This is a genomic window from Muricauda sp. SCSIO 65647 (assembly GCF_021534965.1).
Classification (GTDB): domain Bacteria; phylum Bacteroidota; class Bacteroidia; order Flavobacteriales; family Flavobacteriaceae; genus Flagellimonas_A.
In genome coordinates, this window is record NZ_CP091037.1 from 3,522,236 (window position 1) to 3,579,512 (window position 57,277).

61 protein-coding genes (2 of these 61 cut by a window edge) are annotated in these 57,277 nt (G+C 42.8%); 34 read left to right on the forward strand and 27 right to left on the reverse strand.

Annotated elements, in window-relative coordinates; all coding sequences use genetic code 11:
• Positions 1–384, forward strand: the 3' end of a protein-coding gene (locus L0P89_RS15630; RefSeq protein ID WP_235266049.1) for a hypothetical protein. Its footprint begins 1,809 nt before the window's first position; 384 of the gene's 2,193 nt are visible here — the last part of the coding sequence; its start codon lies beyond the left edge, outside the window; it ends in the stop codon at positions 382–384.
• A 42-nt stretch (positions 385–426) separates the two neighbouring features.
• Here the strand turns inward: L0P89_RS15630 and L0P89_RS15635 are convergent, their stop codons facing one another.
• From L0P89_RS15635 to L0P89_RS15645, 3 genes are read right to left on the reverse strand one after another with little or no spacing between them, the layout of a single operon-like run.
• A complete protein-coding gene (locus L0P89_RS15635; protein ID WP_235266050.1) occupies positions 427–3,075 on the reverse strand; it encodes a carboxypeptidase-like regulatory domain-containing protein in 2,649 nt (882 codons plus the stop codon).
• The gene (locus tag L0P89_RS15640; RefSeq protein WP_235266051.1) at positions 3,056–3,976 is read right to left on the reverse strand and encodes a FecR family protein; all 921 of its coding nucleotides are present in this window, start codon (positions 3,974–3,976) and stop codon (positions 3,056–3,058) included. Before L0P89_RS15640 ends, L0P89_RS15635 begins: the two co-directional genes overlap by 20 nt.
• A 59-nt stretch (positions 3,977–4,035) precedes the next feature.
• Entirely contained in the window at positions 4,036–4,548 is a 513-nt protein-coding gene (locus tag L0P89_RS15645) for an RNA polymerase sigma factor (RefSeq protein WP_235266052.1), read from the reverse strand.
• 162 nt (positions 4,549–4,710) lie between these two features.
• Here L0P89_RS15645 and L0P89_RS15650 point away from each other — a divergent pair, with 162 nt between their 5' ends.
• From L0P89_RS15650 to L0P89_RS15720, 15 genes are all read left to right on the forward strand, one after another.
• Positions 4,711–6,204: a 7TM domain-containing protein gene (locus L0P89_RS15650; protein ID WP_235266053.1), complete on the forward strand. Its 1,494-nt coding sequence runs from the start codon at positions 4,711–4,713 to the stop codon at positions 6,202–6,204.
• 2 nt (positions 6,205–6,206) lie between these two features.
• Positions 6,207–7,082 (forward strand): sugar-transfer associated ATP-grasp domain-containing protein, encoded by an 876-nt coding sequence (locus L0P89_RS15655; RefSeq protein WP_235266054.1) that lies wholly within the window; start codon positions 6,207–6,209, stop codon positions 7,080–7,082.
• A gap of 9 nt (positions 7,083–7,091) precedes the next feature.
• Entirely contained in the window at positions 7,092–8,210 is a 1,119-nt protein-coding gene (locus L0P89_RS15660; RefSeq protein ID WP_235266055.1) for a hypothetical protein, read from the forward strand.
• Positions 8,211–8,522: 312 nt separating this feature from the next.
• On the forward strand, positions 8,523–8,714 hold the full coding sequence (locus L0P89_RS15665) for a cold-shock protein (protein ID WP_235266056.1): 192 nt from the start codon (positions 8,523–8,525) through the stop codon (positions 8,712–8,714).
• A 108-nt stretch (positions 8,715–8,822) separates the two neighbouring features.
• Positions 8,823–9,272: a cold-shock protein gene (locus tag L0P89_RS15670; protein WP_235266057.1), complete on the forward strand. Its 450-nt coding sequence runs from the start codon at positions 8,823–8,825 to the stop codon at positions 9,270–9,272.
• Between the two features lie 212 nt (positions 9,273–9,484).
• Entirely contained in the window at positions 9,485–9,886 is a 402-nt protein-coding gene (locus L0P89_RS15675) for a hypothetical protein (RefSeq protein WP_235266058.1), read from the forward strand.
• Positions 9,887–9,962: 76 nt separating this feature from the next.
• Positions 9,963–10,253, forward strand: a complete 291-nt coding sequence (locus tag L0P89_RS17075) for a tyrosine-type recombinase/integrase (RefSeq protein WP_262911477.1) — start codon at positions 9,963–9,965, stop codon at positions 10,251–10,253.
• A 720-nt stretch (positions 10,254–10,973) separates the two neighbouring features.
• Positions 10,974–11,171 carry a hypothetical protein gene (locus tag L0P89_RS15685; RefSeq protein ID WP_235266059.1) on the forward strand — a complete coding sequence of 66 codons (198 nt, stop codon included), beginning with the start codon at positions 10,974–10,976 and terminating at the stop codon, positions 11,169–11,171.
• Positions 11,134–11,505 (forward strand): helix-turn-helix domain-containing protein, encoded by a 372-nt coding sequence (locus L0P89_RS15690; protein WP_235266060.1) that lies wholly within the window; start codon positions 11,134–11,136, stop codon positions 11,503–11,505. Before L0P89_RS15685 ends, L0P89_RS15690 begins: the two co-directional genes overlap by 38 nt.
• A gap of 385 nt (positions 11,506–11,890) precedes the next feature.
• The gene (locus L0P89_RS15695; RefSeq protein WP_235266061.1) at positions 11,891–12,805 is read left to right on the forward strand and encodes a hypothetical protein; all 915 of its coding nucleotides are present in this window, start codon (positions 11,891–11,893) and stop codon (positions 12,803–12,805) included.
• The gene (locus L0P89_RS15700; RefSeq protein ID WP_235266062.1) at positions 12,805–13,368 is read left to right on the forward strand and encodes a hypothetical protein; all 564 of its coding nucleotides are present in this window, start codon (positions 12,805–12,807) and stop codon (positions 13,366–13,368) included. Before L0P89_RS15695 ends, L0P89_RS15700 begins: the two co-directional genes overlap by 1 nt.
• The gene (locus tag L0P89_RS15705) at positions 13,365–14,654 is read left to right on the forward strand and encodes a 7-cyano-7-deazaguanine synthase (RefSeq protein ID WP_235266063.1); all 1,290 of its coding nucleotides are present in this window, start codon (positions 13,365–13,367) and stop codon (positions 14,652–14,654) included. The genes L0P89_RS15700 and L0P89_RS15705 overlap by 4 nt, the downstream gene beginning before the upstream one ends.
• The gene (locus tag L0P89_RS15710) at positions 14,654–15,256 is read left to right on the forward strand and encodes a hypothetical protein (RefSeq protein ID WP_235266064.1); all 603 of its coding nucleotides are present in this window, start codon (positions 14,654–14,656) and stop codon (positions 15,254–15,256) included. The genes L0P89_RS15705 and L0P89_RS15710 overlap by 1 nt, the downstream gene beginning before the upstream one ends.
• A gap of 286 nt (positions 15,257–15,542) precedes the next feature.
• Positions 15,543–15,833 carry a DUF1778 domain-containing protein gene (locus L0P89_RS15715; RefSeq protein WP_235266065.1) on the forward strand — a complete coding sequence of 97 codons (291 nt, stop codon included), beginning with the start codon at positions 15,543–15,545 and terminating at the stop codon, positions 15,831–15,833.
• Positions 15,830–16,327 (forward strand): GNAT family N-acetyltransferase, encoded by a 498-nt coding sequence (locus tag L0P89_RS15720; RefSeq protein WP_235266066.1) that lies wholly within the window; start codon positions 15,830–15,832, stop codon positions 16,325–16,327. Before L0P89_RS15715 ends, L0P89_RS15720 begins: the two co-directional genes overlap by 4 nt.
• A 713-nt stretch (positions 16,328–17,040) precedes the next feature.
• Here L0P89_RS15720 and L0P89_RS15725 read toward each other — a convergent pair.
• Positions 17,041–19,098, reverse strand: a complete 2,058-nt coding sequence (locus L0P89_RS15725) for a hypothetical protein (RefSeq protein WP_235266067.1) — start codon at positions 19,096–19,098, stop codon at positions 17,041–17,043.
• A gap of 648 nt (positions 19,099–19,746) precedes the next feature.
• Between L0P89_RS15725 and L0P89_RS15730 the strand changes: the two genes are divergently transcribed.
• Complete coding sequence (locus L0P89_RS15730; protein WP_235266068.1) at positions 19,747–21,540, forward strand: reverse transcriptase domain-containing protein; 1,794 nt, start codon at positions 19,747–19,749, stop codon at positions 21,538–21,540.
• Between the two features lie 789 nt (positions 21,541–22,329).
• On the opposite strand, the gene L0P89_RS15735 is transcribed toward L0P89_RS15730, so the two are convergent.
• Entirely contained in the window at positions 22,330–22,887 is a 558-nt protein-coding gene (locus L0P89_RS15735) for a universal stress protein (RefSeq protein ID WP_235266069.1), read from the reverse strand.
• A gap of 150 nt (positions 22,888–23,037) precedes the next feature.
• Positions 23,038–23,361 carry a hypothetical protein gene (locus L0P89_RS15740; RefSeq protein WP_235266070.1) on the reverse strand — a complete coding sequence of 108 codons (324 nt, stop codon included), beginning with the start codon at positions 23,359–23,361 and terminating at the stop codon, positions 23,038–23,040.
• Positions 23,362–23,546: 185 nt separating this feature from the next.
• On the opposite strand from L0P89_RS15740, the gene L0P89_RS15745 reads away from it, so the two are divergent.
• The gene (locus L0P89_RS15745; protein ID WP_235266071.1) at positions 23,547–23,852 is read left to right on the forward strand and encodes an HPF/RaiA family ribosome-associated protein; all 306 of its coding nucleotides are present in this window, start codon (positions 23,547–23,549) and stop codon (positions 23,850–23,852) included.
• Positions 23,853–23,859: 7 nt separating this feature from the next.
• On the opposite strand, the gene L0P89_RS15750 is transcribed toward L0P89_RS15745, so the two are convergent.
• Together L0P89_RS15750 and L0P89_RS15755 are read right to left on the reverse strand one after the other, a co-directional pair.
• Positions 23,860–24,234, reverse strand: a complete 375-nt coding sequence (locus L0P89_RS15750; protein ID WP_235266072.1) for a hypothetical protein — start codon at positions 24,232–24,234, stop codon at positions 23,860–23,862.
• Positions 24,235–24,394: 160 nt separating this feature from the next.
• Complete coding sequence (locus tag L0P89_RS15755; RefSeq protein ID WP_235266073.1) at positions 24,395–24,724, reverse strand: hypothetical protein; 330 nt, start codon at positions 24,722–24,724, stop codon at positions 24,395–24,397.
• A 135-nt stretch (positions 24,725–24,859) separates the two neighbouring features.
• On the opposite strand from L0P89_RS15755, the gene L0P89_RS15760 reads away from it, so the two are divergent.
• Positions 24,860–25,378 carry a YceI family protein gene (locus L0P89_RS15760; RefSeq protein ID WP_235266074.1) on the forward strand — a complete coding sequence of 173 codons (519 nt, stop codon included), beginning with the start codon at positions 24,860–24,862 and terminating at the stop codon, positions 25,376–25,378.
• 21 nt (positions 25,379–25,399) lie between these two features.
• Here the strand turns inward: L0P89_RS15760 and L0P89_RS15765 are convergent, their stop codons facing one another.
• The 11 genes from L0P89_RS15765 to L0P89_RS15815 form a co-directional block, all read right to left on the reverse strand.
• The gene (locus L0P89_RS15765) at positions 25,400–25,828 is read right to left on the reverse strand and encodes a hypothetical protein (protein WP_235266075.1); all 429 of its coding nucleotides are present in this window, start codon (positions 25,826–25,828) and stop codon (positions 25,400–25,402) included.
• On the reverse strand, positions 25,828–26,082 hold the full coding sequence (locus tag L0P89_RS15770; protein WP_235266076.1) for an acyl carrier protein: 255 nt from the start codon (positions 26,080–26,082) through the stop codon (positions 25,828–25,830). Before L0P89_RS15770 ends, L0P89_RS15765 begins: the two co-directional genes overlap by 1 nt.
• 7 nt (positions 26,083–26,089) lie before the next feature.
• Positions 26,090–27,361 carry a beta-ketoacyl-[acyl-carrier-protein] synthase family protein gene (locus tag L0P89_RS15775; RefSeq protein WP_235266077.1) on the reverse strand — a complete coding sequence of 424 codons (1,272 nt, stop codon included), beginning with the start codon at positions 27,359–27,361 and terminating at the stop codon, positions 26,090–26,092.
• A complete protein-coding gene (locus tag L0P89_RS15780; RefSeq protein ID WP_235266078.1) occupies positions 27,351–27,809 on the reverse strand; it encodes a 3-hydroxyacyl-ACP dehydratase FabZ family protein in 459 nt (152 codons plus the stop codon). Before L0P89_RS15780 ends, L0P89_RS15775 begins: the two co-directional genes overlap by 11 nt.
• A 24-nt stretch (positions 27,810–27,833) precedes the next feature.
• On the reverse strand, positions 27,834–28,619 hold the full coding sequence (locus tag L0P89_RS15785) for an SDR family oxidoreductase (RefSeq protein ID WP_235266079.1): 786 nt from the start codon (positions 28,617–28,619) through the stop codon (positions 27,834–27,836).
• A gap of 41 nt (positions 28,620–28,660) precedes the next feature.
• Entirely contained in the window at positions 28,661–29,710 is a 1,050-nt protein-coding gene (locus L0P89_RS15790; protein ID WP_409557577.1) for a type III polyketide synthase, read from the reverse strand.
• A gap of 8 nt (positions 29,711–29,718) precedes the next feature.
• Entirely contained in the window at positions 29,719–30,432 is a 714-nt protein-coding gene (locus L0P89_RS15795) for a methyltransferase domain-containing protein (RefSeq protein WP_235266080.1), read from the reverse strand.
• Positions 30,432–31,613, reverse strand: coding sequence for an NAD(P)/FAD-dependent oxidoreductase (locus L0P89_RS15800; protein WP_235266081.1), 1,182 nt, complete (start codon positions 31,611–31,613; stop codon positions 30,432–30,434). Before L0P89_RS15800 ends, L0P89_RS15795 begins: the two co-directional genes overlap by 1 nt.
• A 20-nt stretch (positions 31,614–31,633) precedes the next feature.
• Positions 31,634–32,326 carry an OmpA family protein gene (locus L0P89_RS15805; protein ID WP_235266082.1) on the reverse strand — a complete coding sequence of 231 codons (693 nt, stop codon included), beginning with the start codon at positions 32,324–32,326 and terminating at the stop codon, positions 31,634–31,636.
• Positions 32,327–32,332: 6 nt separating this feature from the next.
• The gene (locus L0P89_RS15810; RefSeq protein ID WP_235266083.1) at positions 32,333–32,815 is read right to left on the reverse strand and encodes a lipocalin family protein; all 483 of its coding nucleotides are present in this window, start codon (positions 32,813–32,815) and stop codon (positions 32,333–32,335) included.
• A 123-nt stretch (positions 32,816–32,938) separates the two neighbouring features.
• Positions 32,939–34,915 carry a thiamine pyrophosphate-dependent enzyme gene (locus L0P89_RS15815; RefSeq protein WP_235266084.1) on the reverse strand — a complete coding sequence of 659 codons (1,977 nt, stop codon included), beginning with the start codon at positions 34,913–34,915 and terminating at the stop codon, positions 32,939–32,941.
• Between the two features lie 102 nt (positions 34,916–35,017).
• Between L0P89_RS15815 and L0P89_RS15820 the strand changes: the two genes are divergently transcribed.
• From L0P89_RS15820 to L0P89_RS15840, 5 genes are all read left to right on the forward strand, one after another.
• Positions 35,018–35,968, forward strand: a complete 951-nt coding sequence (locus L0P89_RS15820; protein ID WP_235266085.1) for an isopenicillin N synthase family oxygenase — start codon at positions 35,018–35,020, stop codon at positions 35,966–35,968.
• Positions 35,969–35,973: 5 nt separating this feature from the next.
• Entirely contained in the window at positions 35,974–36,303 is a 330-nt protein-coding gene (locus L0P89_RS15825) for a translation initiation factor (protein WP_235266086.1), read from the forward strand.
• Between the two features lie 147 nt (positions 36,304–36,450).
• Positions 36,451–37,386, forward strand: coding sequence for a DUF1835 domain-containing protein (locus tag L0P89_RS15830; RefSeq protein WP_235266087.1), 936 nt, complete (start codon positions 36,451–36,453; stop codon positions 37,384–37,386).
• A 1-nt stretch (position 37,387) separates the two neighbouring features.
• Positions 37,388–38,260 carry a nucleoside phosphorylase gene (locus tag L0P89_RS15835; protein ID WP_235266088.1) on the forward strand — a complete coding sequence of 291 codons (873 nt, stop codon included), beginning with the start codon at positions 37,388–37,390 and terminating at the stop codon, positions 38,258–38,260.
• Positions 38,261–39,109, forward strand: coding sequence for a substrate-binding domain-containing protein (locus L0P89_RS15840; protein ID WP_235266089.1), 849 nt, complete (start codon positions 38,261–38,263; stop codon positions 39,107–39,109).
• A gap of 2 nt (positions 39,110–39,111) precedes the next feature.
• On the opposite strand, the gene L0P89_RS15845 is transcribed toward L0P89_RS15840, so the two are convergent.
• Positions 39,112–39,522, reverse strand: a complete 411-nt coding sequence (locus L0P89_RS15845) for a response regulator (RefSeq protein WP_235266090.1) — start codon at positions 39,520–39,522, stop codon at positions 39,112–39,114.
• 85 nt (positions 39,523–39,607) lie between these two features.
• Entirely contained in the window at positions 39,608–40,273 is a 666-nt protein-coding gene (locus tag L0P89_RS15850; protein WP_235266091.1) for a uracil-DNA glycosylase, read from the reverse strand.
• A gap of 209 nt (positions 40,274–40,482) precedes the next feature.
• Between L0P89_RS15850 and L0P89_RS15855 the strand changes: the two genes are divergently transcribed.
• From L0P89_RS15855 to L0P89_RS15895, 9 genes are all read left to right on the forward strand, one after another.
• Complete coding sequence (locus L0P89_RS15855; RefSeq protein WP_235266092.1) at positions 40,483–41,526, forward strand: dipeptide epimerase; 1,044 nt, start codon at positions 40,483–40,485, stop codon at positions 41,524–41,526.
• A complete protein-coding gene (locus tag L0P89_RS15860; protein ID WP_235266093.1) occupies positions 41,527–42,561 on the forward strand; it encodes a DUF1611 domain-containing protein in 1,035 nt (344 codons plus the stop codon).
• A gap of 177 nt (positions 42,562–42,738) precedes the next feature.
• Positions 42,739–43,641 (forward strand): dienelactone hydrolase family protein, encoded by a 903-nt coding sequence (locus L0P89_RS15865; RefSeq protein WP_235266094.1) that lies wholly within the window; start codon positions 42,739–42,741, stop codon positions 43,639–43,641.
• A gap of 169 nt (positions 43,642–43,810) precedes the next feature.
• Complete coding sequence (locus tag L0P89_RS15870) at positions 43,811–44,491, forward strand: fumarate hydratase (RefSeq protein ID WP_235266095.1); 681 nt, start codon at positions 43,811–43,813, stop codon at positions 44,489–44,491.
• A 1-nt stretch (position 44,492) separates the two neighbouring features.
• The gene (locus L0P89_RS15875) at positions 44,493–45,224 is read left to right on the forward strand and encodes a DUF3307 domain-containing protein (RefSeq protein ID WP_235266096.1); all 732 of its coding nucleotides are present in this window, start codon (positions 44,493–44,495) and stop codon (positions 45,222–45,224) included.
• 32 nt (positions 45,225–45,256) lie between these two features.
• The gene (locus tag L0P89_RS15880; protein ID WP_235266097.1) at positions 45,257–47,428 is read left to right on the forward strand and encodes an endonuclease MutS2; all 2,172 of its coding nucleotides are present in this window, start codon (positions 45,257–45,259) and stop codon (positions 47,426–47,428) included.
• Positions 47,429–47,497: 69 nt separating this feature from the next.
• Entirely contained in the window at positions 47,498–48,028 is a 531-nt protein-coding gene (locus L0P89_RS15885; protein ID WP_235266098.1) for a GNAT family N-acetyltransferase, read from the forward strand.
• Positions 48,029–48,122: 94 nt separating this feature from the next.
• Entirely contained in the window at positions 48,123–48,530 is a 408-nt protein-coding gene (locus L0P89_RS15890) for a thiol-disulfide oxidoreductase DCC family protein (RefSeq protein ID WP_235266099.1), read from the forward strand.
• A gap of 103 nt (positions 48,531–48,633) precedes the next feature.
• On the forward strand, positions 48,634–49,752 hold the full coding sequence (locus L0P89_RS15895; protein ID WP_235266100.1) for a C1 family peptidase: 1,119 nt from the start codon (positions 48,634–48,636) through the stop codon (positions 49,750–49,752).
• A gap of 34 nt (positions 49,753–49,786) precedes the next feature.
• On the opposite strand, the gene L0P89_RS15900 is transcribed toward L0P89_RS15895, so the two are convergent.
• From L0P89_RS15900 to aroC, 5 genes are all read right to left on the reverse strand, one after another.
• Entirely contained in the window at positions 49,787–50,959 is a 1,173-nt protein-coding gene (locus L0P89_RS15900) for a flavohemoglobin expression-modulating QEGLA motif protein (RefSeq protein ID WP_235266101.1), read from the reverse strand.
• The gene (locus L0P89_RS15905; RefSeq protein WP_235266102.1) at positions 50,956–51,780 is read right to left on the reverse strand and encodes an N-formylglutamate amidohydrolase; all 825 of its coding nucleotides are present in this window, start codon (positions 51,778–51,780) and stop codon (positions 50,956–50,958) included. The genes L0P89_RS15900 and L0P89_RS15905 overlap by 4 nt, the downstream gene beginning before the upstream one ends.
• Positions 51,773–52,804, reverse strand: a complete 1,032-nt coding sequence (gshB, locus tag L0P89_RS15910; protein WP_235266103.1) for a glutathione synthase — start codon at positions 52,802–52,804, stop codon at positions 51,773–51,775. The genes L0P89_RS15905 and gshB overlap by 8 nt, the downstream gene beginning before the upstream one ends.
• Positions 52,805–52,958: 154 nt before the next feature.
• Entirely contained in the window at positions 52,959–54,284 is a 1,326-nt protein-coding gene (locus L0P89_RS15915) for a dicarboxylate/amino acid:cation symporter (RefSeq protein WP_235266104.1), read from the reverse strand.
• Positions 54,285–54,847: 563 nt separating this feature from the next.
• A complete protein-coding gene (gene aroC / locus L0P89_RS15920; RefSeq protein ID WP_235266105.1) occupies positions 54,848–55,912 on the reverse strand; it encodes a chorismate synthase in 1,065 nt (354 codons plus the stop codon).
• A 191-nt stretch (positions 55,913–56,103) separates the two neighbouring features.
• Here aroC and L0P89_RS15925 point away from each other — a divergent pair, with 191 nt between their 5' ends.
• Positions 56,104–57,021, forward strand: coding sequence for a UDP-2,3-diacylglucosamine diphosphatase (locus tag L0P89_RS15925; protein ID WP_235266106.1), 918 nt, complete (start codon positions 56,104–56,106; stop codon positions 57,019–57,021).
• On the opposite strand, the gene L0P89_RS15930 is transcribed toward L0P89_RS15925, so the two are convergent.
• Positions 56,980–57,277, reverse strand: partial view of an FAD-binding and (Fe-S)-binding domain-containing protein gene (locus L0P89_RS15930; RefSeq protein WP_235266107.1) — the final stretch only. The gene runs 2,615 nt beyond the window's last position; 298 of the gene's 2,913 nt are visible here — the last part of the coding sequence; the start codon falls outside the window, past its right edge; it ends in the stop codon at positions 56,980–56,982. The genes L0P89_RS15925 and L0P89_RS15930 overlap by 42 nt on opposite strands.

Here is a 57,277-nt window from a genome sequence, read left to right on the forward strand (position 1 = left end):
CGCAATCTGTACCAAAGGGGTTTTGCAGGTAAGGGCTGGGATGTGCTCAAGCGCAATATGCGGTATGTTGACCACTTTCCTTACCTACCTCAAAATCCACGTATTGATGTGGCAGAGCAGGATCGTTCTTCAATGCCCCTGCAAATTTCAGCAGGTTCAGGGTGGGAGGCCATTGTTTTTGGAACTTTTGGTGTAAAAATGGAAGAAGACAAACTCATCATTAAGCCTTTCAACCATGAAGATATTGGGGAAGCAACATTGAAGGATATTCAATGGAAGGGAAGAAATTTTGGTATCGAACTGACCCGAAAGACCTTTTCTGTGTATGAAGGTGATGAACTTCTTGCCCAAAAATTTTATGGAGAAGCCGTAACCATCAAATGACAGCTGTTGACAACAAATTTAAGGGTAAAGGTCTACTGCTTCTTAAAAGTAAAAACGCAATAAAAAATTGGGGGTGAAACCCAATGACAATTGTTCTAATTGGTCAATTTCTTGCAATCCTGTCTGGGGATTGTCATCTACACGGTAAAAAACAGAGAGCGGTACCTGCCGCGCATATAAGTTTTGCAATGACAGGCCAAATACACCCCGATAGTTTTTTCGGGATGCTAATTTAAATCGGTATTGTGCAGAGGCATCCAGACGATGGTAATTGGGCAATCGTTGACTATTTATTGCCCCAAAAGTTATATCGCCCTCAACGGCATCGAACCCGGTTACTGGAGTAAAGGGTGCGCCCGTTCTAAAATTCCAGCCCAATGAAAAACGCCAATTACCCTTTTCATAGGTATTTGAAAGGGTAAAATTGTGGGTGATATCATTATTGCCCGGAAACTTGGCATTGGCCAATTCATCAAACCGATAGTCTACTGAATTATATGTGTATCCTAGCCAAATGCGATAGTCGGCCCATTGCTTTTTGACCAAAAGATCCACTCCAAGAACATCGCTGGCGCCCTGTGAATATTCTTCAGAAGCGCTGGTGAACCCATTGGTAAAAGATGTGAGTCCGTCAATCTTTTTAATATAACCATCCAAATCAATGGTCCACCCTTTAGAATCCAACAAAATTCCCGCAGAGAACTGTTCACTCTCCAACAATGGAAATTCATCGTTATCGGTCAACGTCCATGTTCCACTTTGAAGGCGCAAACGGGTATCATCAAATTCAACCAGTTGGCTAAGGGTCTGGTATCTTTTTTCACCGGTCAACTTGAGCCGTATTGACTTGCTGACTGGGTATTCGATATTTGCACGAGGTTCAAAATACCATCCATTTAATATAGAATATGTTGTCGCCCGAATTCCAAGGCTGAGTAGACCTTTGCTTTTTGTTCGATAGTAAAAAGTGGCATACAGTGAATTGGAGTCGTTTTTTCTGTCTGTGACTTCATTGAAGTCACGCTCATCGGCTGATTCGATGCCTTCTTCATCACTGTCATCGGGTTCTATGTCTTCCGTTCCCAATTCGTCACGAAAGAGCTGGTAGAAAACTTCGTTTCTTGAGATTTGATACCCCAGTTTCAATGTATTCTCATTGTTGAGATCATAGGCGATGTTCACATCGAGTCCATAATCAGTCACCGAGTTTCTCCGTAGGTTTTCCTCAGTCACATCCTGTCCATCCAAAAACTGATTTCGATACCGACTGTCATAGTTGGAATAATACCCACTAATGCCGTAATGCCACCTATATGCTTTTAACCCACTCCAATTAAAGCTCAAACCTTGGTTTTCAGTGGTCAGGGCATCTTGAGATTGATTCTCATCATCAAGTAGGCGAAAGTCAAGATCATTATTGGTGAGCAATCCGCTCACATAGATACTGTCGTTTTCAGAGGGTTTTACTATGAGCTTTAGATTTGTATCATAAAAAGAGAAGATTTCCTCACCCTCAACCAGGGTTTCTTCATCTTCTTCATCGTCGATCACCTGACCCATTGCATCACTCACAACTATGGTATTTTGAAATACCTTTTCAGAAATGGCCTCAAAGGTAGGTGTGCCCAATCCTTCAATATCTGCATATGAGCGTCGCCCCGAAATAACCAAACCTACAGATTCGGTTAATCTGGCCTTTACAAAGGCGTCGGCCTGGGTGCCATTAACCCCCAAGCCCCCAGTTGTTTTTTGAGGCACCTGGTTTTCTCCCTGAATATCAATGACCCCAGAGATACGGTCTCCATATTCGGCACCGGCACCGCCCTTAAAAATGGTTGCGCCAGTGGTGATATTAGGATTGAATATGGAAATCATACCAAAGAAATGGCCGGTATTGTACATTTTAATGCCATCATACAAAATAAGGTTTTGATCTGCCGAACCACCTCTAATCTGTATATCGGAAACTGTTTCGTTTATGCTTGTGATTCCCGGCACCCACTGTGAAGATTGAAAAATATCCGATTCGACCAGACCGGGCAGTATACCTTGTTTGCTTGAGTTCAGGGCCAAAGACCCATCTGCGTTTTTGTCGATGCCTTCTATTAAATAAGACCTTACCACGACCTCCCTGAGCGATTCGGCCCTAGGATTCAAAAAGAAATTCAGACAACTATTTTTGTCGAAGTCGGTAGGAAACAGTAATTCGCTGGCATACCCAATATATTGTAACAAGACTCCGTTTGTCAAGTTTTCATTTTCTATAGCGAAATATCCGTTTTCGTCGGAGGTAAACCCCTTGGTCGTGCCTTTGATGATAATGGTGGCATAGGGGAGGGCTTTTTTGGTGATCCTATCGAACAAATAGCCGCAAACCGAGATACGATTGTCGGGCAGACTTATGATAACCTGATTCTCTCCAATACGCTCAAAGCTGAGCAAGGTAGTCTTGCCCAAAAAAGAAAGCAGTTCGTTGACCTCGATGGATTTCGCTTTTTTCGTAATCGATTTATCGGCTACCAGTTCATCTGAAAATGAAAAGAGCAATCCGGTCTTTTGTTCCAAATCGAGCAGTACCGATTTTAGCGGTGTGTCTCGATAATCCACCTCGACGGTCTGTTGGGCTGATACTGTGACCAAGAAGAATAACGGGAAAAATAAGGAAAGAAGCCTACTGCCGTTCGCTGACATTAAGAAAAACGGTTTTTTTGTCTTTGCTGAGCTCATATTCAATACCCATGGGAACGAAAACAGATTTAAGGGCAATTTCCAAATTATCATGTACAAAGTTTCCGGTGAAATGACCTTGAATCATATCGGGCGTGAAATCAAACGAAATGTCATAGTACATGCCCAATTCTTTCATGACGATCAGAAGTTCCGTATTGGAAAATCGACTCATACCGCTCTGCCACGCTGGTCGGGTATCCTCATGTTTAAATGCCAACAAAATCTTTCCCTTTAATTGAACGACATCGCCAGCGTTTAAGTATGCTTCTTGCTGTTCAGGTTCATTTTCATAGCGTACCCGGCCTTCATAGCAATACAATTCAAATGATGAGGGCCTCGCCTTGACATTGAATTCAGTACCAAGCACGTCAATGGTTCCAGATTCGGTGTTGACACTGAAGTCATCACCTTTGGTTACTTTAAAAAAGCCCTCTCCGTTCAGGTTGACCACTTTATTTTCCATCCAAAAGAAGCGCTTATGGGATAATGTCGATTGTGCATTTAAATCTATTTCGGTGCCATCCGGTAAAGAAACCGTTATTTTTTCCCCCGTAGCGGTAGAGTAGGTCACTTTGCTGAAAAAGAGACCAAAAAGTACCAAGATTGAAGCCGCAATACCTACAGTATAGTATAATGGTCTTAACCGAATTACGTTGACGGGTTTTTGATTTCCAATTTCCCTCCAAGTGCGTTCACGGAGTGCTTCTTTGTCAAAATCAGGCTTTTGAAAGGCCTTGAGGCCCATCGCCAAGCGTTGATATTCTTCATACTCAGATGATGCCTCGAACTCGGCACGCTCAGCTTCAGTCAACTCACCTGAGAGCCAACGGGCCATTATGGTATCATCTTTTTCCTCGAACATAATTGTGTTACATATATCAAGGGAACAGGTTACTCTTTTTTTACCCTACCCCCATATCATCAAATATTCTTCACGACCTTTCGCAATTTGACCAAGGCCTTGTGCATACGTTTTTCCACTGCCTTTTGGGACACTCCCAAAAACTCGGCAATTTCCTTATAAGTCATTTGGTCCATTCGGTTCAACAAAAAAACCTCCCGCTGCCCTTCAGGCAAATTTGCTATGGCATTTTGCAATCGCTCCAGAAACTCTTTTTCCTCCAATTGAAATTCAGGAGTTTCGGTATTGGAGTTTTTCTGGGGCCTTTTGGCATACTTCAACATCACTTTTTGGTGGTCTACTTGATTGTAAAATGCATTTTTGGCCACTTTAAAAAGAAAACCCCTGGCTTTTTCAAATAAAATCTTTTTGCAGTTCTTCCACAATTTAATGAATGCGTCCTGTACCAAATCCTCAGCCTGCTGTAAGTCACCGCACTGATAGTAAAGGTAATTGCGAAGAGACTCTGAGTTCAAATCGAACAGCTCATTAAAAACCTTTTTGTCACAAACAGACTTTTCGCTTTGGCTCATGAAAAGATTTTTTTGCTAAGGGGGTGGGGTGAATTCAAAGTATCCTGTTCTACTATCAAAACTAAAAAAATCTTGGTTATGAATGTCCCAAAGCAATTTAAGTTCATCCTTGTTGGGTTAAGTCTATTGGCGCTGGTTTCCATTTTGTACAAAACAAATTTGTTGTCTAAACATGAAAATTCCTTTAAGGCCGATGAAAGCTACCACATTACCTATCGGTATTTTTTTAAGACCGATACGGGAAGCACCTTTATTAAAGCCTATCTTCCTAAAAACAATGTCAGACAACAAATTAAGGGGCAAAAGAACATAATGCCCAAGCATGTACGGTTTACAACGTTGGCCGAGGGGCCGAACCTAAGGGGCAACTGGTTGACCAAAGTTGAAAACACGTATGAAAGTGTCAGTTATTCCTTTTTGTTCAAGGGCAAGGGTCAAATTTTTGGATTGCCCGAAAACTTCAAACCCTATACGAGCGGAATGGAATATTATTTGATGGCCACCAAAAATATTCAGGCTGCTGCGCCCCGAATTAAGCGACTGGCAAGAAATTTGAAAAAGGGCACCGCTTCAGACAGGGAAACGATTCAGGCATTGTTCGATTATGTTCACCATATTCCCTCTGCACCTATCATTACACTTACCGATGCCCTGAGTGCTTTAGAACGCAATGAGGCCTCCTGCAATGGCAAAAGTCGTTTACTGGTAGCTTTGGCCAGAAGTTTGGGATATCCGGCCCGTATAAAAGGGGGTATCATCTTAAAAGAATCGAATAAGCGCACTTCACATGCATGGACGGAGCTTTTCATCAATGGTGTTTGGGTGCCTTTTGATGCCTTGAACGGACATTTTGCCTACTTGCCCGCCAATTACCTGGAACTGTACGAAGGTGATGCTTTTTTGGTTACCCACAGCCCAGGAATCCAGTTTGATTATTCCTACGAAATCAATAGACAGGAATCATTGTCAATGCTTAACGAAGAAGCTGAGGAGGTGAAAAAAGTCACAACTTTTTCGTTGTGGGGTTTGGTCAAAAATAAATCCATTTCAAAAAAGAACCTGTTTTTATTGCTGATGCTTCCATTGGGCGGGTTGATCGTTGCCATATTACGAAATATTGTGGGCATACGCACTTTTGGGGTGTTCTTGCCCGTTCTAATTGCCTTTTCCGTATTCGAGACCGGTTTTATGACAGGGATGGCGCTCTTTCTGTTCTTGATTTTGTTCGTTGGGCTGATTACCCGCCCCTTTGACAACTTGGGTTTATTGCATACACCAAAATTGGTCATTTCATTGACCTTGATGGTCTTGGTGATGGCGCTGGGGAATTATTTGGGAACTTCATTTGGGGTCGCGTGGTTGAGTTCGTTGACGCTTTTCCCGACCATCATCTTGACCATATCGGCAGAACGGTTTTCAAAGCTGATCGTCGAAGACGGATTTCAAAAGGCTACCGGCACTTTACTGCAGACATTGGTAGCGGTCAGTGTTTGCTTTTTGCTCTTTTCGATAAAGGGATTGGACATTATTTTGATTCTATTCCCTGAACTTTTGCTGTTGGTTATCGCCGCTTGCATGCTATTGGGTCGATATGTGGGCCTCAGATGGACCGAACTTTTCAGATTTCAACCCTTGTTGAACCCCAAATTTGCCTAGAGATGTTAAAGAAGATATTCCAAATCAACAATCCCAAAGGGGTGATTGGCCTCAATCGTCGCAATATTGAGTTTATCTACCCCCATAACGAACGCAAACACTACACTTTGGCCGATGACAAGGTGAAGACCAAAATGATATTGCATGAAAATAACATTGCTTGCGCCCATACCTATGCCGTCATTGAACGAATCAGCCAAATCAAGACCAAATGGGAAGGCCTGCAAGGCCATGAAGCTCTGGTTATCAAGCCTGCTAAGGGCTGTGGTGGTGGCGGTATCAAGATTTTGAAAAAAAATGAGAACGGCCAATGGCAGAGCAGCGGGAAAAGCATGACCGACGCCCAGATTTTTCAACACATCACAAGTATTATTTCTGGCCTGTTTTCGATGGCCTCCAATGATGTGTGCTTGATTGAGGAATGTATTGTGCCACATCCTTTTTTTGCTGAGATCTATGATGAGGGCGTACCTGATTTTCGGATCATCACTTTAAAAGAAAGGCCCTTGATGGCCATGTTGCGCATGCCGACCTCAAAGTCTGATGGCAAGGCCAACCTACACCAAAAAGGAGTTGGCATCGGGGTCGATATGAAAAAGGGCACCCTGACACAGGTGTACGATGGCAGAACCTATTCAAATCACCATCCTGATAATGAAAATAGGGTAAATGGCATGAAAATACCCTTTTGGTTCACCATGCTGCAACTCGCCAAAAAAACGGCCCAAGCCTTTCCCTTAGAGTACCTGGGTATTGATTTGGTCATCGATAGGGCCAAAGGGCCGCAAATCATGGAGGTCAATGTGCGCCCGGGCTTGGGCATTCAACTTGTCAATAAATGTGGCTTACAGTCCACCTTACAACAAAATCCTTTTTAAAAAATACTCATGAGAAATAGACTTTTTACCATCTTGATTTTGATAAGTGCATTGTGCCATTCACAAGAACGGCACCGATTTGAAGCAGGCAGTCAAACCGGATACGAATACAATTATTTCAAGAGCCCTGAGCAATTGGTGGTCGATGGTTCGCTTTTGAATGAAAACGATTTGATCGCCAGTAGCGGTTACCTTGATGTGTTCGCTGATTACGATTATCGCTATAAGTGGAAAGGCCACCGTCTTCGTGCGTCGGTATCGCCTTACGCACGTTTGTTTCAAGAAAATAGATCGGACAGTTATTGGAGCTTAAATGCGACCCTGAAATATGATTACAAGCTTTCTAAAAAAACCAAGTTTTTGGCCGAGATCAATTTTCAGCGTATGAACCGTGAAGGATTGGATGGCGCACAGGACATATTGGTGAATCCATTGGGCTACACCAATTATGGAGGGGCAGTGGGCTTGTCATTTGTGCCCATTCAAAAGAACAAAACCACCATTGAGGGCTTTTATAATTTTAAGAATTTTGACGCTTATGGGGTGCGCGACCTTCAATTTAATGAATTTGGATTACGGTTGGCCACCAAACAAAAATTTCGCCCCGGGCGTTATGAACATGCCTTTGGCTTTTCAGCATACTACAAAAAGCGATTGTACGATACCTTCAATGCCGAAGACACCCTCCAAAATGGGCAGCGTGATTGGGACTATGCCAAAGTAACGGCCTTTTACGAATTGCCCGTGGGCAACAATTTCGAGCTTGAACCACAATTGACGTATTATGGGCGCTTTGACCGACTCGAAAATCGCTCTGGTTTCAATCAATATGGCCCGGGACTGCGTTTGCGGTTTGATAATGACAAGACCAAGATCAGTGCAGCTGCCAAGTATTTGGTACGGGACTATGATGTTCTCTCTGCGCCTGGTTCAAATGGAGAAAATCTACGATACCGGTATATGGACGTATCCTTGAAGTTTGAACACCAGTTGCCCATCAAGGGATTGTTCTTTACAGGAATAGCTTATAGTCGTTTTAGGGAAACCAATACGGTTGACCTGTCTTCACGATCATTCCGCGGTTATGCAAACCAATATGCGGGAATAGGGCTATTATGGCGATTGTGAAAGGTTTGCAATGGTCAATATTGCCAAAGCAAGCATAGCTGCACATAAATTTGAGGTTTTATGCAAATAAGCGTATTTACACCATAATGTACCGCGCTCGCCTGAATGAAATGAATGCATTCATTTCGGGCAGGTTATGCCTGCCCTGAGAGGAGCTGAAGGATAGAAGGGGAGGGTAATGCCTGCCTGCATACCAAAGGTATGTAAACCGGCAGGTGTGTGGAATGGTTAGTTTTTTAAGGGAATTGAAATAAATCACTGAATATCCAATAATTAGCCTCACCTTTGCACCTTAATATTTAAAGACGTAAAATGAGTAAAGGAACAGTAAAGTTCTTCAACAGCACCAAAGGATTTGGCTTTATCAATGAAGAAGGTGTTGAAAAAGAACATTTTGTGCATGTTTCTGGATTAATCGACGAAATTCGCGAAGGTGACCAAGTTGAGTTTGATTTAGAGCAGGGAAAAAAGGGAATGAATGCAGTAAACGTAAAGGTCATCTAACTTCATACTATCAATTTTTCAAGCCCGTCAGATTTTGATGGGCTTTTTTATTTCCAAAAACCCCAAGTTGGAAAATAAATAAACTACCTTACCAGCATAAACCAATAAATGGCAAAGTCACAACAAACCTTTAGCAAAAGAGAAAAGGAAAAGAAAAGGCAGAAAAAGCGAGAAGAAAAACTAAAGAAAAAAGAGGCAAGAAAAGCAGAAGCCAAAGAAGGTGATGGGGGCATACCCTTTGCCTATGTTGATAAATTTGGCAACCTTACCGATGCTCCTCCCGAACCATCAGATAAAGATGAAATAGATGCTTCTGAAATCGTTTTGGGCATTCCCCAAAAAGTTGAAGAAGAATTTGACCCTATACGCAATGGCAAAGTGGCGTTCTTTGACCACTCAAAAGGGTTTGGTTTTATTATGGATATTGAAACCCAAGAAAAACACTTTGTGCACGTGTCTGGTCTTAATGATGAAATCAATGAGAATGACAAAGTCACTTTTGAACTTGAAAAAGGTCAAAAAGGCATGAATGCTGTTCGTGTGAATCTTCAGAAATAACTTTTCATTGTTTTGTAAGGTTTTTGATTTTAAAAGCGATAACCGAAGCAATTTTGTATAATGACTGATCATGATTGCATTCTAAATGTATCATGACCATTGACTGCATTTTTCTGTGTTCTCGATTGAAATAAGACCAAAAAATACCCAGACATGGGGATATCTCTGTAACCGAATTTCGTTTAAAATTGGAAATGAATTAAAACGGAACTATGGAAGCAAAGGGAATAACCCAGGTACTGGTTTTTTTGTTTTTTGTAATTAATTGCTACCAAGGTCAAGCACAGACTAGAGAGATATGTCACCCAGGCACGGTCCCATCAGGATGGGTAGTAATCGATACCGAGACCTGTAATGGAAACGATTGCTGTGGAGCCAAGGGAAAATATGAGGTTGGGCGCAAAATGATCATTCAAAAAATTGCAAATGAACCCATAGGAACACAAGTTGTCATTTGTCCGGGTGAGACCATTAGAAATAGCTACCCGCTTCCAAGCGGTTGGGTAAAGGTGGACGTACTGCGATTTAAGAAAGAGTGCTGTGGTTTCACATTGGGGCTTAAAGACAACCCAAGAGTAGGCTTACAAAAATGGGTGATAGAACGGATTGATTGATTTTTTTTTGGTCATTAAAGGTTGATCTTATCATTCTCTTCTAAAACAGTCAATTGCTGGCGACGAACTGCGGACAATCAAAAGATATCTGAGTTCTAGGGATGACAGTTTACCTTGGCTGTTTGTCAATGAAAGAGGACTTTCGTTGACTAGGCAGGCTGTGAATTATATAGTCAATAGAGTAGGGGAGAAAACCAATATACCAAATTTGCATCCTCATACTTTGAGACATTCCTGTTGTTTTTATTTGGCCAATAGGGGATATGACCTCCGATTGATTCAGGATTATCTGGGACACCGGGATCCAAAGCATACTGCTCACTATACTAGGGTAGCCAGCAAACGTTTTGAAAAACTTTGGGAGTAGCAATACAATTGATAAAGTTTATTTAGTGTAATAAAAAATTTAATATACTTGCTTTATATTTAAGTTTTACTTAAATTTGTATATTATATACTGTTTTTGACATGAATTTATTAAGCTTTATAGGTAAAATTTTTGAAAGGGCGTTCGAGCCGAGATTAACTCCCGTTTCAAAAAATGATATTGGTTGGGTCTCCTCTTCACCAGTGGGTTATTCACAGTTCGTTGAATCAAAAAACTCTGATTTTTTTGGCATTTCTCATTCTCTTAGAAATTTATTCATTCGTAAGACTCGTGAGGAAATAGAATATGAAAGACGTCGAAAAATGTTTGAGGCCAAAGTAATTAATGCTTTGGAAGCTTATTGTATGTATGATATTCATGATATCGACCTTTCTGTTATGTCTGACAGGGAGTTAATGAACATCCTTGCACATGTCTCTAATAATAATAATGACTATTATAGCCTAGTCCAGGATTATCATGCCTTGAATAGGAGTTCAAGACTATTGAATGCCATTAACAGAAGTATAAAACATCTGTTAAACAATTCAAAGAAGTTTTTTAGGAACCTTAAACGAATCTTTCATCGACATCATAGTTTCCATTTTAAAAATTTAGACGATTACCACTCATACAGCCTAGTTAACATAGAAGCGTTAGCTAGGGCTTAGCAAGTTATTAAGCTCTAGTATTTATTAATTCTCAAAATATTAGAGTACAATGAAAAAAAATAATTTAATTGAAAAAATAGACGAAGCATTAGCTTCTAAAAATACCTCAGAATCTGACAAGCAATTACTAAATGAGATTAGGCAAGAGTTAATAAATGCAAGCAGCAAAGAAGAAATCATTGCAGTTGTGTTTAAACTTATTGAACTATTTGGAATCTTTATTAGCAGTACGATGGGGTCAGGATAATATATTTATGGAAATAGGGAAAGTGATTAACGTTTTGATTAAAAAAAAGGGATTAACTCAGGCTGAAGTTGCAAATAAAATTGGAAAAAGCACTACCGCTTTATCTCAAATAATAAACGGTGCCTATAATCCCAACCCGGACACTTTAGATAAAATATGCAAGGTATTAGGCGTCCCACAACCTATATTATACTTTCTTACAATTTCTGAGGATGATATACCAGCTGAAAAAATTGAGCTTTATAGAATGCTGGCGCCGTCTATCAAAGATTTCCTTTTGAGGATTTTTGGAGAAGAAAAAAATGAATTATTCAACCAAGTTGAATTGAACTGATTTATTGTCAGCTGGACGTCGAAAGGGTTGCATAGGTTTTGTATCCCAAGTATTGCGCAGTTTTGCCCATATAAGCATTTGTACTATAATGTACCGCGTTATGTAACTTGAGCTTTGGTAAAAGCGAAAGTTGTGACCATCTTCAATAATTTTTTTCTTTCTGAAATGTAGGTAATGGAATACTCTTTTTGCCAAGAGGGTAGAGGAGTGGAGCAAAATGTGTGTGGAATGGGATTATTCTTTCGAATTTTCAGATAATTACGGAATTACGTAAATATTTGCTTGTTAATATTTTTTATATTTAAACTCTCCCTATTTACTGATTACTAGTAGTTTGTTTTAACATAGTAATTTATAGTTGCTATAAATTGGCTTATTAAAATTTATGAGTAAATATTCAGCGAATGATAATTTAATTATGACTTTAATCGTCAATGGTTATCATTTTAAAGACTTTATTAGAGTATCCCCAGATCATAGTGTAGTTATTTTTTACAAATATGACCAGTTTGGTGCAGAAATGTGGTATTCAGTTTTGGTTAGTGAAAAGTTACCTTCAACTAGCGTAATAGAAACACTCAAAAGAACATCAGACAGGAACAATAGTAAACCCTTTATTATCTGTGATAATGAGTTAAATGTTAATTATGACTCCTACACATTTGATGAATTCTATGAAAAAATCGGAGGAGTTGTAAATACAGGATTAATATTGAACCCAAATTTATCTGAAATAATGACGGATTTAGGTCAAAATAGACTGCCAAAGGGATTAGAAGGAAAACCCGATGATCTATTAGAAATCTACTCTAAAGAGTGCTTTCAATTTTTAATTAAAACTCCTGTGAGAAGATACGGAAAGGATAGATCCTTTGAAAGTCTTCCGGATGGTATTGTTTTGGGTAAAGATTCGACCGCCTTTTTATTTGATTCCAAAGCATATAAAGATGGGTTTGAGTTTTCAAGTGATGACATCAATAGGTTCGAGAAGTATGTCAATGATTTTAAAGATAGATATGGACGACTATTTGAAATAAAAAGTTTCTTGGTGATTTCTGGAAAATTTAATGATTCCAGTACATCTATCCAAGGCAGATCACTTGAACTTATGTCTAGAGTACAAGTGCCAATATCATGTATTTCTACTGAGGATTTGGCAAAAATGGTAAATATTATACATAATAATTCAGGATTTCAACAGTCAATTAATTGGAATAGAATATTTGTGAATCCAATGATAAGATCGACAGATTTAAATACCCAGATAAATAAGTTAAAAAAAGATAATATCATTCAATAATGGGAACATCAATAAGCCATCCTTCTCCAAATAACAACAATTGGAAACCAGTGAAGATTGGATATAAGAATAAAAAAATTCCTCTGGATAGAGTTATTAAAGAAATATGGAGAGCTTCTGAAAACCAAGATAAGCCTTTATCTAAGGAAATTAATTCTGAAATTATTTTTAAATGCCATCAACTTGTAAGTCAATCTCCAAATGCGAGGGAGGCTCTAAAGAGCTTTAGGCAAGAACTCATATCATCAAAACAAAATTCCATTGTCGCTGAGTTTGCAAAAAGGGCTATCCCGGCGGCGTACCTGTCCGACAATGCTCCCAAACAATGGAGAAGTGCATTCTTTTCAGAATTAACAGGATACATTGTTAGTAGAGATGCTTCTGGATATGTAGGTAAGGAGTATCGCAATAAATCGGTAACTGAATTGAACGCCTTTAAGAATGAAATTAGGCTAGAAGCTTCCCGAATAATTGACAGTATAAGTGTCGAGCCGAAAAACATAAACGATTGGAAATCATTTGTTAGTAGCGCAATTAGTAGTTCTAAATCTTATCGAAAATGAAAATAAATGTAATCGATAAGGTCAATTCGAACACCATAGACTTGATTTCCGGTGAAAATTTATTCAACGGAGAGAATGCCTTCAATGATCATTTTGGAGAGACTACTAGTTTAGAGATAGATTTACTAAATGTTGCCTCCGGGATTTTTGCCGCAGACTTAGGCATAAAAAGAAATGAACTTGAAGATTATATCAGAACAATTGAAATAAGCATTGAAGTAGTTAATGTTCATGCTTTCGAAAGAATTAAGGATTTACTGGAAGAGGCATTGTTCGTTTTAAGTAGTGACAATTGGACCATTAAGTTTGTTCCCGTTGACGGGAAACCTGAAGAAAGTAAAAGCTGGCCTGATAAGAAAGGAACAGTACTTTTGTTTTCAGGTGGTTTGGATTCATTGAGCGGAGTTGTACATTATAAAAAACAAAATTCGGATTTAGCCCTTGTAAGTCATATTAATCAAAATAGGGTTGTTAAAGACTCCCAAAGTGGTGTGTTGGAGTTATTAAACAGATTCTATAAAACAGATTTGGACTATTATCCATATCGTGTTTTTGGTAGGAATAAAGGTGAGTTTCTCTTTCCTACTGACGTTGAAAGGGAAAATACTCAAAGAACTAGATCTTTTTTGTTTTTGTCCCTGGCAGCATTAACAGCGAGGCGTATTGGTTTCAGAAAAATAATAAGTATTGCAGAAAATGGTCAATTCGCAATCCATTTACCATTGAATCCATCTCGTGTTGGACCTTTTTCAACTCACACTGCAAACCCGAAATTTATTGATTTAGCCAAGGAGATTTTCATGAAATTGTTGTCTCTGGATGGCTTAGAGATTGTGAACCCTTTCTTATATAAAACTAAGGGTGAAGTAGTGGGCATCTTAGATGAAGAAATTGCCAATAACGCAAATAAATCGATTAGTTGTTGGAAAGCTTCCAGAGTGTCGGCCAAAAACCATTGTGGCGAATGCATACCTTGCCTATCACGCAGAATTTCTCTAGAATATAATGGTGTTTACTTGGATGAATATAGTAGGGATTTATTAAAAGAAAATATCTCGAGTTTACCTCCAGATGACAATGGAAAAAGGAACTTAATTGATTTTCTAGAATTCATTTCAAAATTTAAGGGATATAAGGATTCAGATTTAGAAAACCTGCTAATACATTTTCCGGATCTATATAATGAGTCTATAGATGAAAAAGAAGCATTAAGAATGTATAGCAGACTATCTAAACAAGCCTATGATGTTTTTGATAAATACCCAGAAGTAAAAAAGGTGATGTAATGAGAATATCGCACAGTAAGTTAGAGGAAGTAAGGCAAGATCCAAAGAAGTATAAAAAATCATTGGAAGGCGAATCCGGTTTTCAAGGAAGGCCTGGTAGGTATAGATATTGGCAATTTGCAACCCGAAAATATCATTATGAAGGTATTGAATCGGCCGAAAAGCATCTAGTAAAATTATTTAGGAATTTTGCGGTGAACAGTAAGAGCGATAGATTACTTGAAGATCATATTTCTTATTTGCACCAATATGTGAACGATTTTATAGAATTGGGAAATGAAGTTATCAAGGTTGGAGATAAGATAAACCTAGAGATTAACTATAATAATTTTCTAGGCGGAGAAGTTCAAAGACTGGATTTTTCCATAGACGGAGGTTATGAAGTGTACCTGATGATCAAAGAGGATTACATTTGGGAAAGTGAATTAAGATTCCCGTTAATCCAACATTACTATGCAAAAGAATTGGGCTGTGGTTATGAAGATATCAGTGTTGGGGTTTATTGTTTTTCTAGAGGAGAACACGTTATTGAAAAATATACAGAGGAAGAAATTAAAAAAGCACTTAAAGAAGTCGACTATATCTCAAATATTATAAAGTGAAGTTTGTGGATAAATATAACTGCTCAAAAGGTTGGAAGCGATGGCCAGAAGAAAATGCCTGCCGAAAAGGCAGTACAGACAGGTTTGTGATTGAAACAAAAAGCCATTGCCCTCGGCTTTGTGTTGGGGTCAATTAAAATAGAGTAGGGGGGCTAGAACCAAAAAAGGCCAACGCATTCTGGCACATATAATTCCAAAGAGATCAGGTTTTCAATATTGTACGGAAAAAAAACGTACAAATAATTGATTAGTACGGAAATTGTACGTACATTTGAAAAAAATAATCATGGATACCAAAGCGACTAACGAAGAGAAAGCGCGTTTTGACACTAGACTACCAAAGAAGCAAAAGATCTTTTTTGAAAGAGCAGCTAGTTTAGGAGGCTTTCGCAGTCTAACCGATTTTGTTATATCTGCTGCTCAGGAAAAAGCAAAGTCAATTGTCAGCGATTGGGAAAAAGTCATTGAAAGTCAAAAAGATAGTGAGATTTTCTTTGATGCTATCGTAAATGCAGATAAGCCTAATGAAAGTTTAATTGAAGCTGCTAAACACTACAACGAAGCAGTTTCTAAATGAGTTTTCAAACAGAAACTTTAGATAGTTCCCATGTTAAAAACGAGTTTTCTTGTGGAAAAGAAATGCTCGACAATTATATTCAAAAGCAAGCAAGCCAAGATGTTAAAAGAAAATTATCGGCTTGCTTTGTTTTCGTCGAAGAAGATAAAGTTGTACAAGGATATTTTACCTTGTCAAATAATGGTATTCCTCTTGAGCAGGTCCCGGAAAGCTTTAAGAAAAAACTTCCCAAGTCATACACTTCAATCCCAACTACTTTATTAGGAAGATTGGCAGTTGATACAAAGTTTAAAGGAAAAGGTCTTGGAAAACTACTTCTAATTGAGGCACTTAAAAGAAGTTGTTTGATTTCTAAAAAGATTGGTTCATTTGCGGTAATCGTAGATCCAATTGATAAAGACGCAGAAAACTTTTACACAAAATATGGTTTCATAAAGCTTCCTGACAGTGGTAAAATGTTTTTACCTATGAAGACTATTCAACAACTATTTTAATGTTAAAATTCAAAATACTGTGTTGCCTTGTAGTGCAAATTTCTTTTTACATAATGCAGTTAGTTATAACTGAAGGATGTACATAATTCCAAATTCCCTTGTCATAATCATGAACGTTATACTGCCAAAGGCACTACAACTTGATTAGGTCAAATAGCTTTTCCCTGTAGCACATATTTTTTTATATAATTCGTGACGTTATAAAACAGCAAAGCTGTTGGTTATAACTGAACAATGTCGAATAGCTTTTCCCTGTAGCACAAATTTCTTTTTACATAATTCTTGACGTTATAAAACAGCACAGCTGTTGGTTATAACTGAAAGATGTATATTATTCCAAATTCCCTTGTCATAATCATGAACGTTATACTGCTTAGGCACTATAACTTGATTAGGTCAAATAGCTTTTCCCCGTATCACAAATTTCTTTTTACATAATTCTTGACGTTATAAAACAGCGAGCTGTTGTGATAACTGAATTATGTAAAGCAGCATAGCTGCACAGAAATTTGTTGATTTGTGCAAGTATACACATCTGCACTATAATGTACCGCGTTATGTAACTTGAGCTTAGGTAAAAGCGAAAGTTTGTACTGCGTTTCCTTAAAAATTTCTTTTCAAAGTCTTCTTAAAAAAGGTAATGGAACACTTTTTACACGACCCGAGGTAGGAGGGGAGGGTAATGTGTGTGGAATGGAATATTTGACCTCGACTTATTTAATTGTTTTCGGCTTAAACCGCGGCCCTTGGGGTAGGCTGGGAATTAATCCACCACCTTGATTTATAGGCATTGAGCAACCACAATCCAATACTGTAGTACCCTCAGGACACATTATTTGGTTACTACAATTACGAAGACCTCCAAATCCAAAGTATGAGTTCCCATAGTTTGTGCAATTACAAGGATCATCATCCGTATCAGAGCACATCAATATTGGACTACAAGAGTTTACATTTTGATCATAGGTTTGCAGACATTCTGCAATGGCATTTAATTGGTCAAGAAATTCATTGTTTATAGGTTCTTCTTCGTTTGGGTTTATTAATGGAGATAAATCCGTAGAGAATAACTCTTGTTCTGGCTCCAAAATTTGTTCACAGGGAGTAAGAGGACCATCTGGACCAGGATTTATTAGTGGTGGGTCTAAATCATTTTCTTCTGGATCAATTTTCCCCTCGTTATCCTTGATTGCATTTTCGAATTCTTCCTGATTACTAGGATTTGAACTATTATTTTCTTCATGTAAATAACTGGTGTTGCTTTCCTCATTTGTCTCGGTATTTACAGTAGTCTTCTTTATCCATGTTTCTCCAGTAACATCGTTTCTTATTGACAAGGTAATTTCTCGATAGTCCCCATCTTGTTTAAATGATACCGTTTCTACAATACCATTGCCATGAGTGACAACCGTACTCCCTTGCAACAAATTTTCATTTATTCTTGCACCTTCTGTTGTCCCATTCCATGTATTAACTTCTCTCGTAATAACATCACTAAAAGAACCAGAAATATTTTTGGTTACGGTAATTGTATTATTTTCATAATCAACTTCCGTCCAAATCCAAGGATCTCTGGTAGCTATATAGTAATTCGAATCACCTTTACTATTTAGCTGTCCTGTTTCTTGGTTAACATTCCTATATTTTTGTTTACATATCACATCATTAAAGCAACTTTCTTCCCAATTGTTAGAACCTGAAGAGTTATTACTTACCAGGGATGGGTCAAAATTAAAAATATCATCGTTGCTACCAGTATATCTTTGTTCATAGTAATTGTGCAAACAGTTCATATAGTCATTTACGGTTGAAATGTTTTCGCTAACTCCACTATGATCTATGCCTGAAAGATTAGTATCCTCATTGATACAATTTTTGTTGTTATAGGCTAAAAAACCACTACCTGGTTTAATAGCTTGACAAATAGAGGTGAAAAAGTTTGAACTATTCCTTTCATTTAATCCACGTGCCATAATACTATTGAACAACTCGCAGGGCTCAACATTTTCATAAGAGTTTTGCATCTTTATTACTTCAAATAAGTTAGATCTAATAGGTTTGAAAAGTTTTTGTTTAAAATCACTGCGATACGTAATAAAAGGTAAAATATTTGGAATATCCGTTTCGCCTATTTCTGGTGAATCTAGTAAACATTCATTACACGAAAATGACATCTCTATTAACTCAAAAAATTCATTAATATTAATATTGCCCTTTTGTGTTATCACCTTGCCTAAATTTGAAAATAAAATGGAAGAAAAAGCAATTCCTATATCGTCAGAATAAGTAAGAGAGTTGTTTATGACGCCACCACGATTATAGTCCTTAATAAGTATTACTTTCTGTCCCGTAGGTTCTATTTTAATTCTAGAAATTTTTTCAGCCAAATCATTAAATTTTTCTAGGGTTCTATCCGTTTTAAGTCTGACCAAACGTCTTCCCATATCGATACAAATTGATATCAGTTTTGGGTAATTTTCCTTTGTTAGTCTTGAAAGGAGTTTTTTTGCATATGATTCATAAAGAGTAATTGGGATGTTATTGGAATATTCTAGATATTCCAGATTTGCTGATTTAATTTCTTTCTGATTTTTAGTCTCATTGGCTAGCAATATTTTATCTATCAGCAAATCGAGATTGAACTCCAGGTTTGCCTTCTCTTCCTCAGTAAAATATGAGAAAGGATTGGATACTATCATTGTTCTTGTCTGTTCACAAGAACTAAACACAAATGCAAATACTAAAGCACATATGAATACTGTCCTTTTCATGATAAATTGAATATTTATTGTTTAATCTCTAAGAATCGCGGGGGAGATACTTAAATATAAGAAATAATCAATATGTTTTATTAAAACAATTAAATTATAGAGAGTTACACTTAAGTATTTTCTAAGGATTCAACTTTAACGTGGCATGGAAGACTTATTAAGAAACTCAAAAGCAGAGAAGGGGTTCGATTCCCTTAGGAAAAACAACTACCTATTTATTAGGAGTCAACATACTTAAGTAACAATGTCTTATCATCACTCTTTTTACTCTTCTTACCTGGTGTCAGTATTCTTAAAAAATATGGCAGTAAAAAACTGACAAAGAGTCATTTAAAATTAATCTATCTAAGGAATTTTCCCCTTTTTCAATTTGGGTATGGTTTATGTTCAATAAAAAGCATTATGGCTGGGACAAGACCAGCAGATACGTTTTATGCTAAGTGCACATTTGTGTTCCACGCGCAGAATTTCGGCTGACGCGTGAAGTGTGATTCCAATTTCACAAATCTGCAACCATGTTCTTACAAGTTTCATGGCCAGTAGAATAGTGAAGGGAGTTACCTTAAGTTCAACTTCTGTTATTGCTGTCATATTGCACGGTTCTATCAAAGTTACGAACTTCATTCTATCAAAGAGTGGCGTTGTGTATTGCGAAAGCAAGAAGCAACATCAGGATTGTATCTGCCAATTAAGGTAAGCCACGACCAGCCATATTTTTTTACTATGGTTGAAGATTGGTTGAAATTTAAAAAATATCCCCACATTGGACGTCCCTTAACAAAAAGGAGGGACAGTGGTTGGATAATTAATTATGTTACCAATCCAGACAAAATCACCAATCATAAATTTGTACCTCTCCTTCACAGAACATTAAATCAACGCAAGTATAGACCTGCTAAAAATGCTTTAAAAAACGAATATGGCAAGAGGCAGCGGACGGTAGGTGAAAAAAAGCAACGTCACATATTTTTTTCATCTCATTTGGATTCCATTATTTATAGTTACTACAGTCATTTGCTTACCATTGCCTATGAAGATTACTTAAAAGACAAACCTTACTCTTCTGTTGCTGTCGCATACCGAAAAATCCCTATTAAAAATGGAAAAAGTGGAAATAAGTCCAACATAGAATTTGCATTCGAAGCTCTAAATTTTATTGAAGAAAATAAACACCGAAAGCTTTCTATAATCGTGGCGGATGTCACTTCCTTTTTTGACAATTTAGACCATCGCTTATTACACGCTCAATGGAAGCGAGTTTTAAGAGTCAATAATATGCCGGAAGATCATTATGCAGTTTATAAAAATTTGATTGCAAAGAATTATGTCAATGAAAACGAACTTTTTAATCGTTTCCAGCACAAACTAATGATAGAACGATTTAAGCCACATGATACTTCACAAACAGAACTAAAAAGAAAAAAGGTCAGCAAAATCTACAACATGCGGCACGAAAAAGTGGTTGCATTCTGCACTACTGAAGAATTTTTTGATGAAGCCACTGATCTTATTCGCTATGACAAGCCTCTAAGTTCTAGAAGTAGGAGTGAACTCGGAAAAACTAAACTCAAAGGTATTCCACAAGGTACTCCAATAAGTGCTACTTTGGCTAACATCTACATGTTAGATTTTGACGAAAAGGTTAATAACGCCGTAATTGACTCTTCAAAAAAAGCTTACTACCAAAGGTACAGTGATGATCTTATCATAATTTGTAATCGAGAGGATGAAGAATACTTTTACAGTTTGATACAAAATGAAATTGAAGTTAAAGCGAAGCTCGACATTCAACGTAAAAAGACCAACATATACCATTATGAGTTAAATGAGACTGGCGAATTTATGGGCGGGATAGTTGAAAACGGAAAATTGAACCAAAACAAGCAATTGGAATATTTGGGTTTCAGCTATGATGGAGAAAAAGTCAGGGTTAAAACCGCTGGTTTTTCTAAATTTTATCGCACAATGAAAAGGTCTTTTAGACGTGGTGCTCATTTTGCCAAAAAAGCCCATATTCCATCAAATTCATTATTTGAAACACGTTTGTATAAAAGATTTACCCATGTCGGTTCAAAACGTCGTCTAAAGTGGATGCCTGATCCCGGTAGTCCTACAGGATATAGCCGTTCTGTACATTATGACTGGGGTAATTTCATCAGTTATTTAAGTAAAGCAAACGAAGTAATGAAAGAAATCAATGGAGATGATACAATTAAAAGGCAATTCCGCAAAGTATGGTCGAAATTCCATGAGGTAAAGGAAAATACTTATCAAGAATTGGGTAAAGTCAAGGTTTCGAAAAAGCAGGACAGAAGAAAATGCCAACCTACACTGCCTATGGCAGTTTCGGCAGGTAAACGGGCCGGTTGGGGAGTGAACCTGCCTGCCGCTGGCAGGTTTGTGGTTAACACGGCAGCACCATTGCCCTGGGCTTTGTGTTAGGGCGTGAAACGCTCAAATAGCGAAGCTATTAAGACACAAAGGCACGAGAAATAGTAATTAGCCGGTGGCTGATTACTATTTTCGGTGAGATGGAGCGGAGGAGAAGCATGGCCATACACCAGCTGGCCCCTCACTAAAAAGGTCTACCAGACCTTTTATTAACGTTCGGCCCTCTTCTTGATTTTAATGGGAGGGAGGCTCTTTTTACGCAGTATAGGCGAAGTTTTTGTTAATAATTTTCGAAGCCTTGGAGAAAATTTAGAAAACTGAGACGGTTTTAGCTGCGCTAAAAATACCTCGTAAAAAGGGTCTTTTCTTTTGGTTCGTTTTCTTTGGACAAGCAAAGAAAATGAACAACCTTAACCATTAAACTTAAAAGAAAAAACAACACGTAGGTTTCAATCCTATTTGACATAATATTTATAGGATTCGAAATATAAAGCTTCTATCAGGAGAGTATGTGAGCAAGTGCTTAGAAATTTGCTCGCTTTTCCAACGTACTATTAGAAATACTACCATAAGGTTTTGCGACAAGCGGACGAGAAGTTGCTAATAATTTTTTTCAGCTCGATGATTTTATTTGATAACTAGGTTGTGATAGTTGTAGGATGTACATAATTCCAAATTCCCTTGTCATAATCATGAACGTTATACTGCCAAGGCACTATAACTTGATTATGTCAAATAGCGATAAAACCGCTATTACAGGAATTTGGAGAATTGCTCCATAATTTATATTATGTAAAATAGATAATTAAGGGGTTAGTGAATGCCGACTGAAAATGGCCCCTATGCCACTACCTCTCTTTTTGTTTTGTCAGTGGTTGTAATATGCAGTGGTACTTCACATTGATGGGCAAGCTCGGCAATGCGCAATACTTTTGATTCCGATCCCACAAAGAAATCGCTTTTGACGGTACACTGACCTTCATCATCAACGATCAGCACATTGGTATGCTGTTTGGATAGCCATTGGGTCAAGCCGTCGCCCATGAACGGAAATTGATTGCCCTTGCGCAACCCCAATACGATCAGTGCGGGTCGTGATTCTTTGATCTTCTCCTGCACGATGTTTTTGATATGGCCATACCGCACCTCTACCGAACAATTGTTCTTGGGCAATACGCCCGTCAGTTCTTCCATTTGCCTCGTCGTTGTTCGGTAATCTTCATAAAGGGCCCGTTTGGCACTGAATTGGTTGTCGCCGGCCACTACCTTCGATGGTTTTTTCACGTGCATTATTTCAAGTGCCGCATTCAAGTTATGGGCCAGTTTGTGTGCATTGATCAAGTTTTTTTGTGCTGTGTTTTTGAGGTCGTGCAAGAAGAGCACCCGATGTGATACCATAGCAGTTCTATTTTCTTTGGGGCAAATATAACGGCCAAAACGGGTATTGAGGGCGATACGCCCATTTATAATAGTAATGCTTTATATAAACAGAATTTATATATTTATGATTTACCTTAAATAATACCTAATGAAATTAGCGGACCTGTATCAGTAATAGCTGTTGGTGTCCAGCAAATAAGCCTCCATTTCCGCTTGTAGTTCTTGAAAGCGGTTCAAGCAAGCCGTTATTTGCCCTTGTAGTTTTTGTTTGGCGATTTTGCGGGCGTTCAAAATGAGGTCTTGTTGCTCGGCGGCCAATTCCTTAAAGCCATGTTTTAATTGTCCGACTTTGACAAAACATCTATAGTCGGTGGGTTCGCAACGGTATGAGTTCAACTTTTTCAAAAATTTGAACACAATACTTTGGTTGCGCTCGACCTTCATCAAAAGGTGGTCCACATTCGTATATTTCTTAAAGGTTGAGCCTTCCATGGCGACCATAATTTTGTTTACGTCTCTATTTCGTATTTAAATTACGGATTTTTCTTATTCCACAGATTATGACAGCTGTCATCTTTTATAACTTTAACATTATTTAAATTTACTTTGATACAATCTTAATCTAGTGATTCGTAGTTTTCTCCAAGAATATAAATAATCGTAAAATAACGTTTGATATGGATATCATTTTTGAGTACGACAACGTAAAATCAAGTACCCGTTTAGAAGAATTGGCCACTGAAAAGTTAAACAAACTGGGTGAAAAGTATGAGTTTATAGTAAGGGCCTCTATCTTTTTCCGCACAGAAAACAGCTCCTCTTCCGAGACCGGAAAAATTTGTGGTATCCGTATCAGTGTGCCCGGACCCCAATTGTTTGCGCAGTCAAACAGTGAGTCGTTTGAGAGTTCCCTTAAAAAAACCCTTCAAGAATTGGAGCATCAATTGGCAAAGAAGAAAACAAAATTGAAAGCGCATCGATGAACGGCAGTTACGGGCATACATAATACCCCCTAGCGTCACTACAATCGTCACAACCCTGATCCACGCTCCATCTTTCGGCTTCGTAAGTGACCAGACCTGTGCTGGCCTTGAAAGAGATACGTGATGGGCAAATCTGGTTTTGCTGCACGGTCGGCGGCCAACCTGTACAACACTCAATGCACACTTTGTCGCCATTGTTGAAGTAGCGACCCGCTTCGGGCGTCGCTTTTGTAATCTTGTATTGGCAATAGGTCTGGCCCGTCACATGTTGGGAGACCGTCAATCGCCCCAAGTCTTGCCGCTCTTGCGCTGCGAACATGAAAAAAAACGCAAGCAGCATGATCAAGGTGCCCAAAATAATTAAAATCGTTTTTCTGCTCATGGGACATCAAAATTTATAGTATTGAATATGAGATAATTACATGAAATCTGCAAGCTTGTATGTACAAACGGTGGCCAGCACTGTACAAATGGTCGTTCGTAAAATGTGAAGTAAAAAGTATCGACTGCCCAGTGCAGTGGGTTCATGAGCTAGTGGTACATTATTCATGCGCTGTGGTAGCCACCACCCTGAGCACTTTTTCTGAAAAAGGATTTTTTTGAAGCATCGATAACAGTCTTTGTTTTCGTTTTTCTGAAATGTCCAACGTATCCAAAGCCTGTGTTATGGCCATAATACGGGCTTTGTGCTTCTGTTTTAGACTATCCCTTGCTTCTTCTGATAAGTCGATGGCCCATTCGAACTGGGCGACCTGGGTACGGGGTACCCCATCGCTGTACTTTTTTATTTCCTTTTGTGCATTTTGCCCAAACGAAAGTTGTGCAAAAAGCAGAAACAGGCCAAACCATAAAAGAGGGTGGTTCCGCTTCATTATACTAGTGTTCGTCGGGCGACAAGGTATTGATTTTGGTTGAATTGTGCTTGATTTTTGGATATTCGGTAAGTTTTATCGGTATTTTTGAACCAATTGGCCGTATGGCATTCATTTTGCCCCTATCTCAATACCATGAATCATTTTTTTCACGCTTTTCTGATCATTGCCCTTCTGCTCCCCCATAAAGGTTTGGCGCAGCAAGAGGTCCGTATCGCATCCGCTGCCATCACCTTTGAGTTTCCCTCAAAAAAGGTAAAAGGCAGTATCGAAGGCTTCCAATCCAATGCAATCATCGACCGACAGCAGCCCGGTAACTCTGTCTTTGAGGGCTCGGTGGCCGTCAAAACGTTAGATACCGGCATCGGTTTTAGGAATTGGGTCTTGAGGGGTAGAAAGTACTTTGATGAAGATAACCACCCCCAAATACACTTCAAGAGCAACGAGGTGGTCGAACAGAACGGAGCATTTATCGTAAAAGGCACTTTGACCCTCAAAGGAATTTCAAAACCCCTTACCATTACTTTTAACGAACAAGGAAACCGATTGGTGGGCAACGCCTCCCTCTACTCCATCGACCACGACATTAAGATCAAGAAAAAGCGTGAAGACAATCTGGTAAACATAAACTTCGTGTTTGTCTTGGCGGAATAGACCGATTCAGAACAATCGGATTTACCTTTTTTTGAACAGTGCCGTGTAGATTCGCCCTACGGCCCAATTGCCCAAGGGAAAATAAAGGGCAAAAAACAAGGCCATCGCCAAACTAAAATTACGTTCGGTAAAAAACTGGTCCACCAAGTTATTGGGATAGGCATAGGAAGTGCCCAGGGCATAGCCCCCGAACTCTAACAGTCCCATGGCAATGAGGCCGTAGGCGTATTGCTGATGAAATGGTAGTCCACGCAACAATAGTGAAATGGGCACCATATAGAGAATATAGCAGGTAATGACCTGCCACCAAAAGGTAAAACGTGCAATTTCCATCTCGGTACCGAACCAGTTCATGCCCAGGCCCCAAAGGAAATAGACCACACAGTATATCAGCAGCAATCGACGGTCGACGTCTAGCTTTTGTTTGGCCCATTTGATAAAAGCTTCCATTATTTTTCCACTATTTTTTTATCGATAATGGCCAGGGCGTCCTGTACGGTCTGCATGCCATCCATATCATCATTTTCGAGCATGATGTCAAAAGCGTCCTCCACATCCAATACGATATCGACCAGATTGGCCGAGTTGATGTTCAGTTCACTGGTAAAATTGCTCTCAGGTCTGATCTCGTCGACCGAGACGTCGTCGGGCAGGTAGGTCTTGACAATCTCCTTGAGCTTGTCGTACCGATTTTCTTTTTCCATAGTTGTTTTAGTAGTCGCTAAACCTGCTAAAAATAACACAGGTGTTCACATCGCCAAAACCAAAACTGGCTTTTGCCACAATTTTTGGGGAAATGTTGATCGTTTTCTTCGGAATTTTGGATTCCCCTACCCTTTTGGCAATCTCAGGATGCACATCTTCACCATTCACATTACCATAAATGGTACCGTGGTGCAGCTGTAACACGGCCCCTACCGACTCAATACTGCCCGCAGCCGCCAAACAGTGCCCCACATGCCCCTTAAACGAATTCACATAGGGGAAATCTTCGCCATGGCGGTCCAAGGCCTGGCACCAGTTCTCGATCTCGATCGGGTCTTTGGCCGTTGCGGTCAAGTGGCCGTTGATGGTATCGATGGCCGAGCTTGATACCTTGGTGTTTTCAAGGGCCATTTTGACGCACCGTTGTACCGCTTCGCTGTTAGGTGCGGTCATACTGCCGCCATTTCGTTGCCCGCCGCTGTTCACGGCACCCCCAAGCAGCTCTGCATAAATGGTGGCCCCACGTTGTTGCGCGCTTTCAAGTGATTCCAATACCAAGGCCCCTGCCCCACTTCCGGGCACGAACCCCGCTGCCGAGGCACTCATGGGCCTACTGGCCTTTTCAGGGGTATCGTTAAAATTTCTGGGAAGAATGCGCATGGCGTCAAATCCGCCCCATACATACGGACCACTATCACTGCAACTGCCCACCAACATTTTGCTTGCCTGCCCTGAAGCAATGCGTTCAAAGCCCATTAGAAGAGCCTCGGTGCCCGTGCTACAGGCCGAAGAGTTGGTCGTCACCTGATTGCCTGCCCCGATCATACCGCCCAAAAAGGCACTGATGCCACTGGCCATGGTCTGCACCACCGCTGTACTGCCTAAGCGACGTACGTTGCCCTCATCGACCAGATAGATCGAATCGCGAAATTTGTCGACCCCGAGTATTCCCGTACCAAAGATGACACCTGTTTCCCAATCTGTGTTGTTAGATGCATCTAATCGTGCATCGCGCCAGGCATCCATGCCGGCCATCACCCCATAGACAAGTCCGCTGGCATTCAATCCCTTTAGCTGAACATTGGTAAAGTATTGGTTCAAGTCAATGTGGTCAATAAATGGTTTTCCAGCAATTTGACATCCAAATTTTAGTTTTTCCAATTCTGGGAAGAAGGTAATGCCGCTTTTTCCTTCAGAAAGCATTTTTTCAAACTGCCTGAGTCCGACCCCACCGGGCGCACAGACTCCCAAACCCGTGACCACTACCCTATTCTGCATCCATTCTTTTTATTAACATGCCCGATAGCGTACCGCGACAGACCAATTCGTTTTTTTCATTGAACATCTTGACCTTGCACTTCAATTTCTGGAAACGGTAATATACCTTTTCGGAGACCACGGTCACCGTCTCGTTGGGAAATACCGGTAACAAGAATTCCATTTCACTGCTTGAAAGGGCGATTTGTAGCCTTTCGGCTATTGTAGCACTGCTTTCCTGCCCCAAAAGATAGCTGCCCAAGCACACCAGGCCAATCTGTGCGCAGCATTCGGTCAACAATACGCCCGGCGTAACGGGATGGTCTTTGAAATGCCCTTTGTAGCAGTCCATTTCTTGTGAAAAGGTAAATAGTCCCTTGGCACCGTTTTCGTCGACATAAAGTAGTTCATCTACAAATAGAAACGGTTTTGCATAGGGCAGGTTCTGTAAAATTTCCTCTGGTTTCATAGTATTGCTTATACCTGACATCAATCACCTCAGACTTTCGCCCCCATCCACTTTTATGACCGTTCCGGTAATCCATTGTGCTTCTGGCAGGGTCAACAGATATACTGCATCGGCCACATCTTCGGGGGTGGTCAAGCGATTATTGGGATTTCGCTTCAATGCATTTTTTATCAAGGCCCCACTATTGGGGATCATTCGAAACGATGGGGTGTCGGTCAGTCCGGCCTGAATGCAATTTGCTTTTATACCAAGCGGTGCAAATTCCAAAGCCATATTGCGAACAATGGCCTCAAGACTGGCCTTGGCCGCTGAAACGGCTCCATAGCCCTGCAAGGCCTTTACATTGCCCTCACTGGTAAAGGCAATGATTCGGGTATCACTGGCAAATAGTCCTTGTTTGACCAGATCGCCGGTCCACTCATACAGACTGGTGGCCATGGCATTGATGGTCAACGCAAAATCTTGCCCCCGCAAGACGGCTTCGGTGTTGGAATGCATGGGCTTTAAGTTGCCCTTGGCGATACTGTGCACAAGTACCTTTATTTTCTGATCATGCAAAAGTTCAGAAATGGCCAAGATCAACGCTTTGCGTTTCGCTTCATTGGTCGCATCTTCATTGAAGCTATGCAACGCTTGACCATGCTCCCTGATTTTTTGAAAGTGTCGGTCGATACTGTTCTGATCGGTCTTTCGGTCACGATGCACAACGATAAGGCCATACCCTTCTTTTGCCAGTCTTTGGGCCGTTGCAAGGCCCAAGCCACTGCTTCCGCCCAATATCAGAGCCCATTTCTCATTTTCTAAAATCATATACGATTTTTTCTATCGTCAATTTCCGATCTCGTTTCCAATTACCACTCCAACAGCACCCTTTGGGCCGAAAAACCGGGTCCAAAACTCAATATAAGGCCCTGCTCTCCCCTTTTCAGTTGTTTTTCCATAAACCGCTCGAGTACATACAGCACGGTAACACTGCTCATATTGCCATAGGCACGCAGTACTTCTCGGGTCTCTTCAATCGACTTCCCCAATTTACCAAACAATTCATCAACGGTCTGTACGATCTTACGCCCGCCCGGATGAAAAATCAGGTGGTCTACTTTTTCAATGGAGGTACCGTGCTTTTTCAAGAAAGGATGCACGATGGCCTCAAAGTGTGCCGCGATTACCTCGGGCACAGCGGGATCTAAAATCATTTTGAGTCCCGTATTGGTCAAATCGAAGCCCATCATATGGGTCGCCTCGTAAAAATGGTACATTTCTTCACCGATGATGGCCGGGCCTTCTATATTTTCTTCTGATGACAGTAGCACACAGGCCGCCCCATCACCAAAAATAGCGGCACTGACCATATTGGCCATCGAGAAATCTTGGAGTTGAAAAGTAGCGGTCGGACTCTCAACGGCCACAACAGCGGCTCTTTTGCCCGAAGCGCCCCGTAAGAAGTTTGCCGCATAGATCAATCCAGATACCCCGGCCGCGCAGCCCATTTCGGTCACAGGGAGCCTGACCACATCTTGTCGTAGCCCCAAATCGTTGACGAGATAGGCATCGAGTGACGGAATCATGATGCCCGTACAACTGACGGTGATGATATAATCTAACGAATCAGCGCTCCACCCTTGGTTTTCCAATGCCTTTTTTAAGACATTTTTGCCCAAGCGTTTCATTTCTCGTACATAAATGGCGTTTTTTTCTTCGAATGAGGTGGCCGTGAAGACCTCGTCGATGTCCATGATGCCATAGCGGCAGTCTACCCCTGCCCCTTCAAATATTTTGAGCACTTTTCGACGAAAACGTTCTTCTTGATCGGCCAACCAATGTTGCACGTACGGCAATATCGCCTGTGTATCGCGGCTGAAAGGGGGCAGTTCTTTGGCTACATTGACAATTCGGGCCATGGTCATGATCAAATGGGTCGTTTGGTTCGCAAGGTCCATACAAATCGAAAGGCCCATTGCCATTTGATTGTATGGTTTGCATTGGTGACTTGTTCGGACAGTGCATCCAGTTCCGCTTTTTTGAAACCACGCCGTATGGAGACCAGTCCGTCATTTCTGGCAATGGCAGTTTTTAGAAAAAGGAAGCCAAAAAGCATAAAAAGATAGTAGGCGAAGCGATGGCGGTGCAGGTCGTTGATGACCACGCCGATTTTGGCCAGTCTCGAAAAGTTGTTCAGCAACCCTGGAAGCCGTTCATCACCAAAATGATGAAGGGTCAACGTGCAGAGCACTATATCACAAGCATGTTTTTCGTCATTCAGGTGCAAAATATCTCCCTGAACATATTCTATTTCGGGAAAATCCCTTGAAGAGCTGCGGGCGATCATGGCCACATCTTCCCGCAACTCTAACCCTATCAATTTGGCCTGAATCCCTTTTTTTCTTAGGGAAATGGCGAGTTCACGAAGCATTTGGCCATCACCGCAACCTAAGTCCAAAATCGTATACGATTTTTTTTGCACTGTTTTGATGAGCTCGTGCACCGCTTTTATCGTAATACGGTTGCCGCCCAGCCATGCGTTGGCACGATTGATGTCTCGAAAGACCTTTTCAAGGGTGAATAGCTCCAAATCTGGAGCATCCATCCATTCTGTTTCATGACTTCTCAGCGCTAAATCCATCAATTCAAAATTGGTTTCCCATGGGTTCTTGAAATAAGGGTCTGCACTATTTTCTGTGATCGCGCCACCGTACCAATGGCCAATTCAGAAAAGGTCTTATGGAGCAAGATGTGCTGTAGGTACCTTCCCATCACTATTCGTTGTTGAAAATGGTGTTGCCAAAGCGAGGCGTATCGTTTTTCTAAACTTGAAATGGGTGCATGGGGATTTTTCAGGTGCCCCAATACGCTCTCCACAGCGATCTTGGCGCTATGTATAGCCATGGCCATGCCGTTTCCGCACAGTGGATGGAGCATTCCCGCACTATCGCCCAATAGCAATATATGGTTCTCGATCGGGGATTTTCTTCGGAACGAAATTTGGGCAATGGTCAATGGTTTTTCAAAAAGCGGGGTCGCTTTTTCGAGAAAACTTCCTAAAAACGGATTGCTTCCCACTACATTATTGGTAAAAGCGTTCAGGTCTTTTTCCTTTTTGAAACTTTTATATGAGGCCAGGTAGCAGAAATTGACACTGCCTTTCTCGGTTTTTGAAAGTCCGGCATATCCCCCGGTAAAGCTATGCAATCCCACCAAGTGACTAGGATGCCCATCGTACTCGTAATGACATTTGACCCCCAACCAAGGTGAGTTTTTTTTGATGAATGCACGATTCAGTTGCGCATCGAGGTTGCTGCGTTTTCCGAAGGCCCCCAGAACCACTTGTGCGGTTAGGGTACCATTATTTTGCGTGGTGATGGTGAAGATGCCATTTCTATGGACCACGTCGCTCGCCGTATCAAAAAGAAAATCTGCCCCTGCAGCCTGGGCGCAGTCATATAGGTGTTTGTCAAAAGCATAACGGCTTAGGCCGAAGCCACCCAGTGGTAAAGGCGTCTGGATTGATTTACCGGTCTGTGTGCTGAGCTGCAAGGCAGCTATTTCAGCCGGTCTCAAAACATTGATATCGACCCCCAATTGCGACAAGTAGGGCCTTACTTCGTTCGAGACATATTCGCCACAGACCTTGTGCTTGGGATAGCGGTATTTTTCAATGACCAATACCTTTTTTTCTGCCTTGGCCAAATGCAGCACGGCCGTCAGGCCTGCCAGTCCCCCTCCCAAAATAATCACCTCATAGTCGTACACGATATGAAGATAGGCCATAAAAAGAAAAATCCCGACCTCTGAGCCGGGATTCACATAATTTTCACAGCAACAGCTTATCCCTTGGTCTCGCGATATGCTTCTTGTTTAAGTTCATCACTGGCGACAATGGCCAACTCTACCCTTCTGTTTTGGGCTTTGCCCTCAGCGGTATCGTTCGTTGCCTTGGGCTGGGTCTCACCGTACCATTTTGTGGAAAAACGACCGTTTTCGATACCCTTTGCCACCAAGTAATTGGTCACCGATTCGGCTCTACGCTGTGAGAGGTCCCAGTTATAATCTTCTGGCCCTGCACTATCGGTATGGCCTTCGACCAAGATATTGGTCTTGGGGTATTCTTTCAATATATTGGCCAGTTTGTCGAGTGTCTCGGCAGAAGTGCCCTTGACATTCGACTTGTTGGTATCGAAATACACTCCGGCATCTTCATTGAAGGTAACGTTGATGCCCTCACCTACCCTGGTGACCTCTGCACCCGGAATCTCTTCTTCGATACGTTCAGCCTGCCTGTCCATACGGTCGCCGATATAACCACCTGCTGCACCGCCGACCACGGCGCCTATAATCGCACCGAGGGCGGTATTGCCCTTGCCCACGTTGTTTCCGATCACGCCGCCGATCACGGCACCGCCCGCTGCGCCGATGACGGCCCCTTTCTGTTTGTTATTGGCGTTCTTAACGGTACTGCACCCTACGAATAGGCTAAAAACGACCAATAACGCTGTACTTTTTATTACATATCCCTTCATGTCTGATTATTTTTTTGAAAATTCATAAACAATGGTCACAAGCTCGCCATCTACCGTAACATTCGACTTCAGGGTCATCTGCTGTTCGGTCAGGTTGGCAATATCTAGACGGTATCCGGTTCCACCCGAAATATCCTTCCGGTTTTCATCGATATACTTGAACTGTAACTGGCTTAAACGATTGGCCGGCTCTACCACTGACCATCTGAAAAAGCGATCACCTCCTTGACAAAGGCTTCCGCCCTTTATAGTGTACCGACCGGTACTGTTGTTGTCCCTAAAAAACCAGTCACTTCCCTCAAAGCATATATCGCGTGAGTCACCAAAAATGACGGACTGAAAGTTACCGCTGTTGTTTTCGTAGGAAATATTGTCTAACGACCAGCTACCGCTGAATAAATTTCGCTGTGTTCTTGCCGATTTGCTGACAGAGCAACCCGTTGCAAGAAATCCGGCCGCCAATACCACCAAAAATACTTTTTTTACCATATGATTTTATTTAGTTCTGAACTATATACGGTTAAGACACATAAAATGCCTTTGAAGGTCGTTAAGGTAATGTTAAAATAGACAAAATGAAGAATGCTCTCGATTCCCATCTGCACTATAGTTCTAATAATCAAGTAATTCGAGCAAAGCTGTTTCAAAACGTTTTTTTGGCAGGAAATGCTCTTCAAGGTTTTTGGCAAAAGGTACCGGGGTCTCTAAGCTGCCGACACGCCTTATGGGTCCGTCGAGATGTTCGAAGCAGTTTTCGGTGACCAGGGCAGAAATATCGCTGGCAATACCGCTGAACAATGTGTCTTCATGCAGTATGATAAGTTTGCCCGTCTTTTTTACCGAGCTGAAAATACTTTCGGTATCCAATGGCTGCAACGTACGAAGGTCTAAAAGGTCTGCCTCGATCTCGGGATATTTGTCAAGGGTCTGTAGCGCCCAATGTACGCCCGCACCATAACTGACGATGGTGATCTGACCGCCCTCACGTAGCAGGTTTGCCTTGCCGAACGGAAGCGTATAGTACCCCGTGGGCACATCACCATATATGCTTCGGTACAGCCCTTTGTGTTCAAAGAACAGTACGGGATTGGGATCGTTGATGGCGGTGGCCAATAGCCCCTTCGCATCTGCCGGAAAAGCGGGGTACACCACTTTCAATCCCGGAGTCTTGGTAAACCATGCCTCGTTGGTCTGCGAATGGAAGGGTCCGGCTCCCACTCCGCCTCCACAGGGCATTCTTATGACCACATCGGCATTTTGGCCCCAACGATAATGCACCTTCGCCAAATAATTCACGATCGGATTGAAACCAGAGCTCACGAAATCGGCAAACTGCATCTCGACCACCGATTTCATGCCATTGATGGAAAGCCCCATAGCAGCTGAAACGATGCCCGATTCACAAATGGGGGTGTTACGCACTCTTTTACGGCCAAATTCTTTTACAAATCCCTCCGTGATCTTGAAGACGCCCCCGTATTCTGCAATATCCTGCCCCATGATGATCAGCTCTTCGTGTTGTTGCATCGATTGACGGAGCCCTTCTGAAATGGCATCGACCAAGCGAATATTGTTTACTTTATTGTTAGGACTAATTTCTTGATAATTATACTCTTTATATACATCATTTAATTCTTTTGTTTCATTAAAAGATGTCGGTGTTTCATCGAAGGCCAGTTTGAGGTTATCGTCTATTTCGTGAATGATTTTCTTTTTGATGGCTACCTCTCTTTCTTCGGTCAGAAGGTTTTCGTTGCGAAGAAATTCCAAATAATTTTCCAAGGGGTCTTTGGCGGCCCATTTTTCCATAAGATCGCGGGGCACGTATTTGGTGCCACTGGCCTCTTCGTGACCGCGCATTCGAAAGGTTTTGAACTCGAGCAATACTGGCCTGGGGCGTCTTCTCATGGCCTTGCACAATTCATTGACCTTGGTGTAGACCTCCAAAATGTTGTTGCCATCGATAATTCGCGACTCCATGCCATAGCCCTTGGCCTTATCGGCCAAATGTTCACAATTGTACTGTTCGTCGGTCGGGGTCGAAAGACCATAGCCATTGTTCTCGATACAGAAAAGCACAGGAAGGTTCCATACAGAGGCCACATTCAGCGCCTCGTGAAAATCACCCTCACTGGTGGCCCCTTCACCTGTGAAAACAGCCGTTACCCGTTTCTTTTTGCGTAGCTTATCGGCCAAGGCGATACCATCGGCCACGCCCAATTGTGGGCCCAAATGTGAGATCATGCCCACTATTTTATGCTCTTGGGCGCCGAAATGAAAGCTGCGGTCACGGCCATTGGTAAAACCGTTGGGCTTGCCCTGCCATTGCGAGAACAGGCGGTTCAACGGAACGTTTCGTGTAGTGAAAACCCCTAGGTTTCGATGCATGGGCAAAATATACTCTTGGTCTTTCAGGGCACTGGTCACGCCAACAGAAATGGCTTCTTGTCCGATGCCGCTGAACCACTTTGAAATTTTGCCCTGACGAAGCAAGATCAGCATTTTTTCTTCTATCATTCGGGGTTTCAGCATCTTGGTGTAAAGCGAAACCAAGGTTTCCGGATCTAGATGGCCAATGTGGTATCTCATGTGGTCTGATAAGCGGATGTAAAAGTAGTAAAAACGGCACTACTAAGAGCAGCAAAAGGTTATGCAAGATTATGTACCTTTGAGCGAACAAAAATGCAAGCCATGAGTGCCATTCCCAGTGTAGATTTACGTGATTTTGTGTCGGGCGACCCCCAACGCAAAGAAAAATTCATCAAAGAAATCGGTGCTGCATTCGAAGAAATCGGATTTGTCGCCCTTGGCGGACATTTTCTTTCAGATGAACTGGTCGATAAACTGTATGCCGAGATCAAAAAGTTCTTTGCCCTGCCCCAAGAGGTGAAAGACAAGTATGAAATTGAGGGTATCGGTGGGCAAAGGGGCTATACTTCCTTTGGAAAAGAATCGGCCAAGGGCCGAAAAGTAGGTGACCTGAAAGAGTTCTGGCATTTTGGGCAATATGTGCAGAACAATCCCAAACTGGAAGCGGAGTATCCTGACAATGTACATGTCGAAGAGCTGCCCAATTTCAATGAGGTCGGCAAAGAAACCTACCAAATGCTCGAAAAAACCGCCCAGTATGTACTTCGTGCCTTGGCCCTTCATCTCGATCTCGATGAGAATTATTTTGACGAGTACATAAAGAATGGAAATTCTATCTTACGCCCCATCCATTATCCACCCATTACGGAGGAGCCCAAAAATGCGGTACGGGCGGCGGCCCATGGTGATATTAACCTTATCACCTTGCTGATGGGAGCCCATGGCAAGGGGCTGCAGGTACAGAACCATGAGGGCGAATGGGTCGATGCCATAGCGAAGCCCGACCAGTTGATGATCAATGTGGGCGATATGCTCTCACGGTTGAGCAACAACAGATTGAAATCGACCATACACCAAGTGGTGAATCCACCGCGGGAGCTTTGGGGCACTTCGCGTTATTCGATTCCTTTCTTTATGCACCCGATCAGTGAAATGCCATTGAATTGTTTGGAGAACTGTATCGATGGCGACCATCCAAAACTGTTCCCTGACACGACAGCAGGTGAGTTCTTGCATGAGCGCTTGATCGAACTGGGATTGATCAAAAAATAGCGTATATGGACCTTCAAGACCAGCTAAGGAATCTTTTCCCCGACCACGTTCCAGAAGAAAATCCCTCTGAAACTCCCCAAAAATCAGAATTTTGGTTACAAGACGACCCGATCATCTGCAAGTATGAAAAACGAAAGGGCAAACCGGTGACCATTTTGGAAGGTTACAACGGGGCCGATGACGATTTCAAGAAATTGGCAAGGGCCCTGAAGTCTTATTTAAGCGTTGGGGGCAGTCACAAAAATGAGAAAATCATCATTCAGGGCGATTACCGAGATAAGATCATGGCCTTTTTGACCGAGCACGGTTTTAAGGTAAAACGCGTCGGCGGTTGAGGGTTTGTGATACCTTCAATTCAAGAAGGTTGCGTGCGATAGTGTTAAATTATGGACTGAGCATCAATGTTTTAGAAAAATTATTTTCATTTTTTTTCCGTAAACACTACATTTATCAATTCTAACCAACGAAAACTACTACCGAAAATGAAATCGCTGTTGCACATTACCAACGGAGACAGTTTCACAAGTAGATTACAATCCCTACCCCTGAAGGGAGACATCATCACCTGGCGCGAGATGCTTTGCGAGGGTAAGACCCTGAGCAATGTGGGAAGTGAATCTTTTTGGAAAACCCGTTTCGAATTTTTGAACAAGAACTACAAGATCTCAAAGTCTTGGTTTGTAGAAAAGACGCTGAAAGAATACCGTTCTCTCTGTAACCACAAACAACAAGATAAGATTGTGCTTTGGTTTGAGTACGATCTTTTCTGTCAAATCAATATGTTGGCCGTGCTAAGTTGGTTAAAGACGCACCGTCGACATGCCGAGATATCTTTGGTCTGCAGCGGAAAAGTCGAAGGATCGGATGAGTTGCACGGACTCGGTGAACTGAGCGATGACCAACTGATGGAGCTTTATGAAAGTAGGATAGAGTTGACCCAAGACGATATCGAGTATGCAGACTATGTCTGGCAACTATACTGTAGCGACAACCCGATCAGGCTTGAAAACCTTTTGGATTTTGATGACGATTTTCAGTTCGACTATCTGCCCGACGCCATCAGGGCGCACCTTAAACGTTTCCCTGCCATTAAAAATGGGCTCAACGCACTGGAAAACAAAGTGCTCGATACGGCCCATAATGGTAAGTTCTCCACTCGCCGTGAGCTGCTTGGGGGGGTGCTGCAACAAAATGATATGTACGGTTATGGCGATACCCAATATGACCGTATCATTACTTCGTTGCGACCGCTTTTTTCGTCTTTCAATCCTGTAAAACTGACCAAAAAAGGCAAAGAAGTACTGCAGGCACAAACCAATTTTTATGCCCAATTGCGCAACAATGACGCCTATCTCGGCGGGGCCCTTAAATACAGTTTTCTTTACAACACCGCAAACGACCGTATTCTAAAATTATAATATGGCGTTCAGCCCTTCTGAGTTGATACTGAATGCCGATGGCAGCATTTATCACTTAAACCTACATCCTGAAGACATTGCCGAGACCATTTTCGTCGTTGGCGACCCCAATAGGGTTCCGGCCATTTCAAAATACTTTGATACCCTAGAGGTTCAAAAGACCAAACGTGAATTCGTCACCCATACCGGTTACTTGGGCGGAAAACGCTTTAGCGTGCTTTCAACGGGAATAGGCACCGGCAATATCGATATTGTCATGAATGAATTGGACGCCCTGGCCAATATTGATTTGAGCACCAGTGAGGTCAAAGAAGCCAAAAAGGCGCTGAACATCATTAGAATCGGTACCTGTGGAGGGCTTCAAAAAGACATACCCGTAGATACCATCTTGTTGAGCGAAACGGGTATCGGTCTGGACGGACTGTTGCATTTTTACGATTCTGGTCATGTGCAAAATTTGGAATTGAGAGATCAACTCGAAGCGAAATTTGATTTCGGCACCGGAGGTATACGTCCGTATGCGTTCGATGCAAGCGAAAATTTGATGAAAAGGTTTGATAAAAATCGTATACGATTTGGAACGACCCTTACCAACATCGGATTTTACGGTCCGCAGGGCAGAAATCTTCGAATACCGCCCCGGTTTCAAGACTTGATCAAATCACTGGCCCAACTCGACTTAGACGGACGAAAGATCACGAATCTTGAGATGGAAACCGCAGCCATTTATGGTCTGGCCCTTTTACTTGGCCACAACGCCCTTTCGTTGAACGTGGTTTTGGCCAACCGAACAAGGGGCGAGTTTTCAAGCAACCCACAACAGTCGATTGATACGCTCATCAAATACGGTCTGGAACATTTAACGGCATCGTAAATGAAACACGTGCGTATCGTTGGTGTGCCCGAGCACTTCAATCTGCCATGGCATTTAGCCATTGAGGAAGGAGCCTTTGAAGAAAGGGGAATTGTATTGGAATGGACCGACATTCCCGAGGGTACGGGGCGTATGGCACAACTATTGGCCGACCACGAGACCGACTTGGCCATTATCTTGACCGAGGGCATCGTAAAGAGCATTTCGGAAGGCAATCCGTCCATGATCGTACAAGAGTATGTGGGTTCTCCCCTGCTTTGGGGCATCCATGTTGCCTCACAGCGCCATTTTAAGAGCGTTTCAGAGCTTAAAAACACAAAGGCGGCAATCAGTAGGTTTGGCAGTGGAAGTCATCTCATGGCCTTCGTAAACGCGCAAAAAGAGGGTTGGGATACTTCCCGACTGCAATTTGAGGTCATCGATAATTTAGAGGGTGCCGTAGCGGCCCTTGCCCATGGCACTGCCGATTATTTCATGTGGGAGCATTTTACAACGAAGCCTTTGGTCGACAGTGGTGTTTTTAGACGTTTGGGTGACTGCCCTACCCCATGGCCCTGTTTTGTCATAGCGGCCAATAAGCACTTTTTGGCGAGAAATGAAAACGTGCTTCGACATGTTTTGCAGTGCATCAACCTGTACACCAAAGAATTCAAGTCCATTCCCAGTATCAACCGTACCTTGGCCAATCGTTACGAACAAAAATTGGAAGATATCGATACATGGCTGTCACTGACGGAATGGAGCCAGAAACAGCTTACCGAAGAAACATTCAAATCGGTTCAGCAAACCCTTTTGAACCTTCATCTCGTGGCGACGGAAAAGAACTTCACCGATATGGTTTGGGGGTAGTTTCAATCAACACTTACATGTTCTAAAAAACCCGGGAAATGTCTATTGATCACCTTTTGAAAATGCGCGTCGGAAAGCGGCTTTGCCAACACCTCGGTCACCGAGGGATATTGGGCCGCCCTTTTCGCGATCTCATCATTGCTATGGATTGACAGTACGGCCACCGTGACCTTGCTTCTTTGGGCCTCACTGAATTCTTCTTCATAGGCCCTCAAAAATTGCCAACCGTCCATAATCGGCATTTCGATGTCGAGTACCAATAGGCAATGCCCAAATTCAGGGTCATCGAGATGCGCCCTAAGAAAATCAAGGGCCTCTTCCCCATTTTCAGCGGTATTGATCTCAAGTTCAGGGGTCAGGTTTTGCAAAAAAAGTTTATTCAAGAAGATGGTAGTTTCGTCATCGTCTACCATCAAAGCGGAGTTTAATGTAGTTTCGGCCATAATCATTCAGTCATTTCTAAAACAAACGTAGTTATTTTCTGAATATTTTGTAGTACTACCAAATGATTATTTCTTTTTCCATCTGTTCGAGCAATTTGTTGGTCTTGCTGAAGTGTTGGTTGCCGAACCAAAGTCCTCGATTGGCACTTAGTGGTGATGGGTGGCCAGAGGTGAGTATGTGATGTTTGTTTCGGTCGATGAGGCTTGCCTTTTTCTTGGCAAATCCGCCCCAGAGCAAAAACACCAGCCCATCAAGCTTGTTGGAAATCGTTCTGATGACGGCGTCCGTAAAAATTTCCCAACCTTTGTTCTGGTGGCTCCCCGCTTGATAGGCCCGCACCGTCAGTGTGGCGTTGAGCAATAGCACCCCTTGATCGGCCCAGCGTTCTAGGTTGCCACTTTTTGGGTAGGGCACGCCCATATCTACCTTGATCTCTTTGAAAATGTTGACCAGTGAAGGCGGGTGCGGAATGCCATCCTTCACCGAAAAACAGAGTCCGTTCGCTTGATTGGGACCATGATAGGGATCTTGCCCGATGACAACGACTTTGGTTTCTTGAAAGGGGCAATGGTCAAAGGCCGAAAAGATGTCCCTTCCCTTCGGATAGCAGGTGTGGTTCCCATATTCCTGCTTTACGAAGGTGACGAGTTCTTGAAAATAGGGTTGTTCGAATTCGGCTTGCAAATGGGGTTTCCAAGTAGGATGTATGCTTACTTCCATGATAAATTTTACGGTTACTTCTTTTTGCCCATTTTGTAGATCAGGTAAATGAAACCCACTATGAAATGCAATAGCACAATGCCTGCAATTAGGTATATAAAGGTGTTGTCATCTCTCAAGGCCCAAAAATTGTTCGAATTACGAAAATTATACTATCCAAATTTAACAATACCACCTATATTTACCACGCCTAACCATCTTAATTTGCTATGGAAATCGAATATCGAATTGTTTATCTCAAAAAACTGTTTCCGCTTCGGATAAGCCGTGGTGTTCGTGACGGTCAGTACAATCTGTTTGTTTCCGTTAGCGATGGCGGCCATACGGGTTGGGGTGAAACCTCCCCCGGTGCCAGTGAGGGTGCCGAGACGGCTGAAGAGGCCAAGTCACAGCTGGAAACCTTTTTGAAAGAGGACATCAACCTGCAATCGGTCTTTGAAACCCATGATGCCGCACTGAGGGCCAATGTCGCCCCCTGTGCTTTGGCCGCTTTAGATATGGCCCTTTGGGACCTAAAGGCAAAAAAGGCATCCATGCCACTGTACCGTATACTGGGGTTTCCAAAACCTTCGAAACCCACTTCGATCACCTTGGGCATCATGCCCCCCGAAGAGGCTAGGGAACGCCTTCCCTTGATTTTGGAAAAAAAGGGCATCAAGACCCTAAAGGTGAAATTGGGCAGTAATGAAGGGCTTGAGGCCGACAAGGCCATGTACCATGAAGTGTTGGAATACAGCAAAAGGTACCCTATATCGATTCGGGTCGATGCCAATGGGGGATGGAATGTCGATGAGGCCCTGCACATGATGAAATGGTTGGCCGATCGCGACTGCGGATATGTAGAACAACCCCTTGAAGAAGGGCGTGAGGAAGAATTATCCATTTTATTTAAAAACAGACCTTTACCTATTTTTGTGGATGAATCGTGCCGCTTTGCGACCGATATTCCGAAATGGGCCGGCAATGTCGATGGGGTAAACATGAAATTGATGAAATGTGGGGGCCTAACGGGGGCATTGCGCATCATTGCCACTGCCCATTCGTTCGGACTCAAAACGATGATCGGCTGCATGGGAGAAACCTCCATATCGATTGCGGCAGGGGCAGCTGTCTCAGGGGCACTTGACCATATCGATCTCGATTCGCACTATAATTTGAATCCGGATCCTTGCGAGGGCGCTCCCTTGATCGACGAGATCACCATGCCACTCGATGTGCCCGGACATGGCGGAAAATTTAAAACCGAAGCCTAAATGTTCGATTCCAGCCAAAAAATATGTATTTACATGGAGGGTGCCCTTGACAACGATTCGGGCAAAATGGGTTTTGGGCTGATGCGTTTCTCAAAACACCCGATCGTGTGCGTGATCGACTCCAATTATGCGGGCAAAACGGTTCAAGAAGCAGTGGGATTATCGTATACGATTCCAGTTGTACAAACTGTAGATGAGGCAATTACGTTGCAAGCTGAAATTTTGGTGCTGGGCATCGCCCCCAGCGGTGGCCGTTTTCCGGCCGAATGGGATGCGCCCATTGCCCACGCCCTAAAAAACGGTCTTTCGTTGATCAATGGACTGCACGACGACCTGAATTCACGCTTCGGGCACTTGCTCAAAAGCAATATGATCTGGGACGTTCGCAAACCCCAGCACTCTTACCCCATCGCCACGGGCAAGGCGGCACAATTGAACAACAAGCGCATTCTGATGGTGGGTACCGACATGGCCTCGGGTAAAATGACCGCGGGCCTCGAGCTCTATGCCGCCCTCAAAAAGCAAGGCGTAAAAGTGGGTTTTGTGCCCACGGGGCAGATTGGCATCACCCTAATGGGCAATGGCATTCCCTTAGATGCCGTAAAGGTTGACCAAGCGGCCGGCGCCGTTGAACAGGCCGTGTTGGAACAGGGCGACAACGATATCATCATCATCGAAGGCCAAGGGTCTTTGGCCCACCCCGGCAGTACCGCTACCCTGCCCCTGATTCGTGGCTCACAGGCCACCCACTTTATACTTTGCCATAAGGCTTTCCATGACCATCTGCGCTATCCGGTATCGCATGTGCCGGTTCCCCCGCTCGATAAATTTATTGCGCTCAATGAGGCCGTGGCCCATGCCTGTGGGTCGTTGCAATCTGCCAAGACCATTGGCATTGCCCTGAACACCTATGGTATGGAAGAGACTACTGCCCAGGCCAAAATTCAAGAGACCCAAAGTGTGACCGGACTGCCTACCACCGATGTGGTACGGTACGGGGTCGATGTACTGGTCAAAGCGGTATTCGGGAATTGAATGCCTTGAATAAATTTTGCGGCTTGCCATATTTCCTTCTATTTCGATTGGTTGTGAAGAATTTGTCTTTTTATAAAAGAATGTTCCAATGGCCCGTTTTAACAGCCCCTCTTTACCATTTTAAGGTTTCGTTTGATTATCTTCATGGCTTATCTAGATTCTAACGATGAAATACTAATGAAAGTTGGTCCATTGCTTTTTTCGGTTCTTTTTTTGGTTGCTTGTTCGCAATCAGATGGGGAATCTCCCCCAGAAATTGAACTTCCACCGACCGAGGAGGTCGAGAAGTCTGTATTATTTGATCCCGAATTTAGCGACTTGCATAATTTGCCTGCCGATCAAGGTGGTGAGCATAGATCGTATCCTTTGACGCTTGATTCTGACTTTCGTCGTCTTGGTTATTTTGCCTACATCCCTGGTGGATATGATGATAATGAATATGAATATCCTTTGCTTTTGTTTCTACACGGTTCTGGTCAAAAGGGCAATAGTCTCGGCTTTCCTCCTGGCCAACTTGACCGTGTTCTGGAGCACGGCCCTCCCAAACTGATTGAATCTGGTGATTGGAACCCTCCTTTTCCATTTTTGGTGGTTTCCCCACAGACAGAGGGGGATTGGTTTCCCGATACGGTTCATCGTTTCATAGAGTTCTTGATTGAAGAGTATAGGGTCAATACCAAAAGAATATACTTGACAGGCCTTAGTATGGGCGGGCGGGGGTGTTGGTTTTATGAGGGAACAAAAGGTAGTGAAAGTTATGCTGCGGCATTGGTGCCCATTTGCGGCAGGGGGCCTACACCAAAAGAAAATCTTATTCACGCGCCTATTTGGGCCTTTCATGGCGAAGAAGACAATGTTGTTCCGGCATTTGAAAACAATGGTTCGGTTCAGATGGTCACCCAGTTGAATGCGAACGATCCTAGACCCAAGTTCGATGCAAAATTGACCCTTTTTCCAAATGTAGGCCATGATTCTTGGGAAAGAACTTATGATGATTCGGGTATGGGAACAGAAAATTCGGAGTATGATGCATTTGATATATCCATTTACGATTGGATGCTTCAATACAGAATCGAATGATCCTTTTTATTCATTTGAGAAACCTCATCAATGAACCTCCCTTTATTCCTCCTTTATTTTAAAGCTTGATCAAGTATAAGTTTTCAAACTTATATTCGTTATATATAAGCTTTAAGGCTTATAATTATTATTTATAAGTTTTTAAACTTATATTTTATATATTTGTATCATGAACTATGCGGTCATATCTGGTGATGTAGTGGCGTTTACCAGCCTTTCGAACCCCCAAAAGGAGGCGTTAGAGGCCCGTTTACGGGCCCTGAACATTACCTTGGCCATGCAATTCGACACCTATTCAAGGCTGGTCAAGGGCGATTACTGGGAGTGTGTGGTGCCCCAGCCCGCTGATGCCCTTACCGTGGCGCTATTGGCCAAAAGCTGGGTAAAGGCCTTTACCGTGAATCCTGAAAGAAACCAGGCACGTCTAAAGAGTTTTGAGACCTATGGCATTCGCCTTGCCATTGGGTACGGTACCTTGCAGCGTTTAGATCCCGAGCGGGGCATCATCGATGGTGAGGCCATTTACCTTTCAGGTCGTAAAATGGGTGAAGAGAGCACCCATGGCAAAGAACGTGTGGTCATCAAAAACACCTTGTTCTTCATATCGGGCAACCCCCTACTCGACCAAGCGCTGGAACCGTTGATGGCCCTGATCGACCATACCATTAACAAGGCCACCGAAAAACAGAGCCTTATTCTCTATCACAAACTGCTGGGCAAGAGCGAGAACGAAATCGCCGACGAACTGGGCATTTCACAATCGTCTGTCAACCAACATTCGACCAGTCTGGGGTGGAACGCCATCGAAAAAGCCGTAACTTACTTCCGTCAAAAAATGAAGTCCCCATAAAATGAGCTTTGTACAACTATTGCTACTGCAACTGCTGGCACACATCTTGACCGATTTTACCTTTCAGTCGTACAAACAGGCCAAAGACAAGAACGAAAAGGGTTTTAAGAGCAAATTCTTGAAGTGGCACATCTTGATTATGTTTTTGAGTTCGTGGGTGCTGTCTTTACAATGGCAATTTGTATTTGCCTCGCTCTTCATCGCCCTGACCCACTGGTTGGTCGATGGCTTTAAGCCCTATTTGAACCAGAGCAAATGGGTGGGCAGGTATGCCTTTTTCATCGACCAGGGCCTACATCTTTTCTTTTTGTTGATTGCCGTGGTGGTGTATTCGAATTGGTTTTCGATGGATGTCATCATCGATATGCCCCTTTCCGAAAAATGGCTGGCCATACTATTGGCCTTTGTCTTCTGTGGCAAAGCGGTCAATATTTTCATCAAGGAAATCTTTCGATTTTTTGATATCAGAGTCGGCAACACTGAAGACCTGCCGAATGCCGGGCGCTTGATCGGCCTGACGGAACGCTATCTGATATTGGTCTTTGTCTTCGTCAATCAGTTCGCCGCTGTGGGCTTTCTATTGGCTTCAAAGTCCATTCTCCGGTATAAGAGCGAGCAAGAAGAAGGTTTCAACAAAACCGAATATGTGCTTATCGGCACATTGTTGAGCTTTGGCTTTGCCATTGGATCAGCGATTTTGGTGCAGTTGATTTTTATGGGCGAAGCGGCCTAATACTTACCTTTGCAGCATCTTTTCGATAAGTAATGTCGCAAATACATCAAAAAACACTTCAAGATCTTGAGTTTCCAGCGGTATTGGCCCAACTGTCGGCGCGATGCAATACCGATCTGGGCAAAGAGACCGTCATCACCATAAAGCCTTATACCGACAAAGAGGCACTTTTAACCATCTTGGGGCAGACCTCTGAATACCTTTCTTCGTTCACCAACGAAAACCGAATACCGAATCATGGTTTTGATGCCATCAATGGCGAATTGAAATTGTTGAATATTGAAAATACCCTTCTTGAGGTCTCTGGGTTTAGGCGGATAGTTTCCCTGTGTGATACGGTGCTTGTTCACAAGAAATTCCTGAAAAAGTTCAAAGAATACTATCCCTTGCTTTTTGAGCTATCGGATACCCTTGAGGAGAACAAATCCATTTCCATGGAAATCGGTACCATCATTGACAAGTTTGGGGAAATCAAAGATGACGCCTCAGCTGAATTGAAACACATCCGCCAGCAAATCAATGAGGTGCGGACCAAAATCAACTCCAGTTTCAATGGTGCCCTGCAACGGTGCCAGACTGCCGATTTTTTAGATGAGATCCGTGAGTCTGTCGTTGAGAACCGACGGGTGTTGGCGGTCAAGGCCATGCACCGCAAAAAGGTGAAGGGTACCGTGATGGGCCATTCGAAAACGGGAAGCATTGTGTATATCATTCCCGAAGCCACCTTAGGCCATACCCGGGCGCTGAACAATCTCGAATATGACGAAAAGGAAGAGATTCAGCGTATTCTCCGTTCACTGACGGATTTCATAAGGCCGTTTTCCGGATTGCTTGTCGAATATCAAGATTACCTGATCCATATCGATATCACGGCGGCCAAGGCAAAATATGCCGATGAGATGAATGCCACCCTTCCTAAAATCAACAAAGAAAGAGCGTTATATCTGCGCAATGCCTACCATCCCCTGCTCTATTTGACGAACAAAAGAAAGAAAGAAAAGACATGGCCACAGACCATTGAATTGCATGCAGAGAACCGTATCATAGTGATTTCGGGACCCAATGCTGGAGGAAAAAGTATCACCCTTAAGACCGTAGGCTTACTTCAAGTAATGCTTCAATCAGGACTTCTAATTCCCGTTCATGAAAGAAGTTCGGTTTGTTTTTTTGATAAGATATTGACCGATATCGGTGACAACCAGAGTATCGAAAACCATTTGAGCACCTATAGTTATCGACTAAAGAATATGCAGCGGTTTTTGAAGAAATGTGATAGCAAGACCCTATTCTTGATCGATGAGTTCGGCACAGGCTCAGACCCTGAATTGGGGGGTGCCCTCGCCGAGGCTTTTCTAGAGGTCTTTTATGAGCGTGGTTCATATGGGGCCATTACCACCCACTATGCCAATCTGAAACTGTTGGCCAATGAGCTACCCCATATGACCAATGCCAACATGCAGTTCGACAACCATACCTTAGAGCCCATTTTCAAATTGGTCATGGGCGAGGCCGGCAGTTCGTTCACCTTTGAGGTGGCCCAAAAGAACGGCATTCCCTATAACCTCATCAATAAGGCGAAGAAAAAAATAGACCGTGGCAAGGTGCGGTTCGATGCCACGATATCAAAATTGCAGAAACAGCGCAATCAAATGGAGCGAACGGGCTCACGACTTCAAGAAGAGGAAAGCAAGGCCCGTGAAGAAGCCCAGCGATTGGAAAAACTGAATGCCAAGATCAAGTCGAAACTTGAAAACTATCAAGAACTGTACGACCACAACCAGCGAATGATCTATTTGGGCAACAAAGTCAACGATGCTGCGGAGCGCTATTTTTTAGACAATAAGAAACGGCCGTTAATCTCTGAACTGCTGCGCATCGTCGAAACCGAAAATAGCAAGCGGAAGAAAACCAGCGCCAAAGAGGCCAAGACAAAAAGGGTCGAAAAAAAACAGCTCTCACAAGAATTGCAACAGAAAATCGTCAAGGTCAGGGAGCAGAAAAAAGTGGCCAAGAAGAAAGCTGCCGAGAAAGAAAGGAACAAGCCCAAACCTGTCTTCAAAATTGGAGACCGTGTTCGATTGCACGATGGTAAAGCGGTGGGCAGCATCGACATTCTTGAAAAAGGAAAAGCCGTGGTGAACTACGGCCTGTTCACCACCAATGTGAGTGTGGACCAATTGGAGTTGGTCGAAGCAAAAAAATGACAGTGGCACCAAGTTGTTGGATTCATGACCTGGGCGGCCGACCTTGAACCCTAAATTGCAAATCAATCAATGAAACCATTTGAATCTTTAAATACGTCTAGAACCAGAATTCGAAAATTTCTTCCCAAAGACAGGGATAGGCTTATCGAGTTGCTCTGCGATAGGTCGGTAACCCAGCATATGGCTTTTCCTGAAGAAATGTTGACGGAAAAAGGTGTTTCAGGCCTGCTTGAAACCACTATCGCTTTTTATGAATCGGAAACGCCCCTATTATCTTATGCCATCACCCACAAGAAAGATGATTGCCTTATAGGGGTGACCGGTTATACAATACTGACGAATAATGAAATTGAGGTGTTCTATGCCTTGCTGCCAGCGTATTGGGGAAAAGGACTTGCCACAGAGATATTGGTGACACTTACCGATCATGTATTTTCAAGTGAAGACTTTGATGCGGTCGTAGCACCGATCACAAAAGCCAACAAAGCTTCGATCAGGGTTGCTGAGAAAGCAGGTTTTACCAATCACGGTCTGCAAGAACATCCAGACTATAACGATTTGGTGTTCATGCTCAAAAAAGAAAAATTATCAAGTATATGACCGCGTTCAACACTGATGTTTCTACAAGACCGCGAACGGAACCCGAAGGTTTAGTGAACTAGGCTTTCACCTCTGGGGTTCGTATCTTTGTACCGTGAAAGAGGAAAAAAAAATAATCCTGTTTGATGGCGTTTGCAACCTTTGCAATGGCGCCATTCAATTTATCATCAAAAGGGACAAAAAGGATGTTTTTCGATATGCCGCCCTGCAAAGTGATCTGGGGGCACAGTTGGTCAAAGAACGGGGAATAGACACGTCGACGGTAGATTCGTTCGTGCTCATTGAACCCGGAATGGCCTACTACATCAAGTCAGACGCCGCATTAGAGATTGCTAGAAGCTTTGGCGGTGTTTGGAAGTTATTACAAATCTTTAAATGGATACCCTCTTCTTTTAGAAACGTCATCTATGACTTTGTGGCCCGGAACCGCTACCGCTGGTTTGGCAAAAAAGACCAATGCATGGTGCCCACCCCTGAGTTGCAGGCCAAGTTTTTGGGCTGACCCTAAAGGTGGTTGGCCATTCACCCCAAACGCTCTTAAATCATTTCAGTTTTTGTCAATAAAAAACACGAAAATGCTTAATTTACCAAGCAAAACTTAGGCAATGAAACGCATTTTTTTCTTTTTCTTCTTATTGGGCGCTATTGTCGGCAACGCCCAAGGTTATGAATTTACAACGGTGATCGACCTGCAGGCTTCACCAGTGATCAGTCAGGGCAGAACGGGCACCTGCTGGAGTTTCAGCAGCACGTCCTTTTTGGAATCGGAAATCATTCGCCTCACCGGCAAGGATATCGATTTGTCTGAACTGTACACCGTCAAAAAAACGTATCCCGCTAAAATGGAAAACTATATCATGCGGCAAGGCAAGGCGCAATTGAGTGAAGGTGGTCTTGCCCATGATGTGCTGAATGCCGTTAGACTACATGGGTTGGTACCTACCGAGGCCTATTCGGGTCTGGTCGATGTTGGTACCGATCGACATGACCATAGCGAGTTGATAGCGGTGCTCAGATCGGTGGCCGAAACCTATGTCGATAACCCCTCTGGACGCTTGAGCCAGAAATGGAGACAAGTGACCGGAAAGATACTTGATGTCTACCTAGGCGAAGATGTGCCCGAGTTCACCTACAATGGTGAATCGTACACCCCGCAATCATTTTTAAAGATGACCCAAATCAATCCGGATGATTATGTGAATTTGACCTCTTTTGCACATCAGCCCTTTTATGCAAACTTCATCTTGAACATACCCGACAACTGGAGCAACGGCAGTTTTTACAACATTCCGTTGGATGAATTTGTCGCGGTGATCAATGGCGCCCTCGACAAAGGTTTTACGGTAGAACTGGACTGTGATGTGAGTGAGAAGACCTTTTCGAGTAAACACGGCGTCGCCGTAGTGCCAAAATCAAAAGAAGATACCAAGAAATCATTGTCAGAACCTGTACCTGAAAAGGCCATTGACCAAGCGTATAGGCAGCAAGAGTTTGAAAGCTATGCCACCACTGACGATCATTTGATGCATATAACGGGCACTTTGAAAGACCAAAATGGAAAAACCTATTACAAGGTAAAGAACAGTTGGGGCACTGACAAAAGGCGTACCACTTATGATGGTTACGTGTACTTCAGCGAAAGTTACCTGCGTTTGAAATCGATAAGCATAACCGTGCACAAGGATGCCCTTTCAAAAGAGCTGGGCAAAAAATTGGGCCTGTAAAAGAGAAAGACTGTTTTTGGTTTGAACAGAGATTCTATTTCAGGTTGTTCAAAATAAAGTCCAACGTACTGTTGGTATTGTTCTTCTGATCGAAAGAGCGGCTTTTGTGGGTGATTTTTTGCACCAATCCCAGTTGTTTTAAGTATTTGATGTTCTCGAGATCATCCAATGAGACCTTTCCCATGAAAAGGACCTCCATATTTTCTTCCCGTTTGTAACGCTTGAAGATTTTTCGGAGTCCGCTGAGATATAATCGGTCTTTGGTGAACCCTCCACCCCTATGCGCCCGCAATGTAATGGAAAAAGCTTCTTCGCGATCCAATTTGTACTTATTGTGGATCAGGTCAAAGGTGTCGGCAAAACTATAGCCCTTTATCAAACTATCAGATGCCATTACCCTATGTGCCAATTCTTTTAGGCGCTTAAGGGTAAGTGCCCCACCCATATATTCACTTAAAACGGCGAGTCCTTCTTGGGTCTCGACATTTTTGGGCATTCCGTTCGAGAATATCTTCAAGGGCTGTTCGAGTCCGTTGTAAGTGGTAACCAAATGCACGCCAATCTCATGATTGGCCAAGGTCAACAATTGGTTTTTGCTGAATTTTGTATTCTTTTTGATGATCAAGGTCTTCGCACTATTACTCACCATGGCATCGGCAGCAATATGGGTAGAAAAGCGTACCTCTAAGGGAAAATCATACTGTTTTGAAAACTCCATGAAGTACTCCTCGGCTTCGAAAGGTGTGAATATCTTCTCCATATCCATTGAAGACGGTTCGTCTTCATAGTGCAAGATAAACTGTGCATTCTGTACATCTTTTTCTGTTGGCGTACCGTACACGCTCAGGGAATTGTAATAGAAGTGTTTTCCCTTGCCAATGGTCTCAATGCATTGGATCATGTTTGAATAGTAGTTGATGACATCGGTGTACATCTTTCTGATGGTGTCATCTTGTATCCGTTCTAATCGTTGGGCAAAGAAAAGTCGTTGTAGTTTAAAGGGATTGAACTTGACCTTGGGATACTTGAATTCAGGCTCAATGCTATATTTAGAGGCAAAGAATCTGTGCTTTTCTTTTTCAATGTTCTGCGGATTCACATAATTCAGCAGTTCGATACGCTTGATCAACCGGTCAAGATTGGCGTCGATTTCGAAAAGGTCAGCATATTTTTGTTGCAGCTCTTGTCGCTTTTTTTCTTCTATCATGGGGTGTTCATGAATTCTTTAGCCTGCAAAGGTATCAAATCTCTCAAATGGTTCTCAACAGATCGTACCACTTCAGGATAAATGGTGCCAGAGAGCTCATCGCAGTATACCTTGCTGATCTCAGTGGCAAATACCAAGGTGTTGGCAAAGGTCTTGGTGATGTACTTGAGAAAGTGGCCGTTGCCCTGAAAAGTGTCGTTGATGCCCGTGGTCGGCCTGATGCCATTGGGCAATGCCATGGACCCTAATTTTTCGCGCCAACTATCGACCATGTGCCCAAACCGTTCGTTGTCTATATTGCTGGTGCCCAAATTCCAGGTGGGTACTTCCCTATCCCATCGTCTCCAATTGTAACTGTGCATATCAAAGACCAATACTTTCGGGTGCAGGGCTTCCAATTTGGCCATTAGGGCATGGGTGATACTATAAAAATTAGTATGTTTTTGAAGACTGTGCTGCCTTTCTTTTTCCTTAAGTGGTTTTCTCCAGAGTTGTTTTCCCCAGGCGGTATCAAAAATTGCGGTCTCGGGCGGGCGGTTCAGATCATATTCAAAACGGCTGTCACAACCCGCGATGACAATCGGATGTGATTGTACCATCTGCTTGGTGCAGGGGTCTTCTTCGTACCAACGTTCGTATTCGGTATGCAGACAGTTTTCCCAAAGAGATTTCCTGAATTGATGTCCGTCATGCACGGCCCCACAGACATAGGGAACATAGTCATCGATTTTTATGGTAAGGGAATAATTTTCAGCTACTGCCTCGAAAACCACTCCATTATTGATGTTCGAAATGATTTCTGCTATGGAAAGCCTATGCATCTTGCACCTCTTTTCGCAAGCGTGAGCGCCTGTCAAATGCTTGTAGCTTATCCAACACCTTGCTCTCGATAAAATCAATGACCTGGCATTGGATCTTTGTTTTATAGACCTTGTTCATATAGGTAACGCCACCGGGCGACATCACGTTCACTTCGACCAATTTACCACCGATGACATCGATGCCCACAAAATAGAGTCCGTCTTTCACCAATTTGGGTCCGATTTGCTTGCAAAGGGCCTTTTCATGTTTTGTCAAAGTGTGTTTGGCCACCGAACCGCCTGCAGAGACATTTGAACGATGGTCATCGCTACCGGGCACACGTCTCATGGCACCAATGGGCTCCCCGTTCAATAAAAGTATGCGCACATCGCCTTGGTCAGCACCTTCAATGTATTCTTGAAGTATGACATAGTTAGATGTTCCGTCTGAATTGGTTACATAAAAATCCAACAACGATTTTATATTGCTCATCGCAGATTTTTCAATAAGGATGACCCCTGAGCCCCCAAAACCGTTCAACGGCTTCAAAATCATCTTGTCAGCTGTTGATTCTTTGATTTGCTGTACCAAATATTTCTTGTTTTTTGAAACATGGGTCACAGGAATGATATTGCTGTGGCTATCACCGAAAGCAGCTGTATAAAGCTTGTTGTTGGCTTCCCTAAGTCCTTGAAGGGAGTTCACGATGAACACATCATCTTTCACTGAATCCAAAAAATTCAACATCAGGGGATCCAATGGTGGATTGGCCCTCATAAAAATGACATCGAACCCGGCCAAAGGCAGCATTTCTTCCCGTATGGATGCCTGCTTGTAGAATGATTTCAGGCTACTGGGCACTTTTTCCATTTTGTTGACCACCGTGCAGAACGCAGAGGTCACGCTATTTCGAATGGTCAAATTTGCCGGAGTGCAAATGGCGACTCCGTGCTTTCGCTTTACACACTCTTGAATCAACGCTAGACTGGTATCGTTCTCAGCATCGATTTCTTCCCATGGGTACATTAAAAAACAGATGTTCATTTTGGGTTCAGAGTTTAGTTGTTTATACGCTTATTGTTTTTGCACCTTAAAAAGTTACGGCAAATACTTTAAATTTCAACGAGGCATAAAAAAGGTTTTTCTCGATCTTAATTTATGCTGGTGCCGATAGCCAAGAACACCAAACCCATAAACCCTACTTCACCTCATCGTAATGGTCATCCCACTCTTTTACCTTCGGCTCACCCAATTTGCCCACAGATTTGGCCACCATCATCGATACGGTGGCATCTCCTGTTACATTGACAACGGTACGGCACATATCCAAAGGTCTATCAACCGCAAAAATCAAGGCCAGGCCAATGGCGAGCTTATCGGGCGGGAACCCTATCGACTCCAATACGATGACCAACATCACCATACCGGCCCCAGGTACGGCAGCAGACCCGATAGAAGCCAGTAAAGCGGTCAACACAATGGTCAACTGCCCTGAGAAATCCAACGGAAAACCCAATGCCTGCGCGATAAAAACCGCCGCTACCCCTTGATAGAGACTGGTGCCGTCCATATTGATCGTGGCACCCACAGGAAGCACAAAACTGGAGACCTCTTTGTCAACGCCAATGTGTTCTTCTACCCTTTCCATGGTCACAGGTAGGGTCGCCGCGCTCGAACTGGTCGAAAAGGCCAACAATTGCGCCGGACTTATCTTGCTCAAAAATGCAAAGGGGTTATAGCCGGTAAAGGTCGAAACGACAATGCTGTAGAAAACGATCATCAAGAGAAGCCCCAAGACAACCACACCAGAGTACTTCAGCAAGGCCAACAATAGTTCGGGGTCACTTGAGGAGACGACCACGCCCGCTAGCAGTGCAAAAACTGCATAAGGTGCCGTCAGCATAATAAGATCGACCATTTTTAGCACCACCTCGTTCAGGGAATCGAAGAAATTCTTTAGGGGCTTGGCATCTTTTTCACCTATCAACAGCATCGAGATGCCCAAGAAAATGGCAAAGAATATGACCTGGAGCATCAAACTGTTTTCTGACATGGCGTTCAAGGCATTGTCGGGCACCATATCGACCAAAAACTGCAAAGGGCCACTTTCCTTTTGCCGAGAGGCTTCCTCTAGTTTTGAGGTGACACCTGCATCAGAAGCGTATGTGGAAGTGAGTTTATCAATAGTATCTTGTGAGATGCCCTTTCCGGGAACAAGGGTGTTGACCAACAATAGTCCGACCGTGATGGCCACCACTGTTGTACAGACATAGATGATAATGGTTCGCACCCCAATGTTCCTGAATTTTGAAATATCCTTCAAATCGGAAATGCCCTTGACGAGCGATGCCAAGATCAACGGAATGGCAATCAGTTTCAACAGTTTCACAAATATGGTCCCGAAGGGATTGATCCAATCTGCAACAAAGTCACGACCCCAATCTGGATAGGTCATTACAAATCCGAAGAGAATGCCGAGTAGCATTCCGATAAGAATTTTCCAATGCAATTGCAGTTTTCGCATAGTCTATATTTTGATGGGTAAGATACCATTTTAAGTAGGAAGTACGAAATGGGAAGTGTGAAGTGCGAGGTGTGAAGTAAGAAGTAGGAAGTACGAAATGCGAAGTGGGAAGTGGGAAGTGTGAAGTAAGAAGTAGGAAGTACGAAATGCGAAATGCGAAGTGGGAAGTGGGAAGTGTGAAGTAAGAAGTAGGAAGTACGAAATGCGAAGTAGGAAGTACGAAATGCGAAGTGTGAGGTAAGAAGTGAAAAGTGCGAAATGCGAGCTGTTAAGTAAGAAATAGGAAGTACGAAATAGGAAGTGTGAAGTAAGAAGTGGGAAATACGAAATGCGAGGTGTGAAGGAAGAAGTGGGGAATGAGAAGTGGGAAGTGCGAAATACGAAGTGGGAGGTGTGAAGTAAGAAGTGGGGAATGAGAAGTGGGAAGTACGAAATACGAAGTGGGAGGTGTGAAGTAAGAAGTACGAAGTGTGAAGTACGAAATGTGAAGTGTGAAGTTAAAAGAAGAGCATGTAATTTTAAACATTCAACAGGCAATGTGCCCCTTCACCTTGGCAACAGCGTCACAATTTATTGGTCCGCGCCAACAACCAGTGATCGGCCAGCACCAAGGCGGTCATGGCTTCTACAATAGGCACGGCTCGTGGTACCACACAAGGGTCATGGCGACCTTTTCCTTGGGCCGCTACCTTTTCACCCTTTTTGTTGATCGTATCGTAACCTTGCAGTATGGTGGCCACGGGCTTAAAGGCCACATTGAAATAGATGTCCATTCCGTTGCTGATACCACCTTGAATACCACCGCTGCGGTTTGTTTTCGTGGTGCCATCTTCATTGTACTGGTCGTTATGTTCGCTACCCTTCATGGTCACACCTGAAAATCCGCTGCCATATTCAAATCCCTTGACGGCATTTATCGAAAGCATGGCCTTGCCCAGATCGGCATGCAACTTGTCGAAAACAGGTTCGCCCAAGCCGACCGGTACATTTTGGGCCACGCAGGTAATGACCCCACCGATGGTGTCGCCCTGTTTTTTTATGGATTTGATGTATTCTTCCATTTTCGATGCCATTTCAGGGTCTGGGCAACGTACCGGATTCTCTTCTATGTTTGAGAAATCGAGTTCTTGATAGGCCTTGTTGAGTTTCATTTCCCCTACCTGCGATACGAAGGCGGTTACCCGTACTTCTTTCAACAATTGTTTGGCAATGGCACCGGCCACTACCCTACTGGCTGTTTCGCGGGCCGAGCTTCGGCCGCCACCGCGATAATCACGCAATCCATATTTCTGGTCATAAACGTAATCGGCATGTGACGGGCGGTACGAATCTTTGATATGGGAGTAGTCTTTTGATTTCTGGTTGGTATTGTGAATGGCGAACCCAATTGGGGTTCCCGTGGTCTTCCCTTCAAAGATTCCGGAGTAGAACTCAACGGTGTCTGGCTCTTTTCGTTGGGTCACAATGGCCGATTGCCCTGGTCTGCGCCTGTCCAAGTCGTTTTGTACGGCATCTAGATCCAATTCCAATCCTGCAGGGCATCCATCAATAATGCCACCAATGGCTTTGCCGTGCGATTCGCCAAAGGTGGTCAATTTGAAAAGGTTGCCAAAGGTGTTTCCTGCCATTGAATTGCGAATAAGAAAACCAAAGGTACTTTTTAAAAATCTTATACAAAAACTTGAACTTCCTTAATGTTTACCTAACATACAAAGCGCCCACATCACAATAGTTTAACACTTTTCTGATAGATACTTGATATGAATTTGATTATCAGTTCATGGCCGCATCGTTACTTTGCAGCTAAACTATCTTTGTATTGAAAAAAAGAAAACTGGAATTGGCCGTAATTTCTGACGTTCATTTGGGTACATATGGTTGTCATGCAGATGAACTGATAGCGTATCTCAATAGCATTGATCCCAAAAAGTTGATATTGAACGGCGATATCATCGATATATGGCAGTTCAGCAAACGATATTTTCCAGCCTCACACCTTAAAGTCTTAAAAAAACTGATCGGTATGGCCGCCAAAGGCACTGAGGTCATTTATATTACCGGCAACCATGATGAAATGCTCCGTAAGTTTGCCGATACCACTATGGGCAATGTCACCATTACCAACAAATTGGTTTTGAACCTTGATGGTAAAAAAGCGTGGATTTTTCATGGTGATGTTTTTGACATCTCGATACAAAATGCCAAGTGGCTGGCCAAACTAGGTGGGTATGGATATGATATGCTCATTCTTCTGAACCGTTCGGCGAACTGGTTTTTGAAGGGGATGGGAAAAGAAAAATACTCCCTCTCAAAGCGCATAAAAAATAGTGTCAAGAGTGCTGTCAAGTACATCAATAATTTCGAAAAAACAGCCGGCGACCTCGCTATCGAGAATGGCTATGATTATGTTGTATGTGGGCACATCCACCAGCCCAAAAAAGAGAGGTACGAGAACAAAATAGGTCGCTGTACCTATCTTAATTCAGGTGATTGGGTCGAAAATCTGACGGCTCTGGAATATTCATTCAAAAGGTGGAAAGTCTACTACTACAGCCAAGATAAGCTGTCGCCATTCTTTGTCGATGATGATGTCAAGGAAATGGATATCAATCAACTTATCGCCTCGATCACTTCTGCACAGGCCGAAAAGACCAAAAAGGAAAAAGAACCGATTGCAGGGGCAGATGATGACATTTTAGACGATCAGGGCTTCCCGCAAGATGGTGACGGGGTGTAGCGCCGTTCTGCCCGTACCGTCCATTATTTGATGACGGCAACTGGTGCCATTGGCCGCTATGAGGGTATCTGAACCACTTTTTCTTACGGATGGAAAAAGCTTGAGCTCACCTATTGCCATACTGGTATTGTAATGTTCTTTCTCGTAACCGAAAGAGCCCGCCATACCACAACAGCCCGAAGTGATTATGGAAACCTCATAGTTTTTGGGAAGATTGAGAATGTCAAAAGTCACTTTTTGGTTTGAAAGCGCTTTT

Coding starts and splice junctions, on each gene's coding strand:
- L0P89_RS15875 (WP_235266096.1), top strand. CDS start 44,493: ATGAGCTTTGTACAACTATTGCTACTGCAACTGCTGGCACACATCTTG.
- L0P89_RS15765 (WP_235266075.1), bottom strand. CDS start 25,828: ATGGAAGCTTTTATCAAATGGGCCAAACAAAAGCTAGACGTCGACCGT.
- L0P89_RS15665 (WP_235266056.1), top strand. CDS start 8,523: ATGAGTAAAGGAACAGTAAAGTTCTTCAACAGCACCAAAGGATTTGGC.
- L0P89_RS15745 (WP_235266071.1), top strand. CDS start 23,547: ATGGATATCATTTTTGAGTACGACAACGTAAAATCAAGTACCCGTTTA.
- L0P89_RS15845 (WP_235266090.1), bottom strand. CDS start 39,522: ATGGTAGACGATGACGAAACTACCATCTTCTTGAATAAACTTTTTTTG.
- aroC (WP_235266105.1), bottom strand. CDS start 55,912: ATGGCAGGAAACACCTTTGGCAACCTTTTCAAATTGACCACCTTTGGC.
- L0P89_RS15905 (WP_235266102.1), bottom strand. CDS start 51,780: ATGCATAGGCTTTCCATAGCAGAAATCATTTCGAACATCAATAATGGA.
- L0P89_RS15815 (WP_235266084.1), bottom strand. CDS start 34,915: ATGAGATACCACATTGGCCATCTAGATCCGGAAACCTTGGTTTCGCTT.
- L0P89_RS15775 (WP_235266077.1), bottom strand. CDS start 27,361: ATGCAGAATAGGGTAGTGGTCACGGGTTTGGGAGTCTGTGCGCCCGGT.
- L0P89_RS15655 (WP_235266054.1), top strand. CDS start 6,207: ATGTTAAAGAAGATATTCCAAATCAACAATCCCAAAGGGGTGATTGGC.
- L0P89_RS15900 (WP_235266101.1), bottom strand. CDS start 50,959: ATGATAGAAGAAAAAAAGCGACAAGAGCTGCAACAAAAATATGCTGAC.
- L0P89_RS15670 (WP_235266057.1), top strand. CDS start 8,823: ATGGCAAAGTCACAACAAACCTTTAGCAAAAGAGAAAAGGAAAAGAAA.
- L0P89_RS15675 (WP_235266058.1), top strand. CDS start 9,485: ATGGAAGCAAAGGGAATAACCCAGGTACTGGTTTTTTTGTTTTTTGTA.
- L0P89_RS15760 (WP_235266074.1), top strand. CDS start 24,860: ATGAATCATTTTTTTCACGCTTTTCTGATCATTGCCCTTCTGCTCCCC.
- L0P89_RS15740 (WP_235266070.1), bottom strand. CDS start 23,361: ATGGAAGGCTCAACCTTTAAGAAATATACGAATGTGGACCACCTTTTG.
- L0P89_RS15830 (WP_235266087.1), top strand. CDS start 36,451: ATGAAATCGCTGTTGCACATTACCAACGGAGACAGTTTCACAAGTAGA.
- L0P89_RS15865 (WP_235266094.1), top strand. CDS start 42,739: ATGAAAGTTGGTCCATTGCTTTTTTCGGTTCTTTTTTTGGTTGCTTGT.
- L0P89_RS15640 (WP_235266051.1), bottom strand. CDS start 3,976: ATGTTCGAGGAAAAAGATGATACCATAATGGCCCGTTGGCTCTCAGGT.
- L0P89_RS15735 (WP_235266069.1), bottom strand. CDS start 22,887: ATGGTATCACATCGGGTGCTCTTCTTGCACGACCTCAAAAACACAGCA.
- L0P89_RS15635 (WP_235266050.1), bottom strand. CDS start 3,075: ATGTCAGCGAACGGCAGTAGGCTTCTTTCCTTATTTTTCCCGTTATTC.
- L0P89_RS15895 (WP_235266100.1), top strand. CDS start 48,634: ATGAAACGCATTTTTTTCTTTTTCTTCTTATTGGGCGCTATTGTCGGC.
- L0P89_RS15850 (WP_235266091.1), bottom strand. CDS start 40,273: ATGGAAGTAAGCATACATCCTACTTGGAAACCCCATTTGCAAGCCGAA.
- L0P89_RS15860 (WP_235266093.1), top strand. CDS start 41,527: ATGTTCGATTCCAGCCAAAAAATATGTATTTACATGGAGGGTGCCCTT.
- L0P89_RS15720 (WP_235266066.1), top strand. CDS start 15,830: ATGAGTTTTCAAACAGAAACTTTAGATAGTTCCCATGTTAAAAACGAG.
- L0P89_RS15715 (WP_235266065.1), top strand. CDS start 15,543: ATGGATACCAAAGCGACTAACGAAGAGAAAGCGCGTTTTGACACTAGA.
- L0P89_RS15710 (WP_235266064.1), top strand. CDS start 14,654: ATGAGAATATCGCACAGTAAGTTAGAGGAAGTAAGGCAAGATCCAAAG.
- L0P89_RS15915 (WP_235266104.1), bottom strand. CDS start 54,284: ATGCGAAAACTGCAATTGCATTGGAAAATTCTTATCGGAATGCTACTC.
- L0P89_RS15725 (WP_235266067.1), bottom strand. CDS start 19,098: ATGAAAAGGACAGTATTCATATGTGCTTTAGTATTTGCATTTGTGTTT.
- L0P89_RS15805 (WP_235266082.1), bottom strand. CDS start 32,326: ATGAAGGGATATGTAATAAAAAGTACAGCGTTATTGGTCGTTTTTAGC.
- L0P89_RS15705 (WP_235266063.1), top strand. CDS start 13,365: ATGAAAATAAATGTAATCGATAAGGTCAATTCGAACACCATAGACTTG.
- L0P89_RS15825 (WP_235266086.1), top strand. CDS start 35,974: ATGGACCTTCAAGACCAGCTAAGGAATCTTTTCCCCGACCACGTTCCA.
- L0P89_RS15855 (WP_235266092.1), top strand. CDS start 40,483: ATGGAAATCGAATATCGAATTGTTTATCTCAAAAAACTGTTTCCGCTT.
- L0P89_RS15660 (WP_235266055.1), top strand. CDS start 7,092: ATGAGAAATAGACTTTTTACCATCTTGATTTTGATAAGTGCATTGTGC.
- L0P89_RS15840 (WP_235266089.1), top strand. CDS start 38,261: ATGAAACACGTGCGTATCGTTGGTGTGCCCGAGCACTTCAATCTGCCA.
- L0P89_RS15795 (WP_235266080.1), bottom strand. CDS start 30,432: ATGGATTTAGCGCTGAGAAGTCATGAAACAGAATGGATGGATGCTCCA.
- L0P89_RS15870 (WP_235266095.1), top strand. CDS start 43,811: ATGAACTATGCGGTCATATCTGGTGATGTAGTGGCGTTTACCAGCCTT.
- L0P89_RS15810 (WP_235266083.1), bottom strand. CDS start 32,815: ATGGTAAAAAAAGTATTTTTGGTGGTATTGGCGGCCGGATTTCTTGCA.
- L0P89_RS15685 (WP_235266059.1), top strand. CDS start 10,974: ATGAAAAAAAATAATTTAATTGAAAAAATAGACGAAGCATTAGCTTCT.
- L0P89_RS15645 (WP_235266052.1), bottom strand. CDS start 4,548: ATGAGCCAAAGCGAAAAGTCTGTTTGTGACAAAAAGGTTTTTAATGAG.
- L0P89_RS15695 (WP_235266061.1), top strand. CDS start 11,891: ATGAGTAAATATTCAGCGAATGATAATTTAATTATGACTTTAATCGTC.
- L0P89_RS15700 (WP_235266062.1), top strand. CDS start 12,805: ATGGGAACATCAATAAGCCATCCTTCTCCAAATAACAACAATTGGAAA.
- gshB (WP_235266103.1), bottom strand. CDS start 52,804: ATGAACATCTGTTTTTTAATGTACCCATGGGAAGAAATCGATGCTGAG.
- L0P89_RS15785 (WP_235266079.1), bottom strand. CDS start 28,619: ATGATTTTAGAAAATGAGAAATGGGCTCTGATATTGGGCGGAAGCAGT.
- L0P89_RS15770 (WP_235266076.1), bottom strand. CDS start 26,082: ATGGAAAAAGAAAATCGGTACGACAAGCTCAAGGAGATTGTCAAGACC.
- L0P89_RS15835 (WP_235266088.1), top strand. CDS start 37,388: ATGGCGTTCAGCCCTTCTGAGTTGATACTGAATGCCGATGGCAGCATT.
- L0P89_RS15755 (WP_235266073.1), bottom strand. CDS start 24,724: ATGAAGCGGAACCACCCTCTTTTATGGTTTGGCCTGTTTCTGCTTTTT.
- L0P89_RS15885 (WP_235266098.1), top strand. CDS start 47,498: ATGAAACCATTTGAATCTTTAAATACGTCTAGAACCAGAATTCGAAAA.
- L0P89_RS15880 (WP_235266097.1), top strand. CDS start 45,257: ATGTCGCAAATACATCAAAAAACACTTCAAGATCTTGAGTTTCCAGCG.
- L0P89_RS15790 (WP_409557577.1), bottom strand. CDS start 29,710: ATGGCCCGAATTGTCAATGTAGCCAAAGAACTGCCCCCTTTCAGCCGC.
- L0P89_RS15820 (WP_235266085.1), top strand. CDS start 35,018: ATGAGTGCCATTCCCAGTGTAGATTTACGTGATTTTGTGTCGGGCGAC.
- L0P89_RS15750 (WP_235266072.1), bottom strand. CDS start 24,234: ATGAGCAGAAAAACGATTTTAATTATTTTGGGCACCTTGATCATGCTG.
- L0P89_RS15780 (WP_235266078.1), bottom strand. CDS start 27,809: ATGAAACCAGAGGAAATTTTACAGAACCTGCCCTATGCAAAACCGTTT.